Genomic DNA, 57671 nt, shown 5'->3' on the forward strand with positions numbered 1-57671 from the left:
AACGTAACTGATGCCCGCAGCCGTATTCAAGATGTGGATTTTGCCTCAGAAACGGCGCAGTTAACTAAGCAGCAAATTCTGTCACAAACGTCTTCAGCGATGCTGTCGCAAGCTAACCAGTTACCGCAAACGGCATTGTCTCTTTTATAATGACATCGAAGCGTTAATTAACATCGCGCTAAGAACGCACTAGCATTACGCTAAGATTAGAATTAAAGGGAGACTCGGCAACGATTCTCCCTTTGTGCTTTTTAGCAAAGTGAATGATTGGTCACCTGTTTGGGTGACTGTTTATGTATGGCAATTATCGCATTGGTAACTAAGTTAAATCGATTGTGGTTTTTCTACTTGTTGCCTTTTATCGCCACTATCTTAGTTGGCACATTAATTGCTTTAATTATTGAGTTTGTCGAGGTGCATCATGGATGTCAATATCACCAATGTGGCCAATGCTGCAGTGCGTAAAGATAGTTTAGCAACCCTTGCGGAAAAAAATGCCGCCCAAGCATCAACCGCACTGGCTGAAGAGGGCATTCAAAAAGCCGGCGATGTGGCGCGCACCACAGATAAAGTCAATGAAACGGCCAAAGCCGACGCTGAACAGTTGCAGCAAGCGGTTGATGATATTAATCAGCAATTATCGCTGATGCAAAAAAGCTTAGCCTTTAATATTGATGAAGAGTCAGGGGTGGCGGTGGTTAAAGTTATTGACGTTAAAACTGGTGATTTAATTCGTCAAATTCCCAATGAAGAAGCATTAAAAATGGCGAGCAAGCTCACAGACATTGCCAGTATTTTTATGGAAACTGCAGTGTAGTCATTGTTTTAAAACAATAATCATAAAAGTTATGATTATTCCAAATTAGATAGCAGATATTGCATTAAAGAGGTCGCAATGGGGTTAACATCAGTTGGTATTGGTTCTGGTATGGATATCGCAGGTATTGTTACTGCGCTTGTTGATGCTGAAAGTGCCGGTAAAATTGCCACCTTCAATGCAACTGAAGGCAAACTAAATGCGCAAATATCCGGTATTGGGTTACTAAAAAGCTCACTGTCAGAGTTCCAAACATCACTTAAAGTGCTGACAGAATCAGCAACCTTTGACAGTCATAAAGTGTCCCAATCCAATAGCGATTATTTTAACGCCACGGTAGATGAAAGTGCAGTACCGGGTAAATATCAAGTCATTGTCGAGCAATTAGCCCAGAGTCAAAAAGTTGGCTCTGCTGCTGTTGTAGATGCTGATAGCCCCATAGGTGAAGGTTCGTTAAGCATTGGTGTCGGCAGTGACAGCTTTGATATTGAGGTCGGCGCTGAAGACAGCTTAACTGACATCATGGAAAAGATTAACGCCGCTGAAGATAATGACGGGGTCACCGCCACCATTATTAACGGTGATAATGGCCCGCAGCTTATTTTAGGTGCTAAAAATACTGGCACTGACAATTTAATTACCGTTACCGCAACTGACACCGATGGCGGCACCGGCCTAGCTGATGCCTTTACCATGACTGAGCTTACCCCAGCCCAAGATGCTGTATTAACCGTTGATGGCGTTACGATTACTTCTACTTCAAATGATGTCAGTGATGTGATAACGGGTGTCAGCCTTGAGTTAACCGATGCTGATATTGGCAAAACCACCACCATTACGGTGGATGAAAATACCGAAAAAGCTACCACTGCCATTAATGATTTTGTGGAAAGTTATAATGCCTTAATGACCACGATGCAGGATTTGTCTCGTTATGATCCTGCTACTGAAGAGTCCGGTATTTTACAGGGTGATCCGTTAACTCGTACATTACAAAGTCAGTTAAGAAATATTATTTCCAGTAGTTTTGAAACCAGCTCAGGTAGCGGTTCACAAATGCTAATGAATATTGGCATTACCACCACTCGTGAAGGCTTGCTAGAAATTGATGATGATAAATTATCAGAGGCCATTGAAGCCGATAAAGGCGGCATTAAAGAGATGTTTATCACTGAAGATACTGGCCTTGCTTCACGCTTAGATACCTTTGTTGAAAGCTATTTAGAAACAGGTGGCATTATTGATGGCCGCGATGAAACAGTTAATAATCAGTTGTCTCGCCTTGAAGACAGTCGAGAAGCATTAGATTTAAAAATGAGCGCCTACAGTGACCGTTTATATAAGCAATTTAATGCCATGGATTTAGTGGTGGCAAGCCTTAACTCCCAGTCGAGCTCTTTGTTTAATGCCTTAGATTCTATGCCTGGTGTGGTGAAGAAGACTTAATACAAATTCAATAGGGCTACTTTGGCGATGCTTTGACGATGTAACTCGCTTTTGAGCCCTAAATACTGCTTAACATTATTTCCCCTACGTTGGAGTACTCAGTGAATCCCATCCTTAGTGAACTTGAACAACTCAATTCAGCAGCGTTTTCCGCTATTACGCAAATAGAACAGGCTAAACCGGAAGATGAACAAGTTGATGAGTTGGTATCACAATTGCAGGTACTTATTCAGCGGCGTCAAATTGTCATTCAAGCGTTAGTTAACGATGATAGCGTTACTGATAGAGCAGTACTTGAAAGTCAGTTTGATTACACTCAATCTTTATTTATAAAGGCTACGAGAGTGTTAGAGCATCGCAAGCTATTACTTCAGGCTGGCAATGCGGCTAAGCGCCAAATAAACGTATATAAATCTATAGATGCAAATAGGTAGGTAATTATGAGAGGTTCACTGCAGACATATCGCAAGGTATCAATCGAAAGTGGCATGGCAGTGGCGTCGCCACACCGAATTATACAAATGTTATTAGCAGGTGCACTTGAAAGACTTGCTCAAGCAAAATATGCCATTGATCAAGGTGATATCGCCAGCCGTGGTGAGTTATTGGGTAAGGCTATTGGCATTGTGTCTGGGCTTAATGGCAGTTTAAATATGGAAGCCGATGGTGATGTCGCCGGAAATTTAACTCAGTTATATGACTTTATGTTGCGCAGATTATCAGATGCCAACATCAATAATGATGCTGAAGCCATTGATGAAGTAGCGGGGTTGTTACGAACCATTAAAGAAGGTTGGGATGCTATCCCAGAAGAAATGCACCAAGTAACCTCTGAAGCTAGTTAAGTGTTGATTAACAAAAGGCGCAGCAAGCGCCTTTTGTCGGTTTTCAATGCCGTAAAGCCGGTCACAGTTTGTTGGCATTTGTGTGTAAAGTAGTCTGTTGGTTTCATAAATCAATGAGATGCTGTAATTTTGTGGTTTGTCACTTGATTCTCACTGGCTGATAATACAATATTCATTTTATAAAAACGTTTAGACTATATTGCGCAGATGTCCGTGTTTACACTATGTGTAACCAAAGCGTATAGGTAGGATGTTGTATTAATGTATTTGTGGTAAGTTTGTCACCAAATATTTATCCATATTGCATATAATAATCACAATCAAGTCGCACTTCCGTTTTATCTCGTATAGCGTGATAATGGCTGTGAAATAATAATAACTCGAGCTTTGGCCTTCTTAATGATGCAAATAGAACAACGAATATTAATTGTTGCTGAACCTTCTGACCGTGTTTCTCGTCTTTGTTGTATTTTTGATTTTTTAGGTGAAAAGTATCATCTAATTACTAAAGACGATCTTGCCTCATTAACCGCAGACTGTCGTTATCGGGCGTTAGTGCTTGATACCCAATCAGTCACGGCTGAGTTTATTAAAAGCGTGAAGTCATCAATGCCTTGGCAGCCAGTGCTATTATCAGGTGAAAGTAACCTTAATGGTGGCAACGTATTAGGCACCATTGCTGAGCCAATAAGCTACCCGCAATTGACCGAATTACTGCATTTTTGTCAAGTCTATGGCCAAGCTAAACAGCCGCAAACACCCACCAGCGCTAACCAAACTAAACTGTTCAGAAGTTTAGTGGGCCGCAGTGAAGGTATTGCCAATGTCAGACACCTTATTAGCCAAGTGGCCAGCTCTGACGCAACCGTGCTGGTACTGGGTCAGTCTGGCACCGGTAAAGAAGTGGTAGCCCGTAATATTCATTACATGTCTGATCGCCGCGATGGACCATTTATCCCGGTCAACTGTGGTGCTATTCCGCCTGAGTTATTAGAAAGTGAACTATTTGGCCATGAAAAGGGCTCATTTACTGGGGCTATTTCAACCCGTAAAGGCCGCTTTGAATTAGCTGAAAATGGCACGCTGTTTCTTGATGAAATAGGCGATATGCCACTGCAAATGCAGGTAAAGTTACTGCGGGTATTGCAAGAAAAAGTATTCGAACGTGTCGGTGGTTCTAAAACCATCAATACCGATGTACGCATTGTTGCGGCCACTCACCGTGACTTAGAAACCATGATCAGCGAAAATGAATTTCGAGAAGATTTATATTATCGTTTGAATGTGTTTCCAATAGAAATGCCTTCATTAAGTGAGCGCAGTGATGATGTGCCATTATTATTGCAAGAGCTTGTGAGCCGTGTTTTTAACGAAGGCCGCGGTAAAATCCGCTTTACCCAGCGCGCAATCGAATCATTAAAGGCCCATAATTGGTCTGGTAATGTCCGCGAACTGTCGAATTTAGTCGAGCGTTTAACGATTTTATTCCCTGGTGGCTTGGTTGATGTGAATGACTTACCAAGAAAATATCGTTATATCGATGTGCCAGAATATTGTGTTGAAGTCAGTGAAGAGCAGCAAGAGCGTGATGCATTAGCATCTATCTTCAGTGATGAGGAACCCATAGAGCTACCTGATACCCGCTTTCCAAGTGAATTACCGCCTGAAGGGGTAAACCTTAAGGATTTATTGGCAGAGCTTGAAATTGACATGATCCGCCAAGCGTTAGAGCAACAAGATAACGTGGTTGCCAGAGCCGCTGAAATGTTAGGCATACGCCGAACCACCTTGGTTGAAAAAATGCGTAAGTATGGCATGGGTAAGGATTAAATTACTCACGAGTATAAGTTCTTTAATTGATTGAAAAATAAAAGAAAGCATGCCTTATGGCATGCTTTTTTGTTTTCAGAAATATAAATGTTCTGAAACTGGCATACCTCATGCATTAGCTTGTGAAAAGTTATTATTTTGACGGAGTGACCATGTATTCAGCGCAATCACTAGTAGAACAGCCGCAGTATTGTGATAGCTACAAACTAGCCGAGCCTGCAGCAATTGTCAGCGAGGCGCCAGCAGCGCCAATTACACTGCGTCAATCAGTGAACCTCGATCTGCAAGCTGAAACATCACGTCCGCAAAAGGCAGCTAATATGTCTAATCAAATGGCGCATATTCTTCAAGCTATGCCTTCAGGTGTAGTGATTATCAATGGTGACGGTATTGTGACCTTGGCCAACCCAGTCGCAACTGACTTATTAGGCCGGCCGCTGCAAGGGGCCAAGTGGTTTGACATTATTAACCGCGCTTTTTCACCCCAAGATGATGACGGTTATGAAGTGTCACTAAAAGATGGCCGCCGAGTAAAGCTGGCGATTACTCCGCTGTCGCCAGAGCCTGGGCAGTTAATTGTGTTAACTGACTTAACTGAAACCCGCTTATTACAGAAAAACCTCTCTCATTTACAGCGCTTATCAGCACTGGGCAAAATGGTGGCAACCTTGGCGCATCAGGTCAGAACGCCGTTATCGGCCGCGATGTTATATGCATCAAACCTTGCTAGCCCTAAATTAAATGATACGGCTAAAAAGCGTTTTCAAGGCAAGTTAGTCGATAGGCTTAATGAGCTAGAGCGTCAAGTTAATGACATGCTACTGATGGCAAGAAACAAACAAGATGGCGCCGCAGAGTCGACATCTACTGCAGATATTATTGAGCCTGTGCTGGCAAATTGTGAGCCCATTGTTGAAAACAAACAGTGTAAATTACACTTTATTGATCAAACCGATAAACACATTATGGCTAACACGAATGCCTTAAGCTCGGCGATTAACAATCTGGTGATGAACAGCCTAGAGGCCAATGCCACAGAAATTCAGATTGTGACTGGCGAAGATGAACACGGCATTAATATCGATGTGATTGATAACGGTAAGGGTTTATCAAAAGAGATGCAGCAACAAGTATTGGAGCCTTTTTTTACCACTAAAAGCCAAGGGACAGGCCTAGGCTTAGCGGTAGTGCAAACCGTGGTGAGAAATCATGGCGGCAGATTACAGGTGACATCGCAGCCGCACAAAGGCAGCTTAATTCGACTATCATTTCCTATGGCTAAAGACACGGAACAAGCCAAAAAAATAGTGGAGGGATCCCATGAGTGAAGCCAAGTTACTGTTAGTTGAAGATGATGCCGCGCTGCGTGAAGCCTTACTTGATACCTTGATGTTAGCCCAATATGACTGCGTTGATGTGGGCTCTGCAGAAGAGGCCATTATTGCCATGAAAACCACGACATTTGATATGGTTATTAGTGATGTGCAAATGGATGGTATTGGCGGGCTAGGGCTATTAAACTATTTACAGCAAAACCATAGTAAAGTCCCCATTTTATTAATGACTGCTTTTGCCACCATTGACAGTGCGGTTAGCGCCATAAAACTTGGTGCGGCGGATTATCTGGCTAAACCTTTTGCGCCTGAAGTGTTGTTAAATCAGGTATCTCGCTACTTACCCCTTAAACAAAATTTAGGTCAACCTGTGGTCGCCGATGACAAAAGCTTGGCGCTACTGAATATTGCCCAGCGGGTGGCAAGCTCTGATGCCTCAGTGATGATCATGGGGCCAAGTGGATCGGGCAAAGAAGTGCTAGCACGTTATATTCATCAGAACAGCCCTCGAGCAGAAAAACCTTTTATCGCCATTAATTGCGCAGCAATACCTGAAAATATGCTTGAAGCCACCTTATTTGGCTATGAAAAAGGCGCTTTTACAGGCGCTTATCAGGCATGCCCTGGAAAATTTGAACAGGCTCAAGGCGGCACCATATTGCTTGATGAAATTTCTGAGATGGAGCTAGGGCTGCAAGCCAAATTGTTGCGAGTACTGCAAGAGCGTGAAGTTGAGCGTTTAGGTGGCCGTAAAACCATAGCCCTTGATGTGAGGGTACTTGCCACTTCAAACCGTGATTTAAAGTCCATGGCAACATCGGGCGCATTTCGAGAAGATTTATATTACCGCATTAATGTATTTCCACTAACCTGGCCGGCATTAAACCAACGACCGGCTGATATTTTACCCTTAGCAAGGCACTTGCTGGTTAAGCATGCTAAGGCATTTAATGTCTCACCAGTGCCAGAGTTAGATGAGATAGCTTGTCGTCGTTTATTGGCTTATCGCTGGCCAGGTAATGTCCGTGAGCTGGATAATGTTATTCAGCGCACCTTGATACTGAATAATGGCGAGGAGATAACTGGCGCGGATATTATTCTTGAAGCTGAAGATGTTACTTTGAGCCCCAATGAGCAACCCGTGGCCGCTGCTGAAACGGACGGGCTTGGGGGCGAACTGCAGGCTCAAGAGCATGTGATTATTTTGGAAACCTTAAATCTATGTAATGGTAGCCGTAAAGACGTAGCTGAGAAGCTGGGAATTAGCGCCAGAACATTGCGCTATAAAATGGCTAAAATGCGTGACTTGGGTATTCAAGTCCCTGCTTAAATATCGACGTTTAGTTCATTTTTATACTTAACTCTAAATTCTAAAATATTAGCTTAACCGCTTTGATGTTACTAAAGCGGTTCTATTTTGTGTGTTTTTCACCCTTTCAAGTTGTTTTTAAGCTCTTTTCATGGGCTTAAGTGTATTTAAGCTATTGTTGGCATCCTACTTGCTAATTCTATTGTAACTGTTTTTAAGTCGTCAAATATCCGACGAATGGAGTTTACAATGCAGATTAGTTCAAATCCTTTTTTACAAGAAATGCAATCCTTAAAGGGTGAGATTTCGCCTAATCTTGGCTTACCTATTCAAGCGGATATGATTCAAAAAGTCGGTAATACTTCTGGTGCTGACTTTGGCCAATTGTTATCTCAAGCGGTTGGTGGCGTGGCTGATTTACAATCAAACTCAGCTAATTTAGCCACCCGATTAGAGATGGGTGATAGCACTGTGACCTTATCTGATACCGTGATTGCCCGTGAAAAAGCCGGGGTTGCATTTGAAGCAACGGTGCAAGTGAGAAACAAACTTGTAGAAGCGTATAAAGAAATTATGAGTATGCCTGTTTAGGCTTTTGTTAATAGTATTGTTGTTGATATTCTGGTATTGAAGTAGGTAAATATTGTGAGCACAGATCTAGTATTAGATTCAGATAAAGTCGATAGCACAGGGATTCAGCAGGAAAATAAACCTGGCTTGAAAAGCTCGTTTGGTAGTGCTGACTTTATGCGTCAAATCACTATGATATTGGCTTTAGCTGTATGTCTTGTGCTGGCAGTATTTATGATTATTTGGGCGCAAGAGCCTGAATATAGGCCGTTAGGGCAAATGGAAACTGCTGAAATGATCCAAGTATTGGACGTTTTAGATAAGAATAAAATTGCCTATAAAATCTCCGGCGATGTAGTCAGTATTCCTGAAAACAAATATCAAAATGTCAAACTGCTGCTGGGCCGTGCAGGCGTTGAAGCCAGTAGTCAACCAACCGATTATTTAAGCCAAGACAGCGGTTTTGGTGTTAGTCAGCGCATGGAGCAAGCCCGCCTTAAACAAAGCCAAGAAGTTAATTTAGCCAGAGTGATAGAAGAGCTAAAAAGTATTAGCCGCGCCAAAGTGATATTAGCTATTCCCAAAGAAAATGTGTTTGCCCGTAATAAATCTAAACCTAGCGCTACCGTAGTTGTGAGCGTTCGTCGTGGTAGCCTTGGCCAAGAAGAAATTGACTCTATCGTTGATATTGTCGCCTCAGCAGTACAAGGCTTAGAGCCAAGCCGGGTGACAGTGACCGATTCAAATGGCCGCCTGCTAAATTCAGGTAGCCAAGATGGCGCCTCCTCAAGAGCCCGCCGCGAGCTTGAATTAGTGCAGCATCAAGAAGCAGAATATCGTAACAAAATCGATTCGATATTAATGCCTATTCTAGGCCCTGAAAACTTCACTTCTCAAGTGGATGTCAACATGGACTTCACCGCGATTGAGCAAACCGCGAAACGATTTTCGCCTGATTTACCCGCTGTACGCAGTGAAATGACCATAGAGCGTAATTCAAGCGGTCAATCAATGGGTGGCATTCCAGGGGCATTAACCAATCAGCCTCCTATGGATTCAGATATTCCACAAGAAGCAGGCGCAGAGCAAACTACAGCCGTTAATGGCAATAGCCATCGAGAAGCAACCCGTAATTTTGAACTTGATACCACCATCAGCCATACCCGCCAGCAAGTGGGTGTGGTGCGCAGAGTCAGTGTGTCGGTGGCCATTGATTATAAACCGGGACCAGCTGATGAAAGTGGCATAGTGACCCGCATTCCGCGCACCGAACAAGAGCTAACCAATATTCGTCGCTTACTTGAAGGGGCGATGGGCTTTACCAGTCAACGTGGTGATAGCTTAGAAGTGGTCACAGTACCGTTTATGAACCAGCTTATTGAAGAGCTGCCCGCCGCTGAAATGTGGGAGCAGCCTTGGTTTTGGCGCGCGGTGAGATTGGTGTTAGGGGCGTTTTTAGTCTTAGTGCTGATTTTGTTTGTGATTCGCCCTATGTTAAATCGTTTGTTTAATAACGACGAAGTCGAGATGCCCGAAGAGCCGCGCTTAGGTCATGAATTGGCTGAGATTGAAGATCAGTATGCCGCCGATACCTTGGGTATGCTCAATAGCCAACAAGCAGATTATAGCTATGCCGATGATGGCTCGATTCAAATACCAAACCTGCATAAAGATGATGATATGATTAAGTCGATAAGGGCATTAGTGGCTAATGAACCTGAACTTTCTACCCAAGTAATTAAGAGTTGGTTACAAGAAGATGGCAAATAATACCCTGGTAGCACCCGTAGGCGAACAGGCTACTCTTGAAGAGCTGAGTGGCATTGATAAAACTGCTATTTTGTTACTGAGCTTAAGTGAAGCAGATGCCGCCTCAATCTTAAAGCACTTAGAGCCAAAACAAGTGCAAAAAGTCGGTATGGCCATGGCCGCCATGCAAGACTTTGGTCAAGAGAAAGTCATTGGGGTGCATAAGCTGTTTTTGGAAGAGATTCAGAAGTTTTCTTCCATTGGTTTTAACAGTGAAGAGTTTGTCCGCAAAGCATTAACTGCGGCCCTAGGTGAAGACAAAGCCGGTAATTTGATTGAACAAATTATTATGGGCAGTGGCGCTAAAGGCTTAGATTCGCTTAAGTGGATGGATGCACGCCAAGTGGCGACCATTATTCAAAACGAGCATCCACAAATCCAAACTATTGTTTTATCTTATTTAGAGCCTGATCAAGCGGCTGAAATCTTCAGTCAGTTCCCTGAAAATACCCGTTTAGATTTAATGATGCGCATTGCTAACTTAGAAGAAGTTCAACCAGCAGCTTTGCAAGAATTAAACGACATCATGGAAAAACAATTTGCCGGACAAGGCGGCGCACAAGCTGCGAAAATGGGCGGCTTGAAAGCGGCGGCCAATATCATGAACTTCCTTGATACGGGTGTTGAAGGCCAGATCATGGAAACCATGCGTGAATCTGATGAAGAAATGGCGCAGCAAATTCAAGATCTGATGTTTGTGTTTGAAAACTTAATTGATGTAGATGATCGCGGTATTCAAGCTTTGCTGCGTGAAGTTCAACAAGATGTGCTAATGAAAGCATTAAAAGGTGCTGATGATCAGTTATCTGACAAAATTATTGGTAATATGTCTAAGCGAGCAGGTGAGCTATTACGTGATGATCTTGAAGCCATGGGGCCGATAAGGATCAGTGAAGTGGAAATGGCTCAAAAAGAGATCCTTGCGATTGCGCGTCGATTAAGTGACAGCGGCGAAATTATACTCGGTGGCGGCGGTGGTGATGAGTTCCTATAGTCCGATTTAAGCCGATTTTATAACGAGGTACAACCAGAGCAATCATGACTAAAGCTAATAACAATAATAACCTAACAGAAGTTGATGAAGATTTTAGCCATTGGCAATTACCGGATGTTTCCCAACAAAAAACTGACACTGGCTCAAATTTATTTGGCCAACTAGGACGTCAAAATTCCCAGCCTGTTGCTGAAGACAAGCCCCTTTTACCGCCTACCATGGCTGAAATAGAGCAAATTCGAGTTGAAGCTGAACAAGAAGGTTTTGAGCAAGGCCAGCTTGATGGGCTAGCGAAAGGCACGGAGCAAGGTCGGCTTGAAGGTTTAGAGCAAGGTCACGCTGAAGGCTTTAGCCAAGGAGAACAACAAGGTTATGAAGTGGGTTTAGCCAAAGCTAATGAGATGCTTGAGCGTTTATCTGGCTTAGTTGAGCAATTTGAGCAACCCTTATTAGTGCTTGATGCTGAAATTGAAGCTGAGCTATTACAGCTATCCATTAATCTGACCAAATCCATCGTCGGTAATGAATTACAAACTCATCCTGAACATATTTTATCTGTACTGCGTCAAGGGGTAGATTCGTTACCGATTAAAAAACAACAAGTCACTCTGAGGTTTAGCCCAGATGATGCAGCACTTGTTAATCAATTATACAGTGAAGCGCAATTAGCTAAGAATCGTTGGGAAATTGAAGCTGATCCATCTCTTAAAAACGGTGACTGCATCATTCACAGCGAGCGCTCCAGTGTCGACTTACGAGTTGAAGCGCGTATGAGTCAAGCTCTTAGTGGCTTGCAGCAACAGGTCGCAGCGATTCAGGCCAATGTGCAAACGATTAAGTCAGATTCAAGTCACTACACCACTAGCATTGCCGAGGATGCTAGCGAATGTAGCCTTAAGGTGGTGGGAGCAAAGCGGGATCAACTCACTGATGACAATGTTTCTTCTGTCGTACATGAAGAGGGTTTACACCTTGTTGATGAGGTAGATGATGCTAAATCGCCAACATCAGTTACTAAATAAATTTAAACTTCATAGTAATAAAGTCACCCCCATTCGGCCTGTGGCCAGTGGTCAGCTGGTTAGGGTTGTTGGCTTAACCCTCGAAGCTACCGGCTGTAGAGCCCCTGTTGGCAGTTTATGCTCTATCGAAACCATGGCCGGTGAGCTAGTGGCTGAAGTCGTTGGATTTGATGATGAATTACTTTATCTCATGCCCGTAGATGAATTAAGAGGGGTGTTACCGGGAGCAAGAGTGCAGCCTTTAGGTGAGCAGTCAGGGTTAAGTGTCGGCTTAAGTTTACTTGGTAGAGTTTTAGACGGTAGTGGTTTACCCCTTGATGGCCTTGGACCATTAAATACTGAGCAACATGCCTCGCGTCATGCGCCGCCCATTAACCCTTTATCGCGCCGCGCGATTACCGAACCATTAGATGTTGGGGTTAGAGCCATTAATGCCATGTTGACCGTAGGTAAAGGCCAGCGGATGGGCCTGTTTGCCGGCTCTGGTGTGGGTAAAAGTGTGCTGTTAGGCATGATGACTCGCGGCACCACTGCTGACATTATTGTGGTGGGGCTGGTGGGTGAACGTGGCCGTGAAGTAAAAGAGTTTATTGAAGAGATTTTAGGCCCAGAAGGCCGAGCCAGATCTGTGGTGGTCGCAGCACCTGCTGATACTTCACCATTGATGCGATTACGCGCCTGTGAAACCTCAACACGTATTGCGGAGTATTTTAGAGACCTTGGCTATAACGTATTGTTATTGATGGACAGTTTAACCCGTTACGCCCAAGCCCAGCGTGAAGTAGCCTTGGCAGTGGGTGAGCCTCCGGCGACCAAAGGTTATCCGCCATCGGTGTTTGCTAAATTACCCCGCTTGGTCGAACGGGCAGGTAACGGCGGCCCAGGTCAAGGTTCGATTACCGCATTTTATACCGTGCTTACCGAAGGTGATGATCAACAAGATCCCATTGCCGATGCGTCACGGGCGATTTTAGATGGTCATATTGTGTTATCAAGAACGCTGGCAGATTCTGGCCATTACCCCGCGATTGATATTGAGCAGTCCATTAGCCGCGTCGCACCTATGGTGATTAGCACTGAGCATTTAGAGTCCATGCGTCTGGTTAAACAGATGTATTCACTTTATCAGCAAAACAGAGACTTAATTTCAATTGGGGCTTATTCCCAAGGCAGCGATCCACGCATTGATAACGCTATTCGGTTACAACCAGCGATGAATGCATTTTTACGCCAAGGATTTAAAGATGTTATTTCCTTTGATAACAGTCAAACCATGGTTGGGCAGATTGCTGCTCAGTGTAAATAATGCGCCGGGCTGATCCATTAATCACAGTGCTTAAACTCAATAAAGAAGCAGAAGAACAGGCGGCTTTACAGCTTAAATCTGCACAATTAGAACTACAAAAATGTGAGGGGCAATTAGAGGCGTTAAATAATTATCGTCTCGAGTACATGAAGCAAATGAATGAAAATCAAGGCAAAACGCTAAGTGCCAGTGAATATCATTCTTTTCATGAATTTATTAAGCAAATTGACCAAGCACTAGTGCAGCAAGTTAATACCGTTAAAGAAGCACAAAATCAGACCCAACATCGACAAGTTAATTGGCAGCAAAAGCAACAAAAGCGTAAAGCGGTTGAATTGTTGTTAGCTAAAAATGATCAAAAAGCTCAGCAAATAGCCAATAAACAAGAGCAAAAAGCCTCAGATGAATTTGCGATGCAGCAGTTTATTCGTAAAACCCCGCGTTAAATTCCCTTATCCGTTTTTAGCCTAATTAATTTTTATTCTGGCACTCTTATTGCTTTGTTCGTTATTAATAATAAAAGCGTCAGCAATGTGACTTTCATAATTTTATAGCACCAATAGGTTTTCGGTGTTATTAACTCGGAGTTTGTTATGCAGCAAGTGAGTAATATTTTACTTGGAAATAGCAATAAAATGGCGAATTCCCCAACGGGAGAGACGCCGCAAGGTACTGATAGCTCATCTTTTTTGTCGGCGCTTAATCAAGTTTCTCAAACTGATGAGATGCAGGGTAACACTGAGCAAGCTTCTGAAAATAACACAGATATCAATCTGGTGGATGACAATGCCTCACAAGAGCATATTGCTGCAGAAACCGATATTGCTTTAATCTTTGCTCAAATTGACTTAGCAGAAAATTTTGAAACCAATAGCCAACCAACAGGTGGCAACATATTGCCGCTGGCTATTGAGGCCGATTCAGCTGAACTGTCACAAGAGGCTTTAGGTAACTTAGCTGAAGCGATTTCAATGCCCCAAATAGATGCTATGGCAGCAGATACCGACAGTTCAACTACAGAATTTTTAAGTGACTATTCAGCTGAGCAACTACAAAATTTATCTGAATTTAGTGCAATGTCTGCAGCTGAGTTGTCAGCATTATCAGTCAAGGAGTTAAATCAGCTGATCACTGACTTTAACCAGCAAACTCCCATCCAAGGTGGAGCCTTACTCCCTTTGATTGAGTTAGCAACAACCAGCGCCATAGATAATGCTGAAAAACCAGCCCTTGCACTTAGCAGTGGCTTTAGTTCAATTCATAAAAACATAATGGATAACAATAGCGCTGCTGTTGATGTAAACAAAAACCTAGTTGATGTAAACAAAGGCTTAGTTGATGCAAACAAAACTTTAGGCGCTCCTGACAGTATTGAAGGCAAAATAACCTCAAAGGAATCTGGGGTTAACCTGAGTAAAGCTGAGTTCTCGGTATCCATGGATAAGTCTGCTATTCCTTCCTCTGCCAATAGTCCTAGTAGTAATGCCCTAGCAAATAATGCCATTGTCCTTAGCGCTGGTGAGTTTACTCTTGATGCAGAATCTGTGGATCTCAAGGCGATACAAAATCAAAGTAGCTTAACGTCAGTGCATAAAAGTGATGTGCCGCAATTTCAATTATCGTTACGCCAAGGATCTGAGTCGGTAGGGCAAATGCAGGAGATGATCCAAAAGTTCGCCCCTGTGATGAAGCAACAACTCATGACGATGGTAGGACAGGGCATTCAACATGCGGAAATTCGATTAGATCCGGCAGAGCTTGGCCATATGGTGGTCAGAGTTCAAGTTAATGGCGATCAAACCCAAGTGCAATTTCAAGTGGCGCAGACACAAACCCGAGACCTATTGGAGCAAGCTATTCCGCGGCTACGGGAAATGCTAGCAGAAGAAGGGCTGCAATTGGCTGACAGTCATGTTTCTCAAGACGGCGAACAGCAGAAAAACGCTGATTATGATGAGTCGAGTGCTAGTAATGACAGGCTTTTGGATGAAATTTCAGCACAAGAACTTGAGATAGTCACAAAACATGCCATGAGTGGCAGTTCAGCTATAGATTATTACGCTTAAGTCGGTAACCTATGGGTTAATGATCGCAAAATCAAAAACTAAGCTGAAACTTAGTTAACACAATAATAACAACAGCGTGATGGAATCATTTATGCCAGAAGAAGCTTCTTTAGAATTAACTACCCAGAACCCACCAAAAAGTATCAATAAAATGATTATTTTTTTGGTGGTTGGCATGTTGCTGCTGGCAGGCATTGCTGTGACAGTGCTGTTTTTTATTGGCGACAATGCGAAAGCGACTGCAAACTCACCTGCAACTGACATAAGTACTGCAACTGTAGTAACTGATGCAGCTACTGGTAAGGCAAATTATGTGGGTATGCCAAGACCATTTTTATTCAATCTAGCGGGTGCTAATCGTTCACGTTTAGTTGAAATAAAAGTGCAGTTAATGGTGCGAGGCGATGACGGCGTTACTGCAAAAATGCACATTCCTCTAATTGAACATGCGCTTTTAAACACATTTAGCGCAGCAGATGTACAAAAGCTAAGTACCCAAGCGGGTAAAGATGAATTACGCCAATTAGCCCTATTAAATGTTCAAAATACATTGCAACCCATAACCGGCCAAAAAGTCGTTGAAAGAGTACTTTTTACTGGTTTTGTAATGCAATAACGCCATGAAAAATCCAAGGTGATGATGTGAGTGATTTATTAAGCCAAGACGAAATTGATGCGCTACTCCATGGCGTCGACGATGTTGATGAAGATGATATTTATGATACTGATGAAACCAGAGCATATGATTTCTCCTCTCAAGATCGCATTGTTCGTGGGCGAATGCCAACCCTTGAAATTGTAAATGAACGTTTTGCTCGTCACTTACGCATCAGCATGTTTAACATGATGCGCCGTGCTGCTGAAGTGTCTATTAACGGCGTGCAAATGCTTAAGTTTGGTGAGTACGTTCATACCCTATTCGTACCAACCAGCCTGAATATGGTGCGCTTTAGTCCGTTAAAAGGCACGGCGCTTATCACCATGGAAGCAAGGTTAGTCTTCATTTTGGTGGATAACTTTTTTGGTGGTGATGGCCGCTTTCATGCAAAAATTGAAGGGCGTGAGTTTACTCCCACAGAGCGTCGTATCGTCCAGCTGCTATTGAAAATCATTTTTGAAGATTATAAAGATGCCTGGGCACCAGTAATGGATGTTGAGTTTGAGTATTTAGACTCAGAGGTCAACCCTGCCATGGCCAATATTGTTAGCCCAACAGAAGTGGTGGTCATTAACTCTTTTCATATTGAAGTGGATGGCGGCGGCGGTGATTTTCATATCACCATGCCATATTCGATGATCGAGCCTATTCGTGAGCTGCTTGATGCCGGTGTTCAAAGTGATAAACAAGATACTGATATGCGTTGGGGACAAGCATTGCGTGATGAGATCATGGATGTGCAAGTAGGGATTGATGCCAACATCATTGAGCATGAAGTGACATTAAGAGATGTGATGGGCTTTAAAGCTGGGGATATTATTCCTATTGAACTGCCTGAGCATGTGATGATGCGAGTTGAGGACTTACCGACTTACCGCTGTAAGCTAGGTCAATCCCGCGAAAATCTGGCATTAAAAATTAGCGAAGTTATTCCAAGGCCTGAAACGGCGAAATCAGAATTACAGCTAATTACTCGTAAAGGCAAAGCCCGCGATCTTACTGTGCTATAGACAGGCTTATTTCAAAAAAAGTTTTATTTTAACAATCTTTTTTAAAAAGTTTTTAAACAAGATGCTGAAATTAATAATAATTTATAGATTTAATAATTATTGTCCGTGAATGTTTAACGGATAACATGTCAGAATTTTAAGGTGAAATAAATGAGTGATACCGATGATTGGGCTGCAGCAATGGCAGAGCAGGCACTTGAAGAAGCAAAAGAAGCTGAACAAGTCGCCCTTGATGAACTGGTAGATGAAGCCGCGCCAATCTCGCATGATCAAGCTGAAAAGCTCGATGCCATTATGGATATACCGGTAACGATTTCGATGGAAGTCGGTCGCAGTTTTATTAGTATTCGTAACTTGCTGCAACTGAACCAAGGTTCGGTGGTCGAGCTAGATCGGGTGGCGGGTGAGCCCCTTGATGTTATGGTAAATGGCACGCTTATCGCTCATGGCGAAGTGGTTGTGGTGAATGACAAGTTTGGTATTCGTCTGACAGATGTGATTAGCCAAACAGAACGCATTAAGAAGTTAAAGTAATCGAACAAGCATTAAGGATTTAACCCTGTGTTGAATGTGTTCTCCTCGCTAGCGTTAGCTAGCTCTGCGCTTACTGACACGGCAACAACCGCAGTTGCCACAACCGTGTCTAAAGCCCCAGAAACATCAAATGTGGCTGCGCTTTCAAGCATGGTGGGCGGGCTTATTCTCGTTATCGCCATCATCTTTTTACTGGCATTTATTGTCAAAAAATTAAACTTAGTGCAGTCAAATCAAGGGGTGATAAAAACCATTGCCATGACGCCACTTGGTCAAAAAGAAAAGCTGGTTCTGGTTGAGCTTGAAGGTCAGCAATATCTGTTAGGGGTGACCTCACAGCAAGTTAACCTTATTGATAAGCTAGACACAAACGTTGAAATAGAAAGCACTAGTTTTGCCACTCGTCTCAAGCAAGCCAAAGCGCAAGCAACAGTCAAGGCCAAGGATCTGCAATAATGAAAAGATGGATAGTGCTGGCTTTGTTGGCTGGATTAATGTTCACGCCAGTTAGTTTTGCAGAAGATGGCTTACTAAAAGCAGTGACAGTGACTGCAGGGGCTGACGGCAGTACCGAATATTCAGTCACTATGCAGATTTTACTGCTAATGACGGCCATGAGCTTTATTCCAGCAATGGTAATAATGCTGACCTCATTTACCCGCATCATCGTGGTGCTATCAATTTTGCGCCAAGCATTAGGTTTGCAGCAAACCCCATCAAATCAGGTGCTCATTGGCATTACCATGTTCATGACCTTTTTTATCATGGCGCCAGTATTTGATAAAATTCATGCTGAAGCGGTAAAACCTTACATGAATGAAACTCTGACAATGCAGCAAGCCTTTGAAGTGGGTAAAGAGCCCTTAAGGCAGTTTATGTTGGCGCAAGTCAGAACCACAGATTTAGAAACCTTTGTCGAAATTTCAGGTTATACCGATATCACTTCCCCTGAGCTGGCTCCGATGAGCGTTTTGATACCAGCGTTTATCACCAGTGAGCTTAAAACCGCGTTTCAAATTGGCTTTATGTTATTTGTGCCATTTTTGGTATTGGATTTGGTGGTCGCCAGTATTTTGATGGCAATGGGTATGATGATGTTATCGCCGATGATTGTGTCCTTGCCCTTTAAAATCATGCTGTTTGTGTTGGTTGATGGTTGGGGCTTAGTACTGGGCACCTTGGCCAGTAGTTTCGGCACTTAGGTTTAGGGAGCAGGGCTAATGTCACCAGAGTCATTGATTGATATTTTTCGTGAGGCGCTGTCCGTTATCGTGCTCATTGTCTCGGCTATTATCTTACCGGGTTTATTTGTCGGTTTGATTGTGGCGGTGTTTCAGGCTGCCACCTCCATTAATGAACAAACCTTAAGTTTCTTACCGCGTCTATTAATGACCCTGTTTTCACTGATGTTTTTAGGCCATTGGCTGGTGCAAACCATGATGGATTTTTTCTATAATATGGTGGATATGATCCCGTAGGTTATAGGTTAGGTCATTGGATATTCTGTTCGAGGAAATTAGCCAAACCATTGCCGCCTATATTTGGCCGCTGTTTCGTATTTCTTCAATGCTAATGGTAATGACGGTCTTTGGCGCCAATACGACTCCGTCGCGGATCCGCTTATTATTGGCGATGGCCATCACCATTGCCGTTGCGCCGGTACTGCCAAAAACAACATATGTGGAGCTATTTTCATTAACTGCAGTATTTGTTTCAGCTCAGCAGATTTTAGTGGGCACAGCTATTGGTTTTGTGACCATTTTAGTGATGCAAACTTTTGTATTAACAGGGCAAATTATTGGTATGCAAACCAGTTTAGGCTTCGCTTCCATGGTGGACCCAGGCTCCGGTGAGCAAACCCCGGTAGTGGGTAACTTCTTTTTATTGCTGGCGACCTTGATTTTTTTAAGTGTAGATGGTCATTTATTGATGTTTAAAATGCTGGTGGCCAGCTTTGAAACCATTCCGGTTTCAACCGAAGGCTTTAGCATTGCCAATTATAAAAAACTTACCGAGTTTGGCAGTTATATGTTTGGCGCGGCGTTAACCATGTCAATATCAGCGATTGTGGCATTATTGCTTATTAACCTCTCGTTTGGAGTAATGACCCGGGCTTCACCGCAGTTGAATATTTTTGCCATCGGTTTTCCAGTGACTATGGTCAGTGGCTTATTTATTCTCTGGCTGACCCTAGGCCCTATCATGTCTCATTTTGATCAGGTGTGGCTGCAAGCCCAGCTGCTGATGTGTGATATTTTACAACTGACCTGTCACATTGACGGTTCCATAAGCCAGTAGGGACAAGATGGCAGAAGATACCGGTCAAGAACGCACCGAGGACCCCACCGCCAAGCGACTGGAACAGTCCCGTGAAAAAGGTCAGGTCGCCCGCTCTAAAGAGTTAGGAACCGCAGCAGTATTATTAGCATCTGCTGTGGGGTTTGCGTTTGTTGGCCAAGATCTGGCGCGCAGCTTACACAGCGTGATGACGCAAATGCTCACCATGGAGCGGGATCAGATCTATGACACCAACTCTATGTTCCTAGTTTGGGGGGTTATTGGCGCTGAGCTTGCTTGGCCATTATTCAGTTTCATTGCTTTTCTCGCCTTTATTGCCTTCCTTGGCAATATTGTCTTAGGCGGTATTACTTTTTCAGTTAAAGCTTTTATGCCTAAGGGCAGTAAAATGAACCCTGCTAAAGGCTTTAAAAGAATGTTTGGCACCCAGGCCTTAGTTGAACTAACTAAAGGTATTGCTAAATTTTTGGTGGTGGCAATATCGGCGTATTTTTTATTGTCGTTTTATTTTTACGATATTTTGACCTTATCTATGGGTCATTTACCGGGAAATATTTACCACGCGCTGGATCTATTGGTATGGATGTTTATTTTATTGTGTTCATCAATGCTATTGATCGTGGTGATTGATGTGCCATTTCAAATATGGAACCACAATAAACAGCTTAAAATGACCAAACAAGAAGTTAAAGACGAGTATAAAGACTCTGAAGGTAAGCCTGAAGTAAAAGGCCGTATTAGGCAATTGCAGCATGAGATGGCCAATAAACGCATGATGTCTGAAGTGCCCAATGCCGATGTGATTGTGGTTAACCCAGAGCATTACGCTGTGGCAGTAAAATATGATGCCAGTCGTTCATCTGCGCCATTTTTAGTGGCAAAAGGGGTTGATGATGTGGCCTTTAAAATTCGCGAAATAGCCCGAGAGCACGAAGTGCCAATTGTATCAGCGCCGCCGCTAGCCAGAGCCATATATCATACAACTAAAATTGACCAACAGGTACCGGAAGGACTATTTACCGCCATTGCACAAATCTTAGCTTACGTATTTCAGTTAAAACAATACCAAAAGGGTCGCGGTAAACGTCCAAAACCTATTCCGCTCAATCAACCTATTCCGGATGATTTAAAACATTAGCTGCGGTGTTTTTAGGCACTCAAACCGCAACAGCTGCTATTAACTAATAGCTTGGCTTAGTAATTGCATTTCGCTGATGTCAGCGTCAAAAATATTACGAAAGGGTTTACGGTTAATGGATGTAAAGACAGCGCTAGGTCAAGCAAAGCAAATACGATTTAGCACATTCAAAGGTATTGGTACCCCTTTATTGGTGCTGGCTGCATTAGGTATGGTGGTATTGCCGATGCCGCCATTTCTGCTTGATATTCTATTCTCCTTTAACATTTCCCTCGCTTTAATCGTGTTACTTGTCGCTATTTATAGTGATCGCCCACTAGATTTTGCCGCATTTCCGACTGTTTTACTGGTGGCCACCTTATTACGCTTAGCATTGAATGTGGCCTCAACACGAATAGTGTTACTTGAGGGGCATAACGGTGGTGACTCCGCGGGTAAAGTGATTGAAGCCTTTGGTTCGGTGGTGATTGGCGGTAACTATGCTGTGGGTTTAGTGGTGTTTTTAATCCTGATCATCATCAACTTTGCCGTAGTAACCAAAGGTGCGGGGCGTATTTCAGAAGTGAGCGCGCGTTTTACCTTGGACGCCATGCCGGGTAAACAGATGGCCATTGATGCCGATTTAAATGCCGGCACATTAACTCAAGATCAGGCACGTATTCGCCGTGCTGAAGTGACGAAAGAAGCTGACTTTTATGGCGCGATGGACGGTGCGTCAAAATTTGTGAAAGGGGATGCTATTGCTGGGATTATGATTCTGGTGATTAATATCCTTGGCGGTTTTGTCATCGGCATGGTGCAGCACGGCTTGGATTTTTCAAGCGCGGTGGAGATTTATACCTTACTGACCATTGGTGATGGTTTGGTGGCGCAAATACCCGGATTGCTTTTATCTATCGCCGCCGCCTTGATGGTGACGCGCCAAAATGAGTCTGGCGATATGGGCGGGATGATGATCAGCCAAATGTTCCATAGTCCTAAGTCTATGGCCATTGCATCAGCCGTGCTTTTTGTTATGGGTGTTGTACCTGGTATGCCACATTTCGCGTTTTTAACGTTTGCATTTATTACCGCAGGCGCAGCTTACTTTATTTATAAACGCAATAACGACAATAAAACCCTTGCGCTAGAAAAAGCAGTTAAAGGCCCAAGCGATGTCAAAGAGGCTGAGCCCAAAGAGCTAAGCTGGGAAGATGTACATCATGTAGACACCATTGGCCTTGAAGTGGGCTATCGACTTATTCCGCTGGTAGATAAAGGTCAAGGCGGCGAGTTACTCAGTCGAATTAAAGGGGTACGTAAAAAATTATCGCAGGAATTGGGCTTTTTGGTACCGGCAGTGCATATTCGTGACAACTTAGATTTATCCCCCAACTGCTATCAAATATCCTTAATGGGCGTGGTAGTTGGCGAAGCAGAAGTAAGACATGATTGCGAGTTAGCGATTAATCCAGGTCAGGTTTACGGCAAGCTTGATGGCATAGAGACCAAAGATCCAGCTTTTGGTTTAGAAGCCGTTTGGATAGCTCCAGCGCAACGTGAACATGCGCAAACATTAGGTTATACCGTGGTTGATACCGCGACTGTTGTTGCTACTCATATAAGCCAGTTACTGACCAATAATGCGGCTAAATTATTGGGCTATGAAGAAGTGCAGCAGTTAATGGATATGCTATCGAAAAACTCGCCGAAGTTAGTGGATGGCTTTATACCAGACGTTATGCCGCTAGGTTCAGTGGTAAAAGTGATGCAAAACCTTCTTAATGAAGGAGTTTCTATCCGAGACTTGCGCACAATCGTGCAAACACTGTTAGAATACGGCAGCAAAAGTAATGATACTGAAGTGTTAACCGCTGCAGTACGTATTGCCTTGAAACGAATGATAGTGCAAGAGATCTCTGGGCCCGAATTGGAAATCCCTGTCATAACATTGGCGCCAGAGTTGGAACAGATGTTGCACAAGTCTATGCAGGCAACCGGCGGTGAAGGGCCCAATATTGAGCCAGGCCTTGCAGAACGTATGCAGAAGTCATTATTAGATGCTTCTCAGAAGCAAGAAATGGTCGGTCAACCAGCCATTTTATTGACATCAGGCATGCTTAGGTCAACTTTGTCGCGGTTTGTGAAATACACCATTCCTAATTTACGGGTTATTTCTTACCAAGAAATACCCGATGAAAAGCAAATACGCATAGTATCTGCAGTTGGGCAATAGCAATGACTTTCAGTTTGAAAGAGGTACGTAGTGAAAATTAAACGATTTTTTGCCAAGGATATGCGCTCAGCATTAGCTCAAGTCAAAGAGACTTTGGGCTCTGACGCGGTGATCATGTCGAATAAGAAAGTAACTGGTGGCATCGAAATTGTTGCAGCAGTTGACTACGATGAGCCTAAAGTTGATGTTGCAGTAAAATCGCCCGTTGCAGCCTTTATGAATGTGACTGAAGACCGTGTGTCAATTGGTGCTAATAAACCTGCTATTAAAGCACACACTAAAGTCAGCCCACCGCCAGTAGCTGATTCATTACAGGCGTTATTAGAAAAGCAGCATAGCCGCCTGCAGCAACAAATTTCCCAGCAACATGAAGAGCCGGAATTACCAGATTGGGCTAAACAGTTAGAAGCAAGCAAACCTGCAGCTAAAGAACCAAGACAGCATCAGCAACACATTGAGCCGTCTAGATCTCCAAATAAAGGTCATTCAGCTGAAATGGAAGCAATGCGCGAAGAGATGGCGTCACTGCGTGGTTTGCTAACTCATCAAGTTTCTTCATTAATGAAAGAACAGAAAAAACGCACCGATCCTGTGGGCGCGATGCTTGAAAGTAAATTAATTGCCGCAGAGTTCTCGCCTGCTGTCGCTGCCAAGTTATCCAGCCTAAGTCAGCAGTTTTCTCCCGCCGATTTAGTCAGAGCCTTACCCCAAAGTTTGGCCAACCTGCTCGATAACCAAGGTGACGATATTGTGCGCACTGGTGGCGTAGTCGCATTTGTCGGTCCAACTGGTGTCGGCAAAACCACTTCATTGGCTAAAATTGCTGCCAGATTTGCCGCTCATCATGGCCCAGAACAAGTTGCGTTAATTACCACAGATCATTATCGTATTGGAGCCTTTGAGCAATTGGCAACTTATGGCAAAATAATGGGCTGTCCAGTTAAACAAGCACATGATTTAACTGAATTAGAACAAATTCTTTATCAGTTTAAGAATCGTAAGTTAGTATTGATTGACACTGCGGGTATGGGGCAACGAGATTTACGCCTTTATCAGCAGTTAGATGATTTGATGGCAAACACCAGAATACCCATTCGTAGTTATTTGGTGATGTCGGCAACCTCTCAACGAAGAGTGTTACTCGATGCCGTAGAACATTTTAAAAGAATCCCGTTATCTGGGTGTATACTGACAAAATTAGATGAGTCAGTATCTATTGCTGGCGCATTAAGTGTATTAATCCAAAATGGGTTGCCACTAAGTTATGTTACTGATGGGCAACGTGTTCCAGAAGATATGCAGGTTGCCGATACGCTTTCATTAGCAAGACAAGCGTTAGCAGCACTTAACGAAACAAAACCTCAAACGTCACCTGACACTGCGTGGTCAAATGACATGGCCTATGCATTCGAGTAAAGATATGACCCGAGATCAAGCAAGTGGTTTACGTATGATGAATCAACCAAATAACGATAAAGTAAAAGTAATTGCAGTCAGCGGTGGTAAAGGCGGCGTGGGTAAAACCAGTGTGTCGATTAATACCGCGGTAGCACTTGCTGAGAAAGGCAAACGGGTTTTAGTACTCGATGCCGATTTAGGACTCGCCAACGTTGATGTGATGTTAGGTATTCGAGCTGAGAAAAACTTATCTCACGTATTATCTGGCGAAGCAGAATTAGACGACATTATTGTTCGAGGCCCGAAAGGCATTGGTATTGTACCTGCCACATCAGGCACTCAAGCGATGGTGGAATTGACCCAAGCGCAACATGTTGGATTAATTCGTGCCTTTAGCGATATGAAAACCCAGTTTGATATTTTAATCGTTGATACCGCAGCGGGTATCTCTGATATGGTGCTGAGTTTTTCCCGTGCCTCACAAGATGTATTGATTGTAGTTTGTGATGAACCGACATCAATAACCGATGCCTATGCCCTGATCAAAATATTAAGTCGTGAGCACGGTGTGTTCCGCTTCAAAATTGTGGCAAATATGGTGCGCAGTTTGCGAGAAGGCATGGAGTTATTCGCCAAGTTAAGTAAAGTAACCGATAGATTTTTAGATGTGGCTTTAGAGCTTGTTGCGACAGTGCCATTTGATGAAAATTTACGTAAATCAGTACGTAAGCAGAAGTTGGTTGTGGAAGCATTTCCAAAATCACCAGCAGCCATTGCTTACCACGGTTTAGCCAATAAAATCATGAGCTGGCCTGTGCCACAGCAGCCTGGTGGTCATCTAGAGTTCTTTGTTGAACGTCTTGTTCAGCGCAAAGAAGTAAAAGAGGATACACCGAGTGAATAAAGCCGCCGCGTATACTCAGTTTGATAATAAAACCTCAATTGTTGAACAGTATGCACCGCTGGTAAAAAGAATTGCACATCATATGTTGGCAAGGCTGCCAGCATCGGTACAACTTGATGACTTATTGCAAGCTGGGATGATGGGGCTGCTGGAAGCATCATCAAAGTTTGATGGCTCTAAAGGCGCCAAATTTGAAACCTTTGCTGGGATCCGAATTCGTGGTTCGATGATCGACGAAATTCGCCGTGGTGATTGGGTGCCGCGCTCGGTACATCGTAATCAACGCCGTGTTGCACAAGTTATCGATGAACTGGGTCAAGAATTAGGTCGTGATGCCAGAGATACTGAAATCGCAGAAAAATTGGAAATATCTCTTGAAGAGTATCACCATATTTTAAACGATGTTTCAGTAGGAAAAGTTATTGGGATTGAAGACTTAGGTGTTTCAGAAGATGTGATTGTGTCTGATGAATTAACTGAGGATGAAAGTTTTGATTCTTTAGCCGAAGTGCAGTTTAAATCGGCATTAGCACAAGCAATTACCACATTACCCGAAAGAGATGCGCTAGTTTTGTCGCTATATTATGACGAAGCGTTAAATTTAAAAGAAATCGGTGCCGTTCTTGAGGTCAGCGAGTCGCGTGTTAGCCAGATTTTAAGTCAGGCAATGCTGCGTCTCAAAGGCAAACTCAAGCATTGGACACAGGTATAATTACTAATAAGAGCAACGAATTAAGCTCACCGGAGGAAACCTTGGACAAGAATATGAAGATACTGATTGTTGATGATTTTTCAACAATGAGACGTATCATAAAGAACTTGTTGCGAGACTTGGGATTTAATAATACTCAAGAAGCAGATGATGGCAATACCGCACTACCGATGTTACAAAAAAGCGATTTTGACTTTGTCGTAACCGATTGGAATATGCCGGGTATGCAAGGGATTGATTTGTTAAAAGCCATTAGAGCTGACGATTCATTAAAACACTTGCCAGTATTAATGGTAACAGCAGAAGCAAAACGTGAACAAATTATTGCCGCAGCGCAAGCTGGCGTTAATGGCTATGTGGTTAAACCTTTTACCGCAGCAACGTTAAAAGAAAAACTCGATAAAATCTTTGAACGTTTAGCCTAAGCAAAGGATAAGTTATGCAGGCAGCAATATCAGGGCTCATAGATCTTGAGCAAGCCCAGCAACTTGTTAAATTGCTTGAAGATGGACAACAAGAGCAAGCTGATGCGGTCATTCGTGACCTGTCAGTGCCAATACAACGTGAACTGTTTGATGAAGTTGGCAAGCTGACCCGTCAGTTACACAGTTCACTAAATGACTTTCAATTGGATACCCGTCTGGTTGAACTTGCTAACCATGAAATACCCGATGCAAAAGAAAGACTCAACTTTGTCATTGATATGACAGAGCAAGCTGCAAATAAAACCATGGATGCAGTTGAAGAATGTTTACCTTTGGCCGATACAATAATAAATAACATTCAATCGGTCACGCCAATGTGGGACAAATTGATGCGTAGGGACATTTCCTTAGTGGAATTTAAGTCCTTGTGTCATGACGTTCAACATATCATGTCCCATAGCGAACATGATTCAAATCGACTAAGAGAACTGCTCAATCAAATATTGATGGCGCAAGATTTTCAAGATTTGACTGGCCAAATGATCCGCCGAGTTATTGACTTAGTCATCGAAGTTGAAAGCAGTTTAGTGTCTATGCTGACAATCTTTGGCGAAAATGCAGCCGACTCGGATCGAGTCATTGATGATAATAAAATTGAAGCAGAAGGCCCTATCTTAAATGCTGACACCCGCGAAGACGTGGTGACTGGCCAAGATGAAGTGGATGATCTGCTATCAAGTCTGGGTTTCTAATTAGGAGTCAAATTTAATGTCTTTTGATGTTGATGAAGAGATACTCCAGGACTTTTTGATTGAAGCTGGTGAAATTTTAGAGCTTCTACAAGAGCAACTCGTCGCTCTTGAAAATAATCCTGATGATGCTGATTTACTGAATGCGATTTTTAGAGGTTTTCATACTGTAAAAGGTGGCGCAGGCTTTTTGAGCTTAGGCCCTATGGTCGATGTGTGCCACGAAGCTGAAAATACCTTTGACTTACTGCGAACGGGTAAGCGTCAAGTAAATGCCGAATTGATGGACATCATTTTGCAAGCTGTTGATGCGATTAATTCGATGTTTGCACAGACCCAGCAAGGTCAGCCACAAGATGATGCCGACGCCGACTTATTAGCTCGTTTAAAGCTGTTAAGTTCTGGAGCGCCATTAGCCTCAGAGCTTGCCAGCACGCCCGAAGACGCTTTAATTGAAGAGGCTTTAATTGAAGAGGCTTTAATTGAAGAGGCTTTAATTGAAGAGACTTTAATTGAAGAGACTTTAGCTGAAGTTGAGCCGATTGCTGAAGACTCTGAAGCATCAGTGGGCTCTATTGATGATATCGACGAGAGTGAATTTGAAGCCTTACTCGATGCACTTCATGGCGCAGGAAACAGTCCTACCTCTAATTCAACAAAAGACCTTATTGATGATACCTCGAGTGCTTCAGTCGCTAATGGTGACACTGCTGTTGCCAGTGATGAAATCAGTGATGATGAGTTTGAAGCCTTACTGGATGAATTGCACGGCGCTGGTAGTTTTAAAGCCGCGAGTACCCCAATTGCAGAAGTAAAACCTGCGGTAATAGAACAAGATCCAATTGTTGATGGCGATGATATTACCGACGATGAGTTCGAAAAGTTATTAGACGAATTACATGGTAAAGGTGCCGCTCCTCAGGCTGTTAGCCTAGCGCCTTCAGCAGTTACTCCCGCAACTCCTGCAACTCCCGTTTCAATGCCCGCAGATATTGCGCCATCAAAAGCCGTCTCAAACACAGCTGCGCCAGCACAGCCAAGTGCGACAGACACAAAACCAGTGCCAGCCGCTAAAGCTGCCGCGCCAGTAAAAAAAGCAGAACCTGCTAAAACCCAAGGTGCCATGCCACAGGGTGAAACCACCGTAAGGGTTGATACTTCACGCCTTGACCAAATTATGAATATGGTTGGTGAGCTGGTGCTGGTACGAAACCGCTTAGTGAGTTTAGGTATTTCTCGCGATGATGAAGAAATGTCGAAAGCACTTGCCAATTTAGATCTGGTTACTGCCGACCTACAAGGCGCGGTAATGAAGACCCGCATGCAGCCAATTAAGAAAGTATTTGGCCGCTTCCCAAGAGTGGTTCGCGATTTAGCCAGAACACTGAATAAAGAAATTGATTTAATCATGGTAGGTGAAGATACCGATCTTGATAAAAATCTAGTTGAAGCACTGGCAGATCCATTAGTCCATTTAGTACGTAACTCGGTTGATCATGGCATTGAAATGCCTATTACTCGCGAAGCGAATGGCAAACCAAGAACCGGTACGATAACTCTTTCTGCAAGCCAAGAAGGCGACCATATTCTTCTTAAAATTGAAGATGATGGCGCAGGGATGGATGCCGATAAGCTAAAAGAAATCGCCATTAGCCGCGGGGTTCTAGACGAAGAATCAGCCGCAAGAATGACTGATAATGAAGCTTATAACTTAATTTTTGCCCCAGGTTTTTCAACCAAAGTTGAAATTTCAGATATTTCAGGCCGCGGCGTTGGAATGGACGTGGTGAAAACCCGCATCAGCCAATTAAACGGCACAGTGCATATTGATTCGGTAAAAGGCCAAGGCACCATTTTAGAAATTAAAGTGCCACTGACATTAGCGATTATGCCCACATTAATGGTGGATGTTGCTAAGCAGGTGTTTGCCTTACCGCTTTCAAGCGTTAATGAAATTTTCCACCTCGATTTAACTAAAACTAATGTTGTCGATGGTCAGCTCACCGTCATAGTGCGCGATAAAGCCGTGCCACTGTTTTATTTAGAGCAATGGTTACATCGCAACAAGACCACGCTTACTCATGGCGATAAAAAGCAAGGCCATGTAGTGATTGTGCAACTTGGAACCATGCAAATTGGTTTTGTGGTTGATGCATTAATCGGTCAAGAAGAAGTTGTGATTAAGCCTTTAGGCAGTATGCTGCAAGGTACGCCGGGTATGGCAGGGGCAACAATTACCTCCGATGGAGGTATTGCATTGATCCTTGATGTACCGGGTTTATTAAAATATTACGCCAAAAGTAAAAGATAAAATTCCAATTGATAAGGAATGAAATGGCTACCAAAGTTTTAGTTGTTGATGATTCAAGTTTCTTTAGACGTCGAGTCAGCGAAATAGTGAATCAAGATGACGACCTCGAAGTGGTGGGTGTTGCAGTCAATGGCCAAGAAGCCATCGACATGGCTGAGAAATTAAAGCCACAAGTCATCACCATGGATATCGAGATGCCAGTGATGGACGGCATTACTGCTGTGCGTAAAATAATGGCAACTAACCCAACACCGATACTGATGTTTTCGTCTTTAACCCATGATGGCGCTAAAGCGACGCTTGATGCGCTTGATGCCGGCGCATTGGATTTTTTACCGAAACGCTTTGAAGATATAGCCTCTAAAAAAGAAGAGGCCATTAAGCTACTGCAACTAAGGGTTAAAACCTTAGGCAGAAGACGATTATATAAGCCATTACCAAGAACGGTTACAGCTCGAAATGCAGCAGATGCAGCTAACCCTGCAAGCTTGAGAACCACATTAGCATCGAAACCGGCCTTAAATAATCGCTCGCAAGCGAATAATTCACAGGCCAGTAGCGCCCAAAACGTGTGTTCTGCCAGCGCCATTAGAGCGAGCGGTAAAAAATATAAAGCCTTGCTGATAGGCACTTCAACGGGTGGGCCTGTTGCACTGCAAAAAGTCTTAACGGCATTTCCTGCAAATTACCCACACCCAATATTACTTATTCAGCACATGCCGGCTGCGTTTACGCCTGCTTTTGCCAGTCGCTTAAATAGCTTATGTCAGATTACGGTAAAAGAAGCGCAAAATGGGGATGTACTGCAACCCGGTTGTGCTTATTTAGCCCCAGGTGGCATGCAATTGATGGTGGAGCGAAGTGGTTCATTTGGACGTTTAAAAGTTATCGCCGGTAATGCCGAGATGAACTACAAACCCAGTGTGGATATTACCTTTGCATCAGCCTCAAAAGTATTTGGCGGTGATGTATTAGCGGTTGTACTTACCGGTATGGGCGCAGATGGCAGAGAAGGCGCCAGAATGCTGAAAGCCGCTGGAGCAACGATTTGGGCACAAGATGAAGCTAGTTGTGTGGTGTATGGTATGCCGCAAGCGGTTACCGTAGCAGGTTTATCAACTCATTCCATTGCTATCGACAGTATGGCGGAGTCCATTATCAAAGAGACGGCCCGTGGCTAAGGTCAACAAGGCAATGAACACCCAACAAATGTCAGTGGTGTTTTTATTGATTATCGCGGTTATTACGCTGGCAGGATTATATTTTGAGGCGGCAAAAACTAACCGCGAATTGTCTCAACAAGTTGCGCAACTAAAAGCATCGCAAGTGTTGTTAATGGTGCCTGATGAGCAGGCAGCGGACATTGCTGCTTGGCTTGGAAAACATCCAGAACCCACCAAAGCATTAGTGCAAAAGGCGGCGAATGGTGAAGCGGTGACATTAAGCCTAGGGCCTGGAACGACAGCTGAAAATAACCAGCACTTTCAGCCACTGGAACAGCAGAATATACAAACGCTTGAAAACGCTCAAGGGGTAAAAGTAATCCCCTTACCCCATGGTGGGATCAGGATAACCACCCGTGAATCAGACTCACTTTAGAGCAGATTGTAATCTAGTGTAGTCAGTTAATAATCAATTGAATAATAACAATAATAAAGCTATGAGGCGTCATTTGAAAGTTTGGACAATCGCAAATCAAAAAGGCGGCGTAGGTAAAACAACTACGGTTGCCAGCCTTGCTGGCGCGTTAATTAAGCGTGGTCAAAGGGTATTGATGATTGATACAGACCCTCATGCATCGCTAGGTTATTATTTAGGGATTGATTCTGAGCAAATCCCCAGTTCACTTTACGATATTTTTTTGGCGCATAAGCCGTTATCTTTAGCGGATGTTGAAAAGCATATTGTGCCGACCTCAATTGATGGTTTAGATCTTATTCCTGCCTCAATGGCGCTAGCCACATTAGATAGAGCTTTGGGACATCAAGAAGGGATGGGACTGGTTTTACGTAACCTATTAGCCTTGCTAGATGACAAATATGATATTGCTATCATTGATTGCCCGCCTATTTTAGGGGTGTTAATGGTTAATGCTCTGGCGGCAAGTGAACATATAATCATTCCAGTTCAAACTGAGTTTTTGGCCATAAAAGGCTTAGAGCGAATGGTGAAAACCATGGCGCTAATGGGGCGTTCAAAGAAAACAGATTACAGCTTTACCATTTTAGCAACCATGTATGATCGGCGCACTAAAGCGTCACCTGTAGCGTTACAATCCTTGCAGCTAAGCTATCCAGAAACTTTATGGCCTGATGTTATTCCTGTGGATACTAAATTTAGAGATGCCAGTTTAGCCCATGTGCCACTATCCCATCATATGCCCAGCAGCCGTGGGATGAAAGCCTATAATCGCTTACTGGATTTTTTAATGTCTAGGGAGTTAACTCATGTCAAAATCGGTTGATGAAACTGTTTTTGATTTCTTCTCAGTATTATTACAAGAGCCTTCTGATAAGGCTTTAGATGCTGCTACAAGCTGCAATAAACAGACTTCAATCAGCAGACTACAAGTCGCTCAACACACAGACTCTACTAGCAGTACAGAGGTTGCAGAAATTTATGAAGGCTCCCTGCACAATAGTGAAGATAAATATTTACATGCCACAACTAAGTTGGCGGCTCCAAGTCTTCGCTTGCAAACGGTCGCGACGCTGGGTGAATCTTTAAGTTCGTCATTTGCTGAGCCGCAAGTGGATAAAAATGCCTTATCTAAATTATTGGCGGTAGTCTCAGCACCAGTATCAACAACTTCAGAACAATGTGTTGAATCTCCACTTGAGGTAAAGCAAGTACTTAAAGGTACGGTGCAACAGGCAAAGCTGCCAATAGCTCAACCTGCAGCACAGGCCGCGAAATTATCCGTAGTGGATAATAAAGATTCTCAAATCTCAGCCGATATAGATAATCATAAGCGAGCTTATGTTGAAACCGCGGTTATCGACGTCAGTCAGTCGCCCGCTAAAGCTGAATTAGCATCGATTCCGCCAAGTATCACCACAGATTTACAAGATGTTTTAGATGATGAATTTCAGGTGTTATTTTTCAATGTGGCAGGCTTGACGCTTGCGGTGCCATTGGTGAGTTTGGGCGGTATCGTAAAAATTGAACATATTAATCACCTGATAGGGCGCCCCAAATGGTTTTTAGGGGTACAAACTCGTCGAGATCAAAAGGTGAATGTTGTAGATAGTTGCCGCTGGGTGATGCCAGAAAAGTACACCACCGAAATGGCGCAATCTATTGATTATCAGTATATCGTCATGCTTGAAAACAGTGACTGGGGACTGGCATGTGAATCCTTAGTTAACGCGGTAAAAATTAATAAATCTCATGTCAATTGGCGTGAAAAAGCGGGTAAGCGTCCATGGCTTGCCGGCGTAGTAAAAGAACAAATGTGTGGCATTTTAAATGTGCAAGCGCTCATTGAAATGCTAGATGCAGGATTAGGTTGTCAAGATTCGATTGTCTGAGGTTATTTATGACAGATTCAAGAAATGTAGCAGCGGTTGCTGCAGGTAAAGAAGATGTAGTTTTACAGTGGGTTACTTTTAAGTTAGATAATGAAACTTATGGTATCAACGTCATGCAAGTTCAAGAAGTATTACGTTATACCGAAATTGCCCCCGTTCCCGGTGCGCCTATGTATGTGCTTGGTATCATTAATTTACGTGGCAATGTCGTCACTGTGATAGATACTCGTTCACGCTTTGGCCTTGATGCTGCAGAAGTTGATGACTCATCGCGAATAGTCATCATTGAAGCAGAAAAGCAAGTGATTGGTATTTTGGTTGATAGCGTTGCCGAAGTGGTTTACCTTCGCCGCTCTGAAATCGATAATGCCCCGAATGTCGGCACTGAAGAAAGTGCTAAATTCATTCAGGGAGTCAGTAACCGAGATAATGAGTTATTGATTTTAGTCGACCTTGATAAGTTACTATCTGACGATGAGTGGGCAGAAATAACTCAGTTATAAGCGTTTTTTGCGTTTCAACTAAAGCCAGCATTATTATTTGCTGGCTTTTGTGTTTTAATGACAAAAATCAGTCTTATCAGGAAGTATGAATGTCGCAAGAATTGCTTATCACTATTGTTATTTATGTTGTCACTTGTGCCGCAATAGCGATGTTTTTTTCAAAAAGAGCCAGCAAGCTGCAAAGCAAAGTAGATGCATTAACTGTGTTGGTAAAAGAAAATGATCGCCAGCGAGAAACCGTTAAACGAGAGCTGCAGGAATTACGCAGTGGCACTATCGGTGTTGGTAAGCGTGTTTTAGAGTTAGAGCAAAAATTAACTAAACAATCACAGCGCCTAGAAGAGGCAAGTCAGCAAGACCCACAATCTAAATTATACTCTAGAGCATTAAAAATGGTGGGGTTAGGTGCTGGAGTGGAAGAGCTGATTAATGAGTGTGAACTACCTAAAGCAGAAGCGGAATTAATTATCCGTTTACATAAAAAGTAGCTCGTCATTTTGCGAAAGCGCTAAGCTTGTTCAATGATTTTTTGATGTAAGTTATCCCATTGCTCTGGAAATTTACCATCTAACATATACACAAATGCAATGAGCTCGGCGATTAAGGTGTAGAGCTCTTGGGGCACTTGTTCACCGAGTGCTAATAACTGTAAAAATTCACTTAAATTCTCATCTTGATGGATATAGACGCCAGCATCTTTTGCTAGTGCTATTATCTCTTCAGCGACTAAATCTTTGCCTGTGGCGGTGACCGTTGGCGCGCTAATGCCATCAAAGCTTAGCGCGACCGCTTTCTTAATTTTAGTCATTATTTGCTCCTAATTTCACGTCTTAAAGTGCATCTTAAGCATTGGTTTTTACTAGATAATGATCGCCTGGTAATAAGGTTGCGGGTACATTATCAATTACCGTGGTGAACTCTCGCGCGACAAAGCCTGCCTGATTTATTTTTATGCTTAATAGCGCTTGAAAATCACTCACTTTATCTAACAGGCTTTGATTTTCACTGGTAAATTTAACATCAAGAAAATCTCCTATCTTATGGGCATTAACCAATAAAGCCCCCTGAGCCAGATTAAATTTTAATTGCAACCGCCAACTTGTTATCGCGCTGTTATCATTAGAAGAGCCCCGTTCAAACTTGCCCTCTAATTGCTCTTTTCGTGGGCCAATGGAGTAAGGCAGCGCTATATACCAAGCGAGATGCTGATTAGCGTCGCTACTCGCTTGTTGGTATCCGCCAAAGCTAGTGGCTAGTTTGCCTAAGGACTCGACGCTGCGGGCTTTATCTAAGGCACTTAAAAGCAATTGGCTTTGGTCAGTGTTGTTGAGAACTTTTTGCTGCAGTTTATCAAGGTAGTGCTGCAATGACTGGCTCAGCTGGGTGTGAGCGCCTTGGCGTTTAAAGCCAATGAGCAACTGAAATAGTGCGCTAATTGCCCCAGCTGTTAATGCTGTATTGGGTAGCTGCTGCGTATTGGCCAGATTTAAGTTGGTTAAGCTCAGTAGCTCTTGTTTTAATAAGCTTTGATCTGCAAGTTGGGTTAATGGCCGTGGATTTAAGCTCGGCAGTAATGCTAATAAAGCACTGACAAGGGTATTAGTTGCATTATTGCTGCAAGCATTTTTAAGTGGCATTGCGCCAGCTTTATGTAAATTTTGTTTCAGTACTTCAACGGGGCTTTTGTTTACTTGAGCCACAGTTGAGCTTGCAGCGTGTTGATGCGAGTTTACCTGTTGCTGAGGTGGTTTTACATTGGTCACCGTGGTTTCAACACTGGCTCTTAAAGGTATTTGCTCAAGCTTTTTTAATAGCTGACTCAGTAATTGGGCCGGTTCATCTTTTCTTACCACAATATGTTCTGAGATCGCCTTTAACTTATTGTGATTGTTGTCATTGTGGCTATTGGTGTCAATCGTAAACAAATCAGCAGTCGCAACATGCAATATTGGGGTTAATGTTAACAGCGGTTTCCCAGCCACTTGGTTGATATGAGCAAGGTGTTGGCCTTGAGGCAATTTTGCTGATGCTGACACTGAAATCTCAGCCCCGGTATTAAAGCGCAAGTGATTATGTTTTATTTCAACCACAGGTAGCGGGTAACCTTGTGCTCTGGCGGCCAAGGCCAATAATTGCGGTGATGAAATATTATTGCTTTGTGCCAGTTTTAGCAGCTCAATAGGCAGCTTAGTTTGTATCGCAGGTGCGACTAGCACTAACTGCTTATTGGTGAGACTGCTCGTTGTGGCCTGTTTATGAGATGCGGTACCAGTGAGCTTAGTTAATTGCTTTATCGTGTCATTGTTTAACATTAACTGCCCACCAGAACGCAGGATTTGCTGTATTTGATGGCAGGCTGAAAATTGAAATGTTTTATTCGCGACGGCAAAGGTAACCGCGGCATGGTTTTTAGTATCTTGAGATAACTGGGGTATAGATGATGAGCAGGCTGTAGACGCTTGGTTTGTACCTGATAATAGCGATGTCGATGATGATTGTGTTGTCGATGATGACCGTATTGAAGATGACAGCGTAACAGGCACTAAGCTTGCTGGTTTAGCGATATTCGCGCTGGTTAAATTGTGGCGCATTTTTGAGGCTTCAGTTGTCGCCAGTCTTGCTGTGATTAAGCCTTGTGTCATATTTTTTTATCGTCACTCAAGTTGTTTATTGCTATTTACGTAACAATTTACGAAACCATTACCTAACTATCACCTTTAAATATGTTCTATTACAATTTAAGCGTTGATCTCCTACACTCCTTGAGTATCCTTAGCCGTAATTGTTGACTATAGGTGTTGTAGTTGTAGTATTTTTGACTATCAACAGTGATAAATTCGCGCAATTAATACTGTAAATGAAATCTTAAAAGTTTATTTGGCTAACTTAAATAGCGTTACACAGAATAGGTTATACAGACTGTATCGACTTGATAGTCCTTTGCTTTAATCTTCAATGTAAATCTTTGCTAGAGTTAATCTGTAAGCTTTACTGGTAAGTGAATACAAGTTGAATTTGTAATCTAGCGCGACTGAAATAGAGCCTTAACTCAGAGTATTTCAGTATTGAATTTTCCCGAAAGAGAGATGTATGAAGTATAAATTGTTGTTGCTTTCTTTATTGATGGCTTGCAGTGTCTTTTCATTAAAAGCCGAACCTATTCAGCAGGCAAACAAGCCTGATGTCGAAGTCATCTATGATGATCCTCGCGATCCCATAGAGGGATTTAACCGTGCCATGTGGGATTTTAATTACCACTATCTTGATCGTCATTTTTTCCGCCCTATAGCCCATGGATATAATGATTATTTGCCAACACCAGTAAAGTCTGGGGTTAATAATTTTGTGCGTAACTTTGAAGAACCAAGTTCGTTAGTGAATAACGCATTACAAGGTAAGTGGGGCTGGGCAGCCAATGCTGGTGGCCGATTTACCGTTAATACCACTCTAGGACTTTTTGGGGTGATTGATGTGGCAGACATGATGGGCATGACCCGCAAACAAGATGCCTTCAATGAAGTGTTAGGTTATTACGGCGTGCCAAACGGCCCTTATTTTATGGCGCCTTTTTTTGGTCCTTATGTGACAAGGGAACTCGCCTCAGATTGGGTTGATAGTCTATACTTTCCTTTGTCAGAGTTCTTGTTATGGCAGTCAGTCCTTAAGTGGGGCTTGAAAAACCTCGACTCACGAGCATCAGCCATCGATCAAGAACGTCTATTAGATAATGCACTTGATCCATACACATTTGTCAAAGAAGCCTATTTTCAATATATGGATTACAAAGTTTATGATGGCAACGTGCCAGTCAAACAAGATGATGATGAATTACTAGAAGAATATTTATTAGAGCTTGAGTGATATTGCTGAACGATGAGGCTTCTTCGACAGCAGTGCTATCGGGGGAGTTTTATGGCATTAACCAATGTCGCCGTGTTATTAGTTGAAGATGATGCAGTTTTTAGGCAGTTAGTCGCTGACTTTTTAACTCAGCAAGGCGCTGTGGTTTTTGAAGCAGAAAATGGTGAAGAGGGCGTCAAAGCCTTTCAAGCACAGCCTGTTGATATCGTCATTGCTGATTTAAGCATGCCACGCTTAGGGGGCCTTGGTATGCTTAAACAGATAATCGAGTTAAACCCTTCAGTCCCTTCAATTGTCATATCAGGTAATAATGTGATGGCTGATGTCGTGGAAGCTTTGCGCTATGGCGCCAGCGATTACTTAGTCAAACCCGTTTCTGATCTTTTTATCATCCAGCAAGCCATTGAACAAGCTATAGCGCCGCAGGCTCAGTCCGATAAGCTTGATTTTAATGACAGCCATGCAGTTATCAACTCTGCCGCTAAGATGAGCGAAGATTTATCATATCAAGAATTAGCTGATAACTTTAGCCTACTGGAAAGCAGTGCTGAAGCAGCTAAGAGTGTGCAGCAGCAATTGTTTCCTACCTCAAATATTGGTTACCCTAACGCCGATGTTCACTATAGCTTGTGTAAAAATAGTGATGTAAGTGCTTATTTTATCGATTCCACTATGGTGGGAGATAAGCATTTAATGATGTACATGGCGCATTTTTATCCTGAAGATAATCGCGCCGCATTCGGCTGTGTATTAATGCGAAGCTTTGTTAACCAAAAATTAAAACAATACCGTAATGGCGTCAGTAATACCTTAATCGAGCCTTACAATATGCTGAGCTACTTGAATGAGCGTATGGTGACTTCAGGCCTGAACTTGTATGTGGATATGGTGTATGTGTGTGTTGAGCTTGAACACTTCAGAGTTGCGATTGGCCAAGCTGGTAGCGGACTGCGTTGCTATTTACGTAATAATAACGGTTTAGCACCATTGGCGATTTCACCTTCACGACAACTAGGCTCAGATGAGTGGAATAAGCCTAGTATGCAGTTTAGGAGTTTACTGCCAGAAGAAAAGATCTGTATTGTCAGCAGTGATGCAAATCATCGAGCTCGATTACTGAATAACCAATTTAATGGCTTGTTCTATGATGAAGCGCTAGCCGCTGGCGGCTTTATGGAGTTAGCTCTTAAGCTGTAATAGATTAAATGCAAGCTGCCCACGTCATAAACACAGTATTGGATAAATAAAGCTGAAATAAAAAACCTCGCAAATGGCGAGGTTTTTTAATTCATGATGCACTAAAGCTAAGTATTAATGCTTTATTGCTTCATGTTCAGCCGTCACTGCAATTTCTTCAGTTAACGCTTGCTCTTCAGTTTCGTTGTGACCTTCAGCGCCGTGCATCCAATCAACTAGCTTGTCAGCCATGAAGTATAAGATAACCGCTGAGATACCTGCTGTGATCGCAATACCAGCAAAAATAGACATTGCATTGGCAAGTTGATCTTCCACATCACCGCCGTGACCAATTAATGAACCTACTAAGCCACCAATTTTGTTAGCCGCTGCGATAAATAGGAACCAAGCACCCATCATTAATGATGCGATACGCAGTGGAGCCAATTTAGTGACCATTGATAAGCCAATTGGTGACAAACATAATTCACCCATGGTGTGGAAGAAGTATGCACCGACTAACCACCACATGCTTGACTTAGCGTTTGCGTCGCCGCCCATTTCAAGTACAGCACCGATCATGAATAGGAAACCAATACCCAGTAATACTAAACCTAATGCAAATTTAACTGGTGAGTTAGGTTCGTTTTTACCTAAGCGGATCCAAATAGACGCAATAACAGGGGCAAAAACAACGATAAAGATAGCATTAAGTGATTGGAAATAAGTCGTTGGAACTTCCCAACCACCAATCATACGATCGGTAAAGTTGTTAGTGAATAAGTTCATTAATCCGCCAGCTTGCTCAAAGCCTGCCCAGAAAATAACCGTGAATAAACCCATTACCATGATCACTTTAATGCGATCACGTTCAACTTTAGTTAAAGGCTCTTTACGTGTTTCACCTTTAGCTTCATTTTTTTGCTTTTCAAGTTTAGCGGCAGGAACCGTACCGATATCTCCAAGTAGCTTTTGCGCGAATAGGAATTGGATGATTAATGACGCAACCATACCAATACCCGCACAGAAGAAACCTGCTTGCCAGTTGTTAACAAATACTTCTTTGCCGTCAATAACAATGCTATGGCCAAATTGGGTGTATGCCCATGCCACAATGAAACCTGATAATGCCGCACCAACGTTAATACCCATATAGAAGATAGTAAATGCACCATCACGACGGTGATCGCCTTCTTCATATAAGTCACCAACCATAGTTGAGATGTTTGGCTTAAATAGACCGTTACCAATAATCAAGGTGCCTAGGCCAATGTAAAACATGGTTGTTTCTAGACCTGGCATCCAGCTATGTGGTGCTGCTAGGGTAAATTGACCTGCAGCCATTAAGAAGCCGCCAATATAAATCGCTTTACGTTGGCCTAAAATATTATCCGCTAACCATCCGCCAATGAGCGGGGTTAAGTACACTAAACCGGTAAATGTTCCATAAAGAGAAAGTGCGTCTGCTTGAGTCCAACCAAGACCACTACCACCATTAGACTCAACTTTATCGACCAGATAGAGCACCAAAATGGCACGCATCGCGTAATAACTGAATCTTTCCCATAGTTCTGTTGTAAACAGCAGGAAAAGCCCCTTGGGATGACCAAGCATGGTCCCCTGTGGTTTTGCATTGCTCATTAAGTCTTCCACCTTAAGCTTGTGATTTGCCTGCGGGACCACTGTCGCCACAGAAATTGTTGTTTGCAATTGTGATTATGTTCAACGTATTGATATTTTCAGAATAACATTCTGTCGCGTTTCAACTTAGTTGCTATAAATTTAACCACTTTGTTGTTTATTTATTATAGTAAATGTTGTCATTTTAAAGTTTTAAGGATTAAAACCTTAAAAAGCTACCCTTATATACATCTTATAAGCCGTAAAAGTCAATGGCCATGGGCGATCAGCGTTTGTAAATGTAGACGTTGAATCAGTTTTTAACCGCTTGCAAAGATACCTTTGTTGTTTTTTTGGTGCTAGTTGGCAAGCTTTTAGCTGGCAAATGCTATTAAAGTCACCATAACAACGGATAACAGAATTTGTGACGATTATTTAGTATGAGGTCGGTTAGCGGGCTGACAAATAGAATCTATACTTGTTTTAATTGTGTAAACGCTTTGCAAATCTTTAACAAGTATATAAAATGTAACTCATTGGATTTTAGTGTCAAAAAAACAATTTTTAGTTTTATTGCATATTAAGTGTCTGGCCATTGAGTGTAATTAACTGACTTTGATGGCGGAGGCAGGATCTTGTATCGACAACTTGTTTGTTTATGCAGCTTAGTTTTTAGCAGTTCAGTGCTTGCTTGGGTTGATAGTGATCTTGATGGCGTACCAGATAAAAAAGATGCCTGTCCCAATACACAGATTAATACAGCTGTACTTGCCAACGGTTGCCAGCAAAGCTTGGGCTTAGTGAGCGTCAGCCCGATATATTTTAATTTTGGCCAGTCTCGGGTGTTAAGGTCGCAATTACCCAGTATTGAGCGGGCGCACCAGCTCATTAAGGACAATAAGCTTGTCAGTATTTCTTTACTAGGTCACACCGACAACATTGGTAGTGAGCAATTAAACGCCAGTTTGTCAGTAAAAAGAGCCCAATCAGTTAAAGATATTTTGGTCGAGCAGTTTGCGATTGATGCCGATGTAATAGAAGTTAGTGGTATGGGGAGTTTGGCTCCCATATCAACAAATCGTACCGCGCTAGCTAGGCAAAAAAATAGACGCGTTGAATTCAAGTTTGAATAATTATTATTAATAAAGGGAGTAAACCATGGAAAGCATCGAGAGTTTGATGGCACAAGCGCCTGAATTTTTAATCACTTATGGATTAAAAGTTGTGATGGCCATTTTGATATTTATCGTAGGTAAATATCTATCTAACGTAGCTAAGAAATTAACTACAAAACTATTACTGGGCCGTAAAATTGATGAAACCGTAGCATCATTTGTCGGTAATTTGGTTTGGGGCGTGGTATTTGTATTTACGATTATCGCAACCTTAGGTCAAATTGGCGTACAAACAGCATCACTAGTCGCTGTATTGGGTGCTGCAGGTTTAGCTGTAGGTTTAGCGCTGCAAGGTTCATTGTCAAATTTTGCCGCAGGTGTGTTGATGGTTATCTTCCGCCCTTGTCGTGTAGGTGATTTTGTTGAAGCCGCTGGTGTAGCGGGAGTGATTGAAGAAATAACTATTTTCTCAACTAAACTTCGTACTGGCGATAACAAGACCATTATTGCTCCAAACTCAGCGATGATGGATGGCACTATTATTAATTACTCAACTAAAGAAACACGTCGAGTTGATTTAGTTATCGGTGTGGGTTACACCTCAGATATCGCAGCAACCAAGAAAGTTATCTCTTCTGTATTAGACAATAATCAATATGTTCTTAAAGATCCTGCATACACTGTTGCACTAGGTGAACTAGCAGATTGTTCTATTAACTTCGTGGTTCGTCCATGGGTTAACACTGCCGATTACTGGCCAGCTCATTTTGAGTTACTAGAACAGATTAAGAATGCGCTAGATGCTGCAGCTATTGAAATTCCATTCCCACAAATGGATTTACATTTAAAAGAAATGCCAGCTAAATAGCCTATTTAGTGCATTTTGTTCACAAAGCCAGCTATTATGCTGGCTTTTTTATGGCCATTTTATCGTAATGATTTCGTGAGGTTAAAAATGTACAATAATATTCTATCTTCAGTCGCAGTGGTTATTGCACTTACCTTGCCTAATGTCAGTGTTGGCAGTGAAGTGACGACAATTACTATGGGCGGTAAGCCGATGGAGTTAGTAGGCCAGCAATTAAGCGTTAATACTCAAGCGCCTGACTTTACCCTTGTTAATGAGATATTCGAGCCCATAAGCCTGGCTGACTTTAAAGGAAAAACCGTATTAATTAGTGCTGTGCCTAGCTTAGATACTGGGGTCTGTGCGTTGCAGACTAAGCGATTTAATAAATCAGTCAGTCAATACAACGACAATGTGGTGATGTTAACTATTAGCACCGATTTACCTTTTGCTCAAAAGCGTTTTTGTCAGGCAGAGCAAGTGGATAAAATAACAGTGCTATCAGATGCTGTATGGCGAGATTTTGGTCATAAATATGGTTTACTGATCAAAGACCGCGGTTTACTTGCGAGAGCTATTTTGATTATTGATACGAACGGAACACTCAAATATAAAGAACTTGTAGCTGAGGTGGCTAATCATCCAGATTACGACGCCGCATTATCGGCATTAAATAAAATTTCTGCCGACTAGCACAAGCTTAAGCACGAATAACTGGGGTAGAATAAGCTAATTTTACAGTACTAGAAACAGTACTCGCGCCAGTTTATTGAGAGTGGATATGATTGATTTTCGCAGTGATACGGTAACAAAACCCACAGATGCCATGCGTAAAGCCATGGCGAATGCCGAGGTTGGCGATGATGTTTATGGTGATGATCCCACGGTAAACCATTTACAAGATATGGCTGCTGACTTATATGGCTTTGATAGTGCTTTGTTTGTTAGTTCTGGTACTCAAGCTAATTTATTGGCCTTAATGGCACATTGTGAGCGAGGTGATGAGTACCTTTGTGGTCAACAGGCTCATAATTATAAATTTGAAGGTGGCGGGGCAGCAGTACTGGGCAGTATTCAACCGCAACCGTTAAACAATCAGCCAGACGGTTCAATTTTACTTGCAGATATTGAAGCTGCTATTAAGCCTAATGATATTCATTTTGCGCATACTCGTTTATTGAGCCTTGAAAATACCATTGGTGGTAAGGTGTTACCGCAGAAATACCTTGCTGATGCCCAAGCATTAGCCTTTAATCATAATTTAAAAATCCACTTAGATGGCGCGCGCGTAGCGAATGCTGCAGTGGCACAAAATATACCCATTAGTGAGATTACTCAGTATTTTGATTCGGTTTCAATTTGCTTATCAAAGGGCTTAGCTGCGCCAATAGGTTCAATATTGCTTGGGGATGAGCGCTTAATACAAAAAGCTATACGCTGGCGTAAAGTGCTCGGTGGCGGTATGAGGCAAGCGGGTATTATTGCAGCAGCAGCCCAATTGGCTATTACCGAGCAAGTGGATAGGTTGGCAGAAGATCATGATAATGCCGCGCTTTTAGCACAGCTGTTATCTGAAATGCCTGAGTTTTCAGTGGATATCAATTTAGTTCAAACTAATATGGTGTTTGCATCTTTAGATAAGGCATATGATGTCAAGCATCTCGCTTTACTATTGGCGCAAAAGGGCATCATTATCAGTCCGTCATCGTCATTACGCTTGGTGACCCACAAAGATATTAGCCGGCAGGATATTGTGACTTTTATCACTACCTTGAAGCAAATAATTGTCCAGCTGAATAATAAATAATCCAGATAAAACTGTCTTAGCTCAAATGTGGCACCCATAAATGAGCGCTCAATCAGTTATTGATTGTCTTTAAAAGCACTTCTGCCAAGAGGTGCTTTTTTTTGGTGCAAGCAAGTACTGAGGTTGTAATATTATGGCGCAGTTAAGAGACCATATTTAAATCATGGTTTTATCATTTTTAATTATTTCAACAGCTTGAAGAGTTGGCTTTAAAGTTGCTACCTATAAAGTGGTATAGTAATTCAAGGAGCAATATTATGGAATATTTAGGCCGTCATATTGTAAAACCAGTAAATTTAAATGCAGAACAAAGTCTATGTTGTGGCCAGCTACTGATGTGGCTTAATCAAGAAGCGTCGATATTTGCCCGCTGTCAAATGCACAGTAAGCAGCTAATGGCTAAGTTAGTGTCAGAAATTAATTTTATGAGTCCCGCTAAAATGGGTGATGTGATTGAGTTTGGTATGGAAGCCATTAGCTTAGGGCAAAGTTCTATTACATTAAGATGTAAAGTGAGAAATAGCCTTAGCAATGCACCGATCGCTTATATCGATAAAATTGTGTTTGTGAACATTAATGAAAGAGGTTTACCGATCCCTCATGGCATTAGAGCGAATGCCGCCTAAGGGGATGGTTTAATCATTGCGAGTACCGGTAAAGGTAAGTGTTTAGCAAACTAGCCCCAATAGAGTCGTTCACTGGCGTTAACCTTGCCAGCTTTAATTGATCTAAAGCTGGCAAGGTTAATGTTTTATCTTTATCAGTTAGCGCTTAAGCGCCTAATTCCACTTTAGTGTAATTTAAGATGCGGATGAATAATGCGGCTGATCCCTTTTGCCAGCATCATTAAGGTGCCTTTCACCACACCGTGCAGCTCAATTAAGTGACGACGATAAAGTGAGGTGTAAACAAAACGTGCAATTTTACCCTCAACCAAAACCCCGCCACCCATAAATGACATTAGGTTACCGACAGTGTGGAACTTCGACAGGTTCACCAGCGAACCTAAATCTTTGTAAACGTATTCATTTTTAGGATCTTTGCCAGCAAGCATCAACATAATGTTATCAGCTGTCATTAATGCCATTTGTCTTGCTGACTGGCCTCGTGGAGGTACCCAGCTGCCATCAGCTTGTGGGCAAGCTGCACAATCGCCAATAGAGAAGATTGAGGGGTCTAGGGTGGTTTGCATATTTTGCTTCACCATCACTTGGTTAATATGATTACTTTCAAGACCGCCAATATTATTTAAAAAGTTTGGTGCTTTAACACCTGTTGACCATATAACCATATCTGCAGGGATCAAGGTGTTATCTGTTGTCGATAAGCCTTCTGGTGTCACTTGTGTAATGCGGGTGTTTGTCATGACCTTCACTCCCAATTGCTTGAGTTCACGGGTCACTGAGTCAGAAATTTCTACTTTGCCGACTTTAGGTAAAATGCGCTCATCAGCTTCAATGAGGGAAACTTCCAGCAAACTGGTATCAATTTTATAGCCAAAGCCACTGAGTTGCTCTACCGCATGGTGCATTTCAGCCGACATTTCCACACCAGTCGCACCTGCACCTACCACAGCAATTTTAATTTTATCATCCAGTTGATGATGACTGGCATAGCGCATAAATTTATTTAATAACAGCTTACGAATTTGCATCGCTTGTTCAGTGTTATCTAAAAACAGGCTGTGCTCTTTGACGCCAGGAATATTAAAGTCATTGGCTACGCTGCCAATGGCAATCACTAAATAGTCATAAGGAATATGACGAGCGGGTAAGAGTTCATCCCCGTTTTCATCATTAATTGGCGCTAAAATAATATGTTTATCATCACGATTAATATCAATCATAGCACCTTGTTGAAAATGGTAACCATGTGCTGAGGCGTGGCCACGGTAGCTAATTGCATCAATGCCAATATCTAAGGCGCCAGTAGCCACTTCATGAAGCAGTGGTTTCCACACATGGCTTTCGGCACAATCCACGAGTGTGACTTTTGCTTTGGCTTTTCTACCAACTTTATGACCCAATTTAGTGGCGATTTCCATGCCACCTGCGCCGCCGCCAACGATGACGATATTCGGAACTGCTTGCATCTAAGATGCTCCTTTAGTGAAGTTAAAATAATTCGGTTATATTTTTATCGGTAAGGCTTTAACGACAAGGAACAGAATCGACAAAATCTTATAAAAATTATGCGTTTTAGCGTTGCAAACTCACTTGTCATGTAAAGGTAGTCAGAGTAAAGCGAGTTAATTTATAAGATTAAAAAAGAACGCAGCATATCGAAGCGTTAAAAGGCAGTCGTAAAGCGTGTTAAAAATTATGAGAAGCAGTTTATATAGTAAACAAAGCTGGGATGTCTTAATAAGAGTGTGGAACTGTGAACTGATGGTTAACTAGTTTGGAATAGTGTTAACTGGATCACGTATTGGCTTTGGTAATATTTGAGATTGTCACCGAAAAACATAACAGCGTTTTTCGGTGATTCAGTAATCCTTGGAAACGTTACTGAGCTTTAGCAAGACGCTTGTTATAGTCTTCGACTAAGTGGGCAATGATTTTCTCTGGATCTGCATCTTGGCAGCAATCATCGAGGAATATCTTAAAGGTGACCATAGCGTGGGCATCATTTAACAGGCGATTGCTTTGCATTGAGTAATAAGTGTTGTCGGTGTCCGACTTTCTAACGACAAACTTTCCGCTTTCAAATGATTTTGAACCGGGTGCATTGTGCCATTTGGTGATGCGGTTTAGTGCAATTTCTGAGGATTGGTTGATTTCTATGTGGTTTAACCAGCTAGCTGTTTTATCTTTTTCTTTATAGTGAGGACATCTTACTGTGTAGTTATACACATGAGTGATTGCAGTCATAGCTTACCTACTTATTTAAGAATGTAACTTCATCATAGACCCCTATTTTAAGGCAGGTCAATGGTTATTTTGAGAAGTTAGACGCGGTTAACAGTTATATGTGTAAGTGTATTATTTATTAAATAAAAGTATCAGTTTGTAGTTAGAATACTTAAGTGTGACTATTATTTTTAGCGCTGTGGCTGGCGCTATTTCAATAGCTTAATGGCAATTTTATTGGCCTTAAGCTGTGTTTTAGTCAGGTTGTTCTCTAGTAGAGAATGCCAGCCATTGACAGGCTTTATTCGCGGATCAGCTTGAGCCGCGAATATATGAAACTTACGGTTGTAACCTATAGTGCGTTAGTGAATATTTCACAAATCTCACCATGGGTCGCTTGTTTTGGGTTAGTGAGGCCACAGGCATCTTTTAACGCATTATCAGCCAGTGTAGGGATGTCTTCTGGGTTAACTCCAAGTTCAGTTAAATTTGCTGGGATATTGACTGCAACAGACAAGGTTTTAATGGCTTCAATTGCAGCCGCTGCGCCTTGAGTATCATCTAATTGCGCCACATCTACACCCATTGCTTTAGCAATGTCTTTTAATTTACCTGGCACCACTTGCGCATTGTAAGCTTGTACATGCGGCAGTAATAGTGCATTACACACACCGTGTGGTAAATCATAAAAGCCGCCAAGTTGATGGGCCATCGCATGAACATAACCTAAGCTAGCATTATTAAATGCCATTCCCGCTAAGAATTGCGCGTAAGCCATTTGCTCACGAGCATTGATATCATCACCTTGTTCAACCGCATTAACCAAGTTAGCTTTAATCAGCTCGATGGCTTTAATTGCACAAGCATCGGTAATTGGGTTCGCAGCTGTTGATACATACGCTTCCACTGCATGGGTTAATGCATCCATACCGGTAGCCGCTGTTAACGCCGCAGGTTTTTCAACCATGAGTTCAGGGTCATTTACTGACAAAATAGGGGTGGTGTTTTTATCGACAATCGCCATTTTAATATGACGTGACTCATCAGTAATAATACAGAAACGGGTCATCTCACTGGCTGTGCCAGCCGTAGTGTTAATTGCGACTAGCGGCATTTGTGGTCTTGTTGAAACATCTAAGCCTTCGTAGTCTTTGATGCTACCACCATTGGTCGCCACTAAAGCGATACCTTTAGCGCAATCATGTGGCGAGCCGCCACCTAACGAAATAACAAAATCACACTCGTTGGCATTAAGCATTGCTAAGCCTGCTTCAACATTTCCCATGGTTGGGTTAGGTTGTACGCCATCAAATATAAATACTGCAATGCCATTGTCCATAAGCTTAGCCGCTACTTTATCAACTAAACCAATTTTTACTAACGGTGCATCAGTAACAATAAGTGCGCGCTTAAAGCCCAGTGTTTTGATGTCATTGATTGCTTCATTAACACTGTCTTGACCGAGAATATTTACACTAGGAATGAAAAATTTAGTCGCCATGGGAAACCTCTTTAATGATTAAAATAATTAATACAGAATTCTTTAATGTCATTAAATTACCAATCATATTGACTATAATTTGTGACTTATTTCATACATTTAAACTTGTTCATGTTGTTTCTGTGGTTTTAATCGTAATTAGCGGAGCTAGCTCTGATTTTGCTAGTGAAGTGTAATCTTGATTGTACTTTTGGTTTTATTTGCGCTGTAAACCAATAAAAAGCCCGCAACGATAATTGTTGCGGGCGTTAATAATAAAGCGCTATACATTAGTCACATACAAATTTTTTGCTAGGTTATCATTGTGGGCAGCTGGTTTCTTCAACGCTGTTGATGACGATATCTGTTACAGGTACGCTATTACTATTAATCGATACCATGTTAATTTGATCGACCACTTCAGCCATACCGTCATACACTTGACCAAAAACCGCATAACCACGTTGGCCACTGGAATAATCTAATTGAGGATTATCGAGGGCGTTGATATAAAACTGTGATGTGGCTGAATCTGCCACTGTGGTGCGCGCCATCGCTATGGTGCCACGTGCGTTAGTTAGGCCGACATTGTCTTCTAATGTGATAGCTTCAAAGCCAGGCTTGCTCACTAATCCTGTGGTAAAGCCACCGCCTTGTGAAACAAATTGATAGACAACGCGGTGAAATAGTGTGCCATCATAAAACTGCTCATCGACATAGCGTTTAAAATTCGCTCCAGTAATGGGTGTATTAGTGGTATCGATGGCTAAGCTGATGTCGCCCATTGTTGTCGACATAACATAGCAAATATCGGCAACTAGCTCAGTAGGTTCGACAGGTGGTGTAGTCTCAGGAGTTTCTGGAACTTGAGAGTCAGAGTCTGAGCCACCACAAGCGCTAAGGGTTAATGCAAATAATAACGGGTATAGCAGTTTCATCACAGGCCTATTAGTTGTTTTATTATTGTGAGGCCTGTGTTGCTAAAATGTGCCAATTAAATCAATAAATAAAACCATAAGATACAAAGTGTTACCTAAAGGCCGAAATAACATATCTTAGCGTGTTATAAAACAGAGCTAACTTATATGTACTTGGCTGATTTTACAGGTTAATGCATTGCATTAAGCCTAAGTGCCTTTATTTAGCTGTGGTTTTTATTTCGCTAATATTAACCTAAGTCGCTACAATAGCGCCTTTAACAGTAGTTTTCAGAGAACAATATGACTTTTGATTCATTAGGCTTGTCACAACCGATTTTGGATGCGGTTAACACATGTGGTTATAGCGATATGACCCCCGTACAACAAATTGTGATCCCATTAGCTATTGAAGGTAAGGATATATTAGCCAGCGCACAAACTGGTACCGGTAAAACTGCTGCATTTGCTTTACCTTTATTAACTCGTCTTGAGCTTGAAATAGCCGAACAAGAGAGTAAAACAGCTTGGCAACGTTTACGGGTACTGATCATGACCCCAACTCGCGAGCTGGCGATTCAAATCGAACAAAATCTGGTTAACTATGCCCAGTTTTTACCCTTTGAGAGCCTCGCGGTTTATGGCGGTTCGAATATCAACCCGCAACGAAAAGCCCTCGCTAAAGGTGTCGACATTTTGGTAGCAACTCCTGGGCGATTGTTCGATATTATTGGTCAGCATGACCTTGATTTATCCTTTGTGACCCATTTAGTTATCGATGAAGCCGATCGCATGTTGGACTTAGGTTTTGTTAAAGATATCGAAAAAGTGAAGCGGATGATCAATCGTCAACATCAAACCATGATGTTTTCAGCGACCTATTCTAATGATGTCAAAAGCTTAGCGGCAAAAATGCTCAAAAATGCCGAGTATGTGCATATATCGAATCAAAAACCTGCTGAAACGGTAACCCAATCGGTATATCAAGTAGATAAACGCCGTAAAGCAGAGTTACTGTCAGAGCTGATTGGCCGTAATAACTGGCAACAGGTGATGGTATTTACCAGCCTAAAAGAAACGGCTGAGCACTTACTTAAAGAGTTTAAGTTAGATGGTATTAAAGCTGCCGTATTTCATGGTGACAAAACTCAAGGCGCTCGCAACCGTGCTTTAGAAGAGTTTAAGACGGGTAAGCTGCGCGTCATGATAGCGACCGATCTCGCCGCAAGGGGTCTAGATATTGAAGCTTTACCATTAGTGATTAATTTTGAATTACCCCCAGAGCCTGAAGATTATGTTCACCGTATTGGCCGTACGGGCCGCGCAGGCTTAACCGGTCAGGCCATTTCATTGGTCGCACAAAATGAAATGGAGCTGTTAGAAGACATTGAAGCACTCATTAGCACCTCAATACCTGTGGTAGTGTTACCCGGTTATGAACTTGGCGCGCCATTACCGGCTCGATATAGAGAAGTCGATGCTGAAAAACCTAAAAAGCTGTTTAAACATAAACGCCAAGGTGGCAACCGAAATCGCGGCGGCGCAGCTAAAAGTGGCCCTGCTGGTAAAGGTAGTCGTGCTGATGGGAACGCTAAGCCGACTAGACAAGGCAAGTACGCTAAAAAATAATAATCACAATGCTTATTATTTACATGGGTTTAATTTAGTTATTTAGTGGAATTTATCAGGTGATCCGTAAACGCATTAATACTAACCTCATTACCGGCTTTTTAGGGGCAGGTAAAACCAGCTTAATTGTGTCGTTACTGGCAATCAAACCCAAGGGTGAAATTTGGGCTGTGCTAGTTAATGAGTTTGGCGAAGTGGGTATTGATGCGAGCCTGATAACTGGCTGCAACTCATCCGAACAAGTGGTCATAAAAGAAGTTGCTGGTGGCTGCTTATGTTGCGCTGCAGGCGTACCGATGCAAGTGGCGATTAATCAAATTATTCAAAAAGCTAAGCCAGATAGATTGTTAATTGAACCAACTGGACTTGGCCATCCTGCTGAAATACTCAAGGTACTGACCAATGAGTTTAATCAGCAAGTATTGCAGTTAAATCAAACCTTATGTGTGGTTGATGCGCGCAAGCTCAAAGACACTCGCTACACTGAAAATAGTAACTTTAATCAGCAAATAGACATTGCAGAAGTGATTTACGCCAGCAAGGCCGATTTATATCAGCAAGATGATTTTGCCTCTTTGTCAGCTTACTTAGCTAATGATAAAAAACTGTGTATTACCTCTAACACAGCTGATGTGCTTAATCATGTTTATTGGGAGTTGATAAAGCCGCGAGCCATTAGTCTCAGCAGTTCAAGCACTCAAGCATCTTATTTAGCCAAGTCAGTGACCAAGCCTAGCCAATCACTGTTTGACTCAAATGCTGCTGTGGTTGATGATAAGTTCAATGGCCAAGGTTTTATAACCAAGTTAAATCAAGCGCAAGGAGCGCATAGTATTGGCTGGATTTTTAGCGCCGAGCATTGTTTTGACTTTGATAAGTTAGTTGCCTGGTGTGACGGCTTACTTAATGAGGTGCTACGCATAAAAGCGGTAATGATCACAGAAGAAGGCATTGGCGCTTTTAATGCTGTCGATGGCAGGCTGTCGATTAACGAGCTTGATGAAGCCATGGACTCAAGATTAGAGATAATTAGCTTAAACCCGTTATCAGAGGCATTATTAACAGAGCAAATCCTCAATTGCTTGAGTGACATGGCTTAGACGGGCTAGATCACAGTGGTTGTTGTTAAATTTTTTCCTAAAACAACTGCTACTAAAGTAACAACAGTTACTAAAGCATCAGTTATTTTCAACCACTGCAGCTAACATTAGCCCTTAAAACAGTTTGCTGCCCCAGCCCAATTTAGCGCGCAAAACATCAAAGTAATTGTGGCCTTTAGGGTGGATCATTCTTAAATGATTATTGCTACGGCGAATAAAAATTTCATCCCCAGGCAACACAGCTAAATCAACGTGACCATCACAGCTGACTTCTAAGTTCTCGCCGTTATCCGGTGATACCACTAATTTTATGGTGCTACATGCATCCACCACAATAGGGCGAGACGATAGTGTATGAGGGAACATAGGCACTAAAATTAATGCTTGCAGGTTAGGGGTTAAAATTGAGCCGCCAGCAGACAAGGCATAAGCTGTTGAGCCCGTTGGGGTTGATACAATCATGCCATCGGCGCGTTGGCTATACATGAATTGCTCATCAATATAGACCTCAAACTGGATCATGTGCGCCACTTTACCCGGATGCAATACCGCTTCGTTAACCGCAGAGTTACTGGCTTTTAAAATCCCATGACGATGCACTTCAGCCTCTAGCAAAAAGCGGTTCTCTGTATCGTATTCGCCTTCAAGTACCTTAGAAAGTGATTCTTCAAAGTTATCGGGTGGTAAATCCGTTAAAAAACCAAGGTTGCCACGGTTAACCCCAATAACCCCAATGTCAAAGCGAGACAATACCCGCGCGGCGCCGAGCATATTACCGTCACCACCGACGACAATAGCGAGATCGCAGCGCTCACCTAATTCAGTTAAATCAACAGATTCCACTTCAACTTTTAACTCAGAAGCCACTCGCTCTTCGGCTAATATGTCGAAGCCTTGCATGGAAAGCCAATGATGCAAACGCTTTAAAGTGCGATTGGTACCTTGATGATGTGGCTTGCCAATGAGGCCGATTGTTTGAAACTTTTTAGTCATATTAGTATTTGATTTGCACAAAGGCTTGAAACGAAGAAAATGATCCCCATAATATGCCCATAGTAATCAGAAACAAAGCATTTTTAGCTGGAGTGAAAATGAGCAACGAGTCAAACAAAGTAGATCAAGAGATCATTGATGCAGAAGTCGTCAATGAAACGGAAACTGAAGTCGCAGCAGAAGAGGCCACCGAAGTTGATGCGTTAACTCAAGCTAACCTTAAAATTGAAGCATTAGAGCAACAACTTGCTGAAACTCAAGCAGCCTTAGCTGAGCGTAAAGATGTTGAAATTCGCGCCGCTGCTGAAACGGCAAACATCCGCGCTCGTGCAGCAAAAGATGTTGAAAAAGCCCGTGCCTTCGCATTAGAAAAGTTCGTGAATGAGCTTTTGCCTGTATTAGATAATATGGAACGTGCACTTGCTGGTGTTGATGCTGAAGATGAAGCAACTAAAGCGATTGCTGAAGGTGTTGAATTGACCATGAAAGGGTTAATGGCAGCAGTTGAGAAAAATGGCGTAGTGCTTGTTAATCCATTAGGTGAAGCATTTAATCCAAATCATCATCAAGCTATCGGTATGCAGCCAAGTGCAGAATACCCTAAAGATACCGTGATGCTAGTTATGCAAAAAGGTTACATCTTAAAAGACCGTGTACTTCGCCCTGCGATGGTTATGGTGTCTCAAGGTGGCGCAAGTGTTGATACACAAGCGTAATGCATAACAATTGAAAACTGACTTCTTGGTTTGCCAATCAATAAGCAAAGGGTTGGCAAAGCAATAGTTAGTAATAAAGAGTTAATAAAAAGGACTGCCAATGCAGTCCTTTTTTGTGATTTTTAGTAGCGCCAATCAAATTGGCTTAACTCCCTGAGGCGGTTAACTTAAATAGTCTTGGATTTGGGCTAAAACACCCGCACCATCTAATTTAAGCTCTTGGATGATTTCATCCGGTCCACCATGCTTGATAAATTCATCAGGTAAGCCAATTTGCAGCACAGGCTTTAAGATTTTCATTTGATGCAGCGCTTCAATGACGCCGCTACCCGCACCGCCCATAATGGCATTTTCTTCAACGGTGACAATCACGTCATGACTATGAGCAAGCTCAGCGAGCAGGGTTAAATCTAATGGCTTAACAAAGCGCATATCGGCAACGGTGGCATCGAGCGTCTCAGCGGCTTCAAGCGCTGCAGCAAGAGTAGTACCAAAGTTAACAATGGCTACACGTTGCGTCTGCTGTTGGCTTTGACGTTTAACCAAGCCTTTACCAATCGCAATAGGAGTCATTTCTTCAGTTGGTTCAATACCTGTCGCACAACCACGAGGGTAGCGAACCGCCGTAGGGCCATCTTTATAGCGATAACCGGTATAGAGCATTTGGCGACATTCATCTTCATCAGATGGTGCCATAACGACCATATTGGGAACACAACGCAGGAAGCTTAAATCAAAAGCACCTTGGTGAGTTGGGCCATCAGCGCCAACAATACCACCGCGATCGATAGCAAATAACACAGGTAAGCGCTGTAGAGCTACATCGTGAATTAACTGATCGTAACCACGCTGCAAGAAAGTTGAATAGATAGCGACAACAGCTGAGTAGCCTTCACACGCAAAACCAGCACCTAAGGTGACCGCGTGTTGCTCAGCAATCGCGGCATCAAAATACTGGTTTGGAAAACGCTGTGAAAACTCAACCATGCCCGAGCCTTCACGCATGGCTGGTGTAATGGCGAGTAACTTGTCATCTTTTTCAGCAACATCACATAACCACTTACCGAAAATTTGCGAAAATGTCGGTGAACTTGGTTTTGTTTTCGGCTTTCTAAATTGAGTGTGGTCGAATTTAGGCACTGCATGCCAACCGATAGGATCTTTTTCAGCAGGCTCATATCCACGACCTTTTTTAGTCATGATATGCAGGATTTGCGGGCCCTTTAAATCGCGCATATTACGCAGGGTTTCAACTAATGAATCAACATCATGACCATCAATCGGGCCAATATAGTTAAAACCTAGTTCTTCAAATAAGGTTCCAGGTACGACCATACCTTTAAGGTGTTCTTCAGTACGCTTTGCCATTTCTTTAATGACAGGCATACCTTTGAGCACTTTTTTGCTGCTTTCACGAATGGTGGTGTAGAAGCGGCCTGACATTAGTTGGGCTAAATGGTTATTCAGTGCGCCGACATTTTCTGAGATAGACATTTCATTGTCATTTAACACCACTAACATGTCATTGTGCAGATCGCCTGCATGGTTCATGGCCTCAAACACCATACCGCCGGTCATCGCACCATCACCGATAACGGCCACGACTTTACGATTTTTCTGCTCTTTTTCTGCAGCCACAGCCATGGCTAATGCTGCACTAACAGAGGTACCAGAATGCCCGACACTAAAGGTGTCGTACTCACTTTCTTCACGCCATGGGAAAGGGTGTAAACCGTTCTTTTGACGAATGGTATGCATTCTGTCACGACGACCAGTGAGAATTTTATGGGGGTAAGCTTGGTGGCCTACATCCCATACTACGCGGTCAAAAGGCGTATTATAGACATAATGAAGTGCTACTGTTAATTCAACAGTACCAAGGCCTGAAGCAAAATGGCCACTTGAGTTACTGACTGATTTAAGCAAAAACTGTCTTAATTCATCGGATAACTGTGGCAGCATGCCTTGCGGCAGCTTTTTCAAATCGTCAGGGGTATTAGCTTGAGCTAATACCGGAAATTGAGAATTATCGAAACTCATATGGCGGTAAACTGTCTCTTTATATTCTTCGCGCAATGATATAGCGGGCGAAGTCTGCAATTAACTGGCTATTGTAGGTCAATTTTGCCAGCGCTGATAGTGCATCGTTAATTAGTTGCTCGGCGCATTCATTTGCACCCTTAAGCCCTAATAATTTAGGAAATGTGCTTTTATTGGACTCTTGATCACTGCCTTGGGGTTTACCTAATTCTTCAGTGCTGGCAATGATGTCTAAAATGTCATCTTGTACTTGAAAGGCTAAGCCAATATTGGCGGCAAAGTCTCTGATAATTTGTTGGTCTAGGCTTGATGCTGATGCCGCGATTAAGGCAAGTTCTGCAGCGCAGCTAATTAAGGCACCGGTTTTTTTATTATGTAACAGGGTTAGCTGCTCAAGGTCTATACGCTTATTGGTGGCGCCTAGATCAATAGCTTGTCCGCCGCACATACCACTATAACCCGATGCTTTAGCTAAAGCGGTTACCATAGCAAGTTGCTGAGAGGCGCTAATGCTCTCATTAGGCTCGCAAATAAGTTCAAAGGCTAAGGTTTGCAGGGCATCGCCTGCAAGGATAGCGCTGGCTTCATCAAAAGCAATATGCACCGTTGGCTGGCCGCGGCGCAGGGCATCATCGTCCATGGCAGGTAAATCATCATGGATTAATGAGTAGGCATGAATACATTCGATAGCGGCTGCGGCGTTATCAAGCTGCTTTAAATCAGCACCTAACATTTCACCAATGCTATAAACCATAAAAGGTCGAATGCGTTTGCCGCCCAATAAGGCGCCGTGGGTCATTGCGGCTTTTAATATAGGGGCAGCGTCATCAAGCTGGGCAAGTTTAGTTGCTAAAACTTGGTTCACGCGTTGTTGGTATTGTTCAATTGACTGGGCTAACACACTTATTCGCCTTCAACGGTAAATGGGCTGAGGTTGGTATCGTCTTCATTTAATAAGATGGAAACTTTTTGTTGAGCCTGTTCTAGCTTAGATTGGCTCTGGCGCACTAGCTTAATGCCGCGCTCAAATTGTTTAAGGGCATTATCTAAAGTGACTTCACCTTGCTCAAGATCTGCAACAATGTTTTCAAGCTCCGATAAGGATTCTTCAAAACTTAGATTCTCAGGTTTTTTTGCCACAATTCTTATTCCTTCTATTATGCGGGGACAAGGTATATCAGGCCGCGCTAAGGGTCAAATTCAGTCGTTGTTTATTTGCTCAATAGCACGCTTTGTGACTGAATATTTATATAATTCATAAAATATTCCTAAACTTGGGCTAAGTTTGACCGATATAGATAATGAATACCAGTGTCAAGCGGTCGCTTTAAGCGAAGTTTGAAATCCATGGTAGTAATAATGGTAGTCGTAATAGCATTTTTTGATGCTTTTTTGATAAACCAGCCAATTAATCGATGAAAGTGTCACTGTATGAGTTTTTTTTGTTCGTTTGAACATTTGTCCCAATAGCTCAGAGTGTTACATTGGTATTCATAGAAGTAAGGCAGCATTATTAAGACTGCGCTCAAGGAGAAATTGTGGATTTAGCAACCCTAATAGGTTTAATAGGCGCCTTCGCTTTTATTATTGGTTCTATGGTGAACAGTGGTGGGATTTCGATTTTTATTGATGCGCCATCGGTGATGATTGTGCTTATTGGTTCTCTTTTCGTTGTGATGATGAAATATAATCTTAAGCAATTTTTAGGCGCGGTAAAAATTGGCGCTAAAGCTTTCATGTTTAAAATTGATAAGCCTGAGGAGTTAATTGACCAATCAGTGAATATGG

Annotated in this window: 58 protein-coding genes (1 of these 58 running past the window's edge); 47 read left to right on the forward strand and 11 right to left on the reverse strand. The window is 42.6% G+C overall.

Annotated features, from left to right (window positions below; translation table 11 throughout):
- From AB4140_RS11325 to AB4140_RS11500, 36 genes are all read left to right on the forward strand, one after another.
- The coding region (locus AB4140_RS11325) for a flagellin (RefSeq protein ID WP_372001032.1) at positions 1–150 on the forward strand (150 nt) is incomplete at its 5' end.
- Between the two features lie 271 nt (positions 151–421).
- A complete protein-coding gene (locus tag AB4140_RS11330) occupies positions 422–817 on the forward strand; it encodes a flagellar protein FlaG (RefSeq protein WP_102519861.1) in 396 nt (131 codons plus the stop codon).
- Between the two features lie 78 nt (positions 818–895).
- Positions 896–2263 (forward strand): flagellar filament capping protein FliD, encoded by a 1368-nt coding sequence (gene fliD / locus AB4140_RS11335; protein WP_372000982.1) that lies wholly within the window; start codon positions 896–898, stop codon positions 2261–2263.
- 101 nt (positions 2264–2364) lie between these two features.
- Positions 2365–2697, forward strand: coding sequence for a hypothetical protein (locus AB4140_RS11340; RefSeq protein ID WP_102439481.1), 333 nt, complete (start codon positions 2365–2367; stop codon positions 2695–2697).
- 6 nt (positions 2698–2703) lie between these two features.
- Positions 2704–3108, forward strand: coding sequence for a flagellar export chaperone FliS (fliS, locus tag AB4140_RS11345; protein WP_102439482.1), 405 nt, complete (start codon positions 2704–2706; stop codon positions 3106–3108).
- Positions 3109–3507: 399 nt separating this feature from the next.
- Positions 3508–4938: a sigma-54 dependent transcriptional regulator gene (locus tag AB4140_RS11350; RefSeq protein ID WP_372000984.1), complete on the forward strand. Its 1431-nt coding sequence runs from the start codon at positions 3508–3510 to the stop codon at positions 4936–4938.
- A 152-nt stretch (positions 4939–5090) separates the two neighbouring features.
- A complete protein-coding gene (locus tag AB4140_RS11355) occupies positions 5091–6266 on the forward strand; it encodes a PAS domain-containing sensor histidine kinase (RefSeq protein WP_102439484.1) in 1176 nt (391 codons plus the stop codon).
- Complete coding sequence (locus AB4140_RS11360) at positions 6259–7602, forward strand: sigma-54-dependent transcriptional regulator (RefSeq protein ID WP_372000986.1); 1344 nt, start codon at positions 6259–6261, stop codon at positions 7600–7602. The genes AB4140_RS11355 and AB4140_RS11360 overlap by 8 nt, the downstream gene beginning before the upstream one ends.
- Before the next feature lie 228 nt (positions 7603–7830).
- A complete protein-coding gene (gene fliE / locus AB4140_RS11365) occupies positions 7831–8172 on the forward strand; it encodes a flagellar hook-basal body complex protein FliE (RefSeq protein ID WP_102439486.1) in 342 nt (113 codons plus the stop codon).
- 54 nt (positions 8173–8226) lie between these two features.
- Positions 8227–9921 carry a flagellar basal-body MS-ring/collar protein FliF gene (gene fliF, locus AB4140_RS11370; RefSeq protein ID WP_102439487.1) on the forward strand — a complete coding sequence of 565 codons (1695 nt, stop codon included), beginning with the start codon at positions 8227–8229 and terminating at the stop codon, positions 9919–9921.
- On the forward strand, positions 9911–10954 hold the full coding sequence (fliG, locus tag AB4140_RS11375) for a flagellar motor switch protein FliG (RefSeq protein WP_102519856.1): 1044 nt from the start codon (positions 9911–9913) through the stop codon (positions 10952–10954). The genes fliF and fliG overlap by 11 nt, the downstream gene beginning before the upstream one ends.
- A 44-nt stretch (positions 10955–10998) precedes the next feature.
- Positions 10999–11976: a flagellar assembly protein FliH gene (gene fliH / locus AB4140_RS11380; RefSeq protein WP_102475401.1), complete on the forward strand. Its 978-nt coding sequence runs from the start codon at positions 10999–11001 to the stop codon at positions 11974–11976.
- Positions 11945–13282, forward strand: a complete 1338-nt coding sequence (gene fliI, locus AB4140_RS11385; RefSeq protein ID WP_303502415.1) for a flagellar protein export ATPase FliI — start codon at positions 11945–11947, stop codon at positions 13280–13282. The genes fliH and fliI overlap by 32 nt, the downstream gene beginning before the upstream one ends.
- Positions 13282–13728: a flagellar export protein FliJ gene (fliJ, locus tag AB4140_RS11390; protein ID WP_102439491.1), complete on the forward strand. Its 447-nt coding sequence runs from the start codon at positions 13282–13284 to the stop codon at positions 13726–13728. Before fliI ends, fliJ begins: the two co-directional genes overlap by 1 nt.
- A gap of 147 nt (positions 13729–13875) precedes the next feature.
- Positions 13876–15348: a flagellar hook-length control protein FliK gene (locus AB4140_RS11395; RefSeq protein WP_372000989.1), complete on the forward strand. Its 1473-nt coding sequence runs from the start codon at positions 13876–13878 to the stop codon at positions 15346–15348.
- A gap of 91 nt (positions 15349–15439) precedes the next feature.
- Positions 15440–15964 carry a flagellar basal body-associated protein FliL gene (gene fliL, locus AB4140_RS11400; protein WP_102439493.1) on the forward strand — a complete coding sequence of 175 codons (525 nt, stop codon included), beginning with the start codon at positions 15440–15442 and terminating at the stop codon, positions 15962–15964.
- Positions 15965–15990: 26 nt separating this feature from the next.
- On the forward strand, positions 15991–17016 hold the full coding sequence (gene fliM, locus AB4140_RS11405) for a flagellar motor switch protein FliM (protein WP_102439494.1): 1026 nt from the start codon (positions 15991–15993) through the stop codon (positions 17014–17016).
- 150 nt (positions 17017–17166) lie between these two features.
- Positions 17167–17550, forward strand: a complete 384-nt coding sequence (gene fliN / locus AB4140_RS11410; RefSeq protein ID WP_076540237.1) for a flagellar motor switch protein FliN — start codon at positions 17167–17169, stop codon at positions 17548–17550.
- A gap of 27 nt (positions 17551–17577) precedes the next feature.
- Positions 17578–18006, forward strand: a complete 429-nt coding sequence (gene fliO, locus AB4140_RS11415; protein ID WP_372000991.1) for a flagellar biosynthetic protein FliO — start codon at positions 17578–17580, stop codon at positions 18004–18006.
- On the forward strand, positions 18006–18752 hold the full coding sequence (gene fliP, locus AB4140_RS11420) for a flagellar type III secretion system pore protein FliP (protein ID WP_102439495.1): 747 nt from the start codon (positions 18006–18008) through the stop codon (positions 18750–18752). Before fliO ends, fliP begins: the two co-directional genes overlap by 1 nt.
- 18 nt (positions 18753–18770) lie before the next feature.
- Positions 18771–19028 (forward strand): flagellar biosynthesis protein FliQ, encoded by a 258-nt coding sequence (gene fliQ, locus AB4140_RS11425; RefSeq protein ID WP_372000993.1) that lies wholly within the window; start codon positions 18771–18773, stop codon positions 19026–19028.
- 16 nt (positions 19029–19044) lie between these two features.
- Entirely contained in the window at positions 19045–19848 is an 804-nt protein-coding gene (gene fliR / locus AB4140_RS11430) for a flagellar biosynthetic protein FliR (protein ID WP_372000995.1), read from the forward strand.
- A 7-nt stretch (positions 19849–19855) separates the two neighbouring features.
- A complete protein-coding gene (gene flhB, locus AB4140_RS11435) occupies positions 19856–20986 on the forward strand; it encodes a flagellar biosynthesis protein FlhB (protein ID WP_102439497.1) in 1131 nt (376 codons plus the stop codon).
- Between the two features lie 115 nt (positions 20987–21101).
- Positions 21102–23201, forward strand: a complete 2100-nt coding sequence (flhA, locus tag AB4140_RS11440) for a flagellar biosynthesis protein FlhA (RefSeq protein WP_102439498.1) — start codon at positions 21102–21104, stop codon at positions 23199–23201.
- A 30-nt stretch (positions 23202–23231) separates the two neighbouring features.
- A complete protein-coding gene (gene flhF / locus AB4140_RS11445) occupies positions 23232–24617 on the forward strand; it encodes a flagellar biosynthesis protein FlhF (protein ID WP_102439499.1) in 1386 nt (461 codons plus the stop codon).
- A 4-nt stretch (positions 24618–24621) separates the two neighbouring features.
- Complete coding sequence (locus AB4140_RS11450) at positions 24622–25503, forward strand: MinD/ParA family protein (protein WP_076540438.1); 882 nt, start codon at positions 24622–24624, stop codon at positions 25501–25503.
- Entirely contained in the window at positions 25496–26215 is a 720-nt protein-coding gene (locus AB4140_RS11455) for an RNA polymerase sigma factor FliA (protein WP_102439500.1), read from the forward strand. The genes AB4140_RS11450 and AB4140_RS11455 overlap by 8 nt, the downstream gene beginning before the upstream one ends.
- A gap of 41 nt (positions 26216–26256) precedes the next feature.
- A complete protein-coding gene (gene cheY / locus AB4140_RS11460; RefSeq protein ID WP_076540257.1) occupies positions 26257–26640 on the forward strand; it encodes a chemotaxis response regulator CheY in 384 nt (127 codons plus the stop codon).
- 14 nt (positions 26641–26654) lie between these two features.
- Complete coding sequence (locus AB4140_RS11465) at positions 26655–27392, forward strand: protein phosphatase CheZ (protein ID WP_102439501.1); 738 nt, start codon at positions 26655–26657, stop codon at positions 27390–27392.
- Positions 27393–27408: 16 nt separating this feature from the next.
- The gene (locus tag AB4140_RS11470; RefSeq protein ID WP_372000997.1) at positions 27409–29700 is read left to right on the forward strand and encodes a chemotaxis protein CheW; all 2292 of its coding nucleotides are present in this window, start codon (positions 27409–27411) and stop codon (positions 29698–29700) included.
- Between the two features lie 23 nt (positions 29701–29723).
- Positions 29724–30881: a chemotaxis response regulator protein-glutamate methylesterase gene (locus AB4140_RS11475; RefSeq protein ID WP_102439502.1), complete on the forward strand. Its 1158-nt coding sequence runs from the start codon at positions 29724–29726 to the stop codon at positions 30879–30881.
- Positions 30874–31299, forward strand: coding sequence for a hypothetical protein (locus tag AB4140_RS11480; protein ID WP_372000999.1), 426 nt, complete (start codon positions 30874–30876; stop codon positions 31297–31299). Before AB4140_RS11475 ends, AB4140_RS11480 begins: the two co-directional genes overlap by 8 nt.
- 73 nt (positions 31300–31372) lie before the next feature.
- The gene (locus AB4140_RS11485; protein WP_102439503.1) at positions 31373–32164 is read left to right on the forward strand and encodes a ParA family protein; all 792 of its coding nucleotides are present in this window, start codon (positions 31373–31375) and stop codon (positions 32162–32164) included.
- On the forward strand, positions 32148–33230 hold the full coding sequence (locus AB4140_RS11490) for a chemotaxis protein CheW (RefSeq protein ID WP_102439504.1): 1083 nt from the start codon (positions 32148–32150) through the stop codon (positions 33228–33230). Before AB4140_RS11485 ends, AB4140_RS11490 begins: the two co-directional genes overlap by 17 nt.
- An 8-nt stretch (positions 33231–33238) precedes the next feature.
- A complete protein-coding gene (locus tag AB4140_RS11495; RefSeq protein WP_076540271.1) occupies positions 33239–33733 on the forward strand; it encodes a chemotaxis protein CheW in 495 nt (164 codons plus the stop codon).
- Positions 33734–33822: 89 nt separating this feature from the next.
- Positions 33823–34221, forward strand: coding sequence for a DUF2802 domain-containing protein (locus tag AB4140_RS11500; protein ID WP_102439505.1), 399 nt, complete (start codon positions 33823–33825; stop codon positions 34219–34221).
- A gap of 20 nt (positions 34222–34241) precedes the next feature.
- Here the strand turns inward: AB4140_RS11500 and AB4140_RS11505 are convergent, their stop codons facing one another.
- Together AB4140_RS11505 and AB4140_RS11510 are read right to left on the reverse strand one after the other, a co-directional pair.
- Positions 34242–34541, reverse strand: coding sequence for an EscU/YscU/HrcU family type III secretion system export apparatus switch protein (locus tag AB4140_RS11505; RefSeq protein ID WP_102439506.1), 300 nt, complete (start codon positions 34539–34541; stop codon positions 34242–34244).
- 34 nt (positions 34542–34575) lie between these two features.
- Positions 34576–36375 carry a hypothetical protein gene (locus tag AB4140_RS11510; protein ID WP_372001002.1) on the reverse strand — a complete coding sequence of 600 codons (1800 nt, stop codon included), beginning with the start codon at positions 36373–36375 and terminating at the stop codon, positions 34576–34578.
- Between the two features lie 481 nt (positions 36376–36856).
- On the opposite strand from AB4140_RS11510, the gene AB4140_RS11515 reads away from it, so the two are divergent.
- Both AB4140_RS11515 and AB4140_RS11520 read left to right on the forward strand, forming a co-directional pair.
- Positions 36857–37594: a VacJ family lipoprotein gene (locus tag AB4140_RS11515; RefSeq protein WP_241901018.1), complete on the forward strand. Its 738-nt coding sequence runs from the start codon at positions 36857–36859 to the stop codon at positions 37592–37594.
- A gap of 51 nt (positions 37595–37645) precedes the next feature.
- On the forward strand, positions 37646–38791 hold the full coding sequence (locus tag AB4140_RS11520) for a response regulator (RefSeq protein ID WP_102439509.1): 1146 nt from the start codon (positions 37646–37648) through the stop codon (positions 38789–38791).
- A 114-nt stretch (positions 38792–38905) separates the two neighbouring features.
- Here AB4140_RS11520 and AB4140_RS11525 read toward each other — a convergent pair whose 3' ends face one another.
- Positions 38906–40411 (reverse strand): peptide MFS transporter, encoded by a 1506-nt coding sequence (locus tag AB4140_RS11525; RefSeq protein ID WP_102439510.1) that lies wholly within the window; start codon positions 40409–40411, stop codon positions 38906–38908.
- Positions 40412–41025: 614 nt separating this feature from the next.
- On the opposite strand from AB4140_RS11525, the gene AB4140_RS11530 reads away from it, so the two are divergent.
- From AB4140_RS11530 to AB4140_RS11550, 5 genes are all read left to right on the forward strand, one after another.
- Positions 41026–41523, forward strand: coding sequence for an OmpA family protein (locus AB4140_RS11530; protein ID WP_372001004.1), 498 nt, complete (start codon positions 41026–41028; stop codon positions 41521–41523).
- A gap of 25 nt (positions 41524–41548) precedes the next feature.
- A complete protein-coding gene (locus AB4140_RS11535; RefSeq protein ID WP_102439512.1) occupies positions 41549–42373 on the forward strand; it encodes a mechanosensitive ion channel family protein in 825 nt (274 codons plus the stop codon).
- A gap of 87 nt (positions 42374–42460) precedes the next feature.
- Positions 42461–43045, forward strand: coding sequence for a thiol peroxidase (gene tpx, locus AB4140_RS11540; protein ID WP_102439548.1), 585 nt, complete (start codon positions 42461–42463; stop codon positions 43043–43045).
- 88 nt (positions 43046–43133) lie between these two features.
- A complete protein-coding gene (gene ltaE / locus AB4140_RS11545; protein WP_102439513.1) occupies positions 43134–44159 on the forward strand; it encodes a low-specificity L-threonine aldolase in 1026 nt (341 codons plus the stop codon).
- Positions 44160–44416: 257 nt separating this feature from the next.
- Positions 44417–44785, forward strand: a complete 369-nt coding sequence (locus AB4140_RS11550; RefSeq protein WP_076540291.1) for a hotdog domain-containing protein — start codon at positions 44417–44419, stop codon at positions 44783–44785.
- A gap of 164 nt (positions 44786–44949) precedes the next feature.
- On the opposite strand, the gene AB4140_RS11555 is transcribed toward AB4140_RS11550, so the two are convergent.
- The 4 genes from AB4140_RS11555 to AB4140_RS11570 all read right to left on the reverse strand — a co-directional run bounded on the left by AB4140_RS11555 (position 44950) and on the right by AB4140_RS11570 (position 49426).
- Positions 44950–46251: an NAD(P)/FAD-dependent oxidoreductase gene (locus tag AB4140_RS11555; RefSeq protein WP_102439514.1), complete on the reverse strand. Its 1302-nt coding sequence runs from the start codon at positions 46249–46251 to the stop codon at positions 44950–44952.
- Positions 46252–46663: 412 nt separating this feature from the next.
- Positions 46664–47029 carry a cytoplasmic protein gene (locus AB4140_RS11560; protein ID WP_102439515.1) on the reverse strand — a complete coding sequence of 122 codons (366 nt, stop codon included), beginning with the start codon at positions 47027–47029 and terminating at the stop codon, positions 46664–46666.
- A gap of 331 nt (positions 47030–47360) precedes the next feature.
- The gene (gene yiaY, locus AB4140_RS11565; protein ID WP_102439516.1) at positions 47361–48509 is read right to left on the reverse strand and encodes an L-threonine dehydrogenase; all 1149 of its coding nucleotides are present in this window, start codon (positions 48507–48509) and stop codon (positions 47361–47363) included.
- Positions 48510–48808: 299 nt separating this feature from the next.
- Positions 48809–49426 (reverse strand): peptidylprolyl isomerase, encoded by a 618-nt coding sequence (locus AB4140_RS11570; RefSeq protein ID WP_102439517.1) that lies wholly within the window; start codon positions 49424–49426, stop codon positions 48809–48811.
- A gap of 282 nt (positions 49427–49708) precedes the next feature.
- Between AB4140_RS11570 and AB4140_RS11575 the strand changes: the two genes are divergently transcribed.
- Positions 49709–51034 carry a DEAD/DEAH box helicase gene (locus tag AB4140_RS11575; protein ID WP_102439518.1) on the forward strand — a complete coding sequence of 442 codons (1326 nt, stop codon included), beginning with the start codon at positions 49709–49711 and terminating at the stop codon, positions 51032–51034.
- Positions 51035–51093: 59 nt separating this feature from the next.
- Complete coding sequence (locus AB4140_RS11580) at positions 51094–52134, forward strand: GTP-binding protein (RefSeq protein WP_372001007.1); 1041 nt, start codon at positions 51094–51096, stop codon at positions 52132–52134.
- A gap of 114 nt (positions 52135–52248) precedes the next feature.
- On the opposite strand, the gene nadK is transcribed toward AB4140_RS11580, so the two are convergent.
- Positions 52249–53127, reverse strand: a complete 879-nt coding sequence (gene nadK / locus AB4140_RS11585) for an NAD(+) kinase (RefSeq protein ID WP_102439520.1) — start codon at positions 53125–53127, stop codon at positions 52249–52251.
- A gap of 98 nt (positions 53128–53225) precedes the next feature.
- Here nadK and grpE point away from each other — a divergent pair, with 98 nt between their 5' ends.
- Positions 53226–53843 (forward strand): nucleotide exchange factor GrpE, encoded by a 618-nt coding sequence (gene grpE, locus AB4140_RS11590; protein WP_076540307.1) that lies wholly within the window; start codon positions 53226–53228, stop codon positions 53841–53843.
- A gap of 162 nt (positions 53844–54005) precedes the next feature.
- On the opposite strand, the gene dxs is transcribed toward grpE, so the two are convergent.
- Genes dxs through xseB form a run of 3 tightly spaced genes read right to left on the reverse strand, consistent with a single transcriptional unit; the run spans position 54006 to position 57023 of the window.
- On the reverse strand, positions 54006–55883 hold the full coding sequence (dxs, locus tag AB4140_RS11595; protein WP_102530943.1) for a 1-deoxy-D-xylulose-5-phosphate synthase: 1878 nt from the start codon (positions 55881–55883) through the stop codon (positions 54006–54008).
- Between the two features lie 19 nt (positions 55884–55902).
- Positions 55903–56784, reverse strand: a complete 882-nt coding sequence (gene ispA, locus AB4140_RS11600; RefSeq protein ID WP_102439522.1) for a (2E,6E)-farnesyl diphosphate synthase — start codon at positions 56782–56784, stop codon at positions 55903–55905.
- Positions 56785–56786: 2 nt separating this feature from the next.
- A complete protein-coding gene (xseB, locus tag AB4140_RS11605) occupies positions 56787–57023 on the reverse strand; it encodes an exodeoxyribonuclease VII small subunit (RefSeq protein WP_076540313.1) in 237 nt (78 codons plus the stop codon).
- Positions 57024–57421: 398 nt separating this feature from the next.
- Here xseB and pomA point away from each other — a divergent pair, with 398 nt between their 5' ends.
- A protein-coding gene (gene pomA, locus AB4140_RS11610; protein WP_102439523.1) for a flagellar motor protein PomA crosses the window boundary here: on the forward strand, positions 57422–57671 show its 5' portion. Its footprint extends 518 nt past the window's final position; only the first 250 of its 768 coding nucleotides appear in the window; the start codon lies at positions 57422–57424; its stop codon lies beyond the right edge, outside the window.

The sequence above is a fragment of the Shewanella sp. 10N.286.51.B2 genome, from assembly GCF_041469265.1.
In the GTDB taxonomy this organism is placed as follows: domain Bacteria; phylum Pseudomonadota; class Gammaproteobacteria; order Enterobacterales; family Shewanellaceae; genus Shewanella.

Coding starts and splice junctions, on each gene's coding strand:
- AB4140_RS11475 (WP_102439502.1), top strand. CDS start 29,724: ATGGCTACCAAAGTTTTAGTTGTTGATGATTCAAGTTTCTTTAGACGT.
- yiaY (WP_102439516.1), bottom strand. CDS start 48,509: ATGGCGACTAAATTTTTCATTCCTAGTGTAAATATTCTCGGTCAAGAC.
- AB4140_RS11510 (WP_372001002.1), bottom strand. CDS start 36,375: ATGACACAAGGCTTAATCACAGCAAGACTGGCGACAACTGAAGCCTCA.
- AB4140_RS11395 (WP_372000989.1), top strand. CDS start 13,876: ATGCAGCAAGTGAGTAATATTTTACTTGGAAATAGCAATAAAATGGCG.
- dxs (WP_102530943.1), bottom strand. CDS start 55,883: ATGAGTTTCGATAATTCTCAATTTCCGGTATTAGCTCAAGCTAATACC.
- nadK (WP_102439520.1), bottom strand. CDS start 53,127: ATGACTAAAAAGTTTCAAACAATCGGCCTCATTGGCAAGCCACATCAT.
- AB4140_RS11450 (WP_076540438.1), top strand. CDS start 24,622: ATGACCCGAGATCAAGCAAGTGGTTTACGTATGATGAATCAACCAAAT.
- AB4140_RS11360 (WP_372000986.1), top strand. CDS start 6,259: ATGAGTGAAGCCAAGTTACTGTTAGTTGAAGATGATGCCGCGCTGCGT.
- AB4140_RS11500 (WP_102439505.1), top strand. CDS start 33,823: ATGTCGCAAGAATTGCTTATCACTATTGTTATTTATGTTGTCACTTGT.
- flhA (WP_102439498.1), top strand. CDS start 21,102: ATGGATGTAAAGACAGCGCTAGGTCAAGCAAAGCAAATACGATTTAGC.
- fliE (WP_102439486.1), top strand. CDS start 7,831: ATGCAGATTAGTTCAAATCCTTTTTTACAAGAAATGCAATCCTTAAAG.
- AB4140_RS11535 (WP_102439512.1), top strand. CDS start 41,549: ATGGAAAGCATCGAGAGTTTGATGGCACAAGCGCCTGAATTTTTAATC.
- fliG (WP_102519856.1), top strand. CDS start 9,911: ATGGCAAATAATACCCTGGTAGCACCCGTAGGCGAACAGGCTACTCTT.
- AB4140_RS11355 (WP_102439484.1), top strand. CDS start 5,091: ATGTATTCAGCGCAATCACTAGTAGAACAGCCGCAGTATTGTGATAGC.
- fliI (WP_303502415.1), top strand. CDS start 11,945: ATGCTAAATCGCCAACATCAGTTACTAAATAAATTTAAACTTCATAGT.
- fliS (WP_102439482.1), top strand. CDS start 2,704: ATGAGAGGTTCACTGCAGACATATCGCAAGGTATCAATCGAAAGTGGC.
- AB4140_RS11560 (WP_102439515.1), bottom strand. CDS start 47,029: ATGACTGCAATCACTCATGTGTATAACTACACAGTAAGATGTCCTCAC.
- fliL (WP_102439493.1), top strand. CDS start 15,440: ATGCCAGAAGAAGCTTCTTTAGAATTAACTACCCAGAACCCACCAAAA.
- fliP (WP_102439495.1), top strand. CDS start 18,006: ATGAAAAGATGGATAGTGCTGGCTTTGTTGGCTGGATTAATGTTCACG.
- AB4140_RS11555 (WP_102439514.1), bottom strand. CDS start 46,251: ATGCAAGCAGTTCCGAATATCGTCATCGTTGGCGGCGGCGCAGGTGGC.
- fliJ (WP_102439491.1), top strand. CDS start 13,282: ATGCGCCGGGCTGATCCATTAATCACAGTGCTTAAACTCAATAAAGAA.
- AB4140_RS11490 (WP_102439504.1), top strand. CDS start 32,148: ATGTCAAAATCGGTTGATGAAACTGTTTTTGATTTCTTCTCAGTATTA.
- tpx (WP_102439548.1), top strand. CDS start 42,461: ATGTACAATAATATTCTATCTTCAGTCGCAGTGGTTATTGCACTTACC.
- flhB (WP_102439497.1), top strand. CDS start 19,856: ATGGCAGAAGATACCGGTCAAGAACGCACCGAGGACCCCACCGCCAAG.
- fliD (WP_372000982.1), top strand. CDS start 896: ATGGGGTTAACATCAGTTGGTATTGGTTCTGGTATGGATATCGCAGGT.
- grpE (WP_076540307.1), top strand. CDS start 53,226: ATGAGCAACGAGTCAAACAAAGTAGATCAAGAGATCATTGATGCAGAA.
- AB4140_RS11520 (WP_102439509.1), top strand. CDS start 37,646: ATGGCATTAACCAATGTCGCCGTGTTATTAGTTGAAGATGATGCAGTT.
- AB4140_RS11350 (WP_372000984.1), top strand. CDS start 3,508: ATGATGCAAATAGAACAACGAATATTAATTGTTGCTGAACCTTCTGAC.
- AB4140_RS11570 (WP_102439517.1), bottom strand. CDS start 49,426: ATGAAACTGCTATACCCGTTATTATTTGCATTAACCCTTAGCGCTTGT.
- AB4140_RS11470 (WP_372000997.1), top strand. CDS start 27,409: ATGTCTTTTGATGTTGATGAAGAGATACTCCAGGACTTTTTGATTGAA.
- fliH (WP_102475401.1), top strand. CDS start 10,999: ATGACTAAAGCTAATAACAATAATAACCTAACAGAAGTTGATGAAGAT.
- fliQ (WP_372000993.1), top strand. CDS start 18,771: ATGTCACCAGAGTCATTGATTGATATTTTTCGTGAGGCGCTGTCCGTT.
- AB4140_RS11495 (WP_076540271.1), top strand. CDS start 33,239: ATGACAGATTCAAGAAATGTAGCAGCGGTTGCTGCAGGTAAAGAAGAT.
- AB4140_RS11330 (WP_102519861.1), top strand. CDS start 422: ATGGATGTCAATATCACCAATGTGGCCAATGCTGCAGTGCGTAAAGAT.
- AB4140_RS11525 (WP_102439510.1), bottom strand. CDS start 40,411: ATGAGCAATGCAAAACCACAGGGGACCATGCTTGGTCATCCCAAGGGG.
- AB4140_RS11575 (WP_102439518.1), top strand. CDS start 49,709: ATGACTTTTGATTCATTAGGCTTGTCACAACCGATTTTGGATGCGGTT.
- fliN (WP_076540237.1), top strand. CDS start 17,167: ATGAGTGATACCGATGATTGGGCTGCAGCAATGGCAGAGCAGGCACTT.
- ltaE (WP_102439513.1), top strand. CDS start 43,134: ATGATTGATTTTCGCAGTGATACGGTAACAAAACCCACAGATGCCATG.
- AB4140_RS11505 (WP_102439506.1), bottom strand. CDS start 34,541: ATGACTAAAATTAAGAAAGCGGTCGCGCTAAGCTTTGATGGCATTAGC.
- AB4140_RS11550 (WP_076540291.1), top strand. CDS start 44,417: ATGGAATATTTAGGCCGTCATATTGTAAAACCAGTAAATTTAAATGCA.
- AB4140_RS11515 (WP_241901018.1), top strand. CDS start 36,857: ATGGCTTGCAGTGTCTTTTCATTAAAAGCCGAACCTATTCAGCAGGCA.
- AB4140_RS11465 (WP_102439501.1), top strand. CDS start 26,655: ATGCAGGCAGCAATATCAGGGCTCATAGATCTTGAGCAAGCCCAGCAA.